The organism is Vibrio sp. 10N.261.51.A3, assembly GCF_041471965.1.
GTDB lineage: Bacteria > Pseudomonadota > Gammaproteobacteria > Enterobacterales > Vibrionaceae > Vibrio > Vibrio crassostreae_C.
Window position 1 is genome coordinate 57,672 of sequence record NZ_JBFRPK010000024.1, and the last position, 57,671, is coordinate 115,342.

Sequence of the window (57,671 nt, forward strand, 5' to 3'; positions counted from 1 at the left end):
GTATAAACCCTACTCAGGCAACAGATAGCGCGTGCTTCTGCCACCAGAACCAGATTTAACTAAGCAGCCATGCTCAATCAAAGCATTCAAATGACGTGTTGCTGTGGCACTGCTCACCTTTGCTACTTTCTGATATTGGCTGGCATTGATACCTTCTGAAAAATCACCATCGAGCATCCTATTCAGCACTTTTACTTGCTCTGCTGTAAGCTTGGTTTGGTCGATGCTGCGCCAATAGTTGGTCTTATATACAGTTTGGTCGACCTCAGCGAAAACCCCTGTAAACGTCTCGTCTAACGTATCTAAGAACCACATCAACCATTCGCTAATATCGAGTCCCCCTTTCTGGGTTCGCTCCAATATCTCGTAGTAATGCTTGCGGTTAGCGAGAATTCCCACCGACATCGCATAGAAGCGTACCGACTGCTGCTCGGCCTGTGCTAACGCCAAGTCGGTCAACAATCGAGTAATACGACCATTACCATCATCTAACGGGTGTAAGGTGATAAACCAAAGGTGAGTGATTGCGGCTCGCAATAGAGGATCGAGTGTGGCGTCGGTAAGTGAATCATTAAACCATTTGATAAATGTATCTAGCTCAGCATCAAGAATGTCTCGGCTAGGCGCTTCAAAATGTACGGTCGGACGGTCAATTCTTCCCGATACCACTTGCATGGGAGTGTCACCTCTTAGCTGACCTCCGATTACAGGGTTAAACATGGTGTAGCCTTGAGGAAACAGTCTATCGTGCCAATGTAAGATCCTATCAAGCGCTAGTGGCTCTGTTAGGTTCTGCACCGCATCCAACATAATTTCAGCTAGGCCATCGGTTTGTTCTGTCGTTGGAAAAGGTCGATCTTCACTGACACCGAGTTTATTGGCTAAAGAAGACCGGACCGAGAAAGCATTAAGCTTTTCTCCCTCAATCGCACTGGAATGGACTATGTTCGCTAATAAGGTGTCGAGCATGGTTTGGGATTGATCTGCCGACTGTGAGGTAATCTTGCCCAATAGAATGCCCTGATTAAGCCGTACTTCTCTTAACCTCACGCCTATTTTCTGATTATCCCAAACAAAGTTTGGCCAATTATCTTGCTGCCAAATCCACATATTACACCCCATGATGCGAAAGTATCACTTATTCAACTCATACTATGAGCTGTTTAAGGCAATTATTCAACTCACATTATGAGCCGAATAATGAGTTAATCGCATCACAGAGGTTGCAAGAGTAACTCCTAACCTACAAAACTATTCACTCACCGCGAACACATCGCAGCGTGAGGCGCAGATGAAATCATTTTTGTGCAGGCCTTTGATTGAATGACTCCACCAAGTGACGGTGACTTTACCCCACTCCAATAAGATCGAAGGATGGTGGAACTCTTCTTCTGCCAGTTCTGACACTATGTTGCTGAATGCCCATGCTTGCTTGTAGTTCTTAAACTTAAACACCTTCTCAAGCTGTGGGATACCGTCTCTTTCCATGATCTGCCAATCAGACAACTCCAACAGTAAAGATTGTTGTTCATCTTTACTTAGGGCAATCGCGTCGATACTGCAGGCTTCGCATTTTTGTTCATTCAACATGTGTTGGTTCCTTGGGTTCAAAAAGTGGTGGTAGTAACCCCGCGTCTATGGCGAGATCAGCTTGCTGTAATAGGTTTTCCTGACTGATTTTAAAGAGCTCAGATAGCTCGTCGATCACGTAATATTTCGGCTGCATGATGTCGATTCGATAAGGAGTTCTTAACACCGTCTGCAGATCGAACCGCTCACGAACCGCCAAATCACCGCCCAATGCGTACATGGTTTCCGCCGGAGACGAGAGAATGCCACCGCCATAAATTTTCAGTTTTTGCCCCTCTTTTACTAAACCGAACTCGACCGTAAACCAATACAAACGGGCAAGATAAGCGCGCTGTTTGGATGTGGCGGCTTGGCCTAGTTTTCCATAATGCTCAGTGAAAGCCGCGAAGTCGGCATTGGTGAGCATGGCACAGTGACCAAAAATTTCATGAAAGAAATCAGGTTCTTGTAAGTAATCGAACTCGTCTCGCGTTCTCAGAAATGTCGCAACTGGGAATTTCTTGTTGGCGAGCAAATCAAAGAATCGGTCGAAATCGATCAATGCAGGCACAGGCTGAACTTGCCAACCGGTTGTTTCCATTAGCACTTTATTTATCTCTGGCAGCTGGGGAACTCTGTCTAATGGTAGATCCAGCAAGGTCAAACCGTGCAAATAAGCATCGCATGCGCGGTCATTAATCACGTCCAGTTGCCTTTTCACTAAGTCGTGCCAAATAGCGTCTTCTTCGAGGCTCCACTCAACCCATCCCTCTTGGCTCACGGGCTTAGAATGATATTGAGTCATTACACACCTCCTTTCGAATGTCTCACTTTAAGCCTATCTCCACTCCTTATAAGCGCCAATTTGCGCGATTTTTCGAAACAAGCGATCGTGTAACATTTTATTTACACAATTCCACCAAGCGCTTATTTTGCTGAACTTTTGACTTTGTAAAACCTAAATACCAGACTGAAAATGTTAACTTTTTGTTAAAGGTAAAGGAATGCACGAGAGCAATAAGCCAATTTGGCAACCTAGCGACCAGCGTATCGCACACGCCAACGTAACCCGATTTATGGATAGCCTCGATCAGCAGGGCGTACTCGAGCGGGAATTGAAAAACTACACGGAGCTTCATCAATGGTCTGTGGAACATCCCGAGTCGTTTTGGCAGAACGTGTGGCAGTTTTGTGGAATGGTCGGCTCGCAGGACAATATTGATAACGCACAAAGAGAGCTCATAAAAACTCAAGGCGAGAGCCGCTGGCAGCAGCCTAAATCGAATCGGGATGCGGTGTGGTTTCCGAATGCTCAAGTTAACTACGCAGAAAACTTGCTGCATTCAGCAAAAACGTTGCCAAACGAGCTTGCGATTTGGTTTGAAAATGAACGTGGCGAGCAGCAAAGCTACACATGGAAAACCTTGTGTGAGGAAGTCTCTAGTGTTCAACAGTGGCTCCTGGATTGTGGCGTGGAGCAAGGTGATGTAGTTGCCGCTTATACCCCTTATCTGCCACAAACCGTGGTCGCAATGCTAGCCGCCACCAGCTTAGGGGCGATTTGGACATCGACCTCGCCTGATTTTGGAGTAGAGAGTGTGATTGAGCGATTCGGACAGGTGAAACCTAAGGTGCTGTTCACCTGTGACGGTTACACCTTCAATGGCAAAACGTTCGATATGGCGGGCAAGAACCGTGAAATCATCGAACACTTAAACGAATTAAAACAGGTGTGTGAGATCGGTTATTTGAAACCGAGTAATGACTTAGAGAAGAGCGATTTAGAGAAGAAAAAAGTTGAACATGATGTGTCGATTCTAAGCTGGCACAGCATCATTAATCACTATCAGACAAAACCTCTTCGATTTACTCGTGTCGGCTTCAATGAACCGTTGTTTGTACTCTACTCTTCCGGCACCACAGGCAAACCCAAATGTATAGTGCATTCTGTCGGTGGCACTACCATCAACCACCTAAAAGAGCATCAGCTTCATTGCGATATTAAACCAAGAGATCGCGTGTTCTACTACACCACTTGTGGTTGGATGATGTGGAACTGGCACGTATCTGCGCTCGCCAGCGGTGCTTGTTTGGTTATCTTTGATGGTAGCCCGGTTTACCCGCAACCTAACGTTCTATGGGATTTAGCGCAGCGTGCTGACGTATCGACATTTGGCACCTCAGCCAAGTACATAGAAGCGATTGAGAAAGCCGAACTCTCACCAATCGACAGCCACTCTCTGCCTCAATTAAGAACACTGTGCTCGACGGGTTCTGTGCTTTACCCAGAGCAGTTCGATTACGTTTACAAGCACATCAAGCAAGACCTGCATTTAGCGTCGATTTCTGGCGGCACGGATATTTGTGGCTGCTTTGTTTTGGGTAACCCAATCTCGCCTGTATATCGCGGTGAGTGCCAACAGGCCGGGCTCGGCGTCGACATCAAGGTGTTCAATTCGTCTGGTCAAAAGGTCGATCACGAACGTGGCGAATTAGTATGCACCAACTCCCTACCCAACTTCCCCGCTGGCTTTTGGAATGACACCGGAGAGCGCTATCACAGCACCTATTGGGATAGGTTCGACAATGTGTGGCATCACGGTGATGAAGTCGCACAGAGCGAACATGGCGGCTACCTGTTCTACGGGCGAGGCGACACCACACTCAACCCCGGTGGCGTGCGAATTGGTACGGCCGAAATCTATCAGCAAGTGAACACCATTGACGGCATCATCGATTCGATAGCAGTCGGTAAAAACATCGACCGCAATGAACAGGTATGGCTGTTTGTTCAGCTGCAGCAAGGTGTGAATTTAGATGAAAAGTTACTGACAGCCATCAAAAGCAAACTCAAATCCTCTTGTTCGCCAAGACACGTGCCAAGCCAGATATTTGCGATCAGCGACGTGCCAAAAACACGCTCTGGCAAACTGGTGGAGTTGGCTGTGAAACAGGTGATCAATGGCAAAAATGTAGAAAACCTCGGGGCTATCGCTAACGCCGAGGTTTTGGAAGAGATAAAGAGTGTTGTTTCGCTGTAGCGCTCTTATCTCACAAGCTCTCAATTAGAAGAAAGTAACTTCCAACGAAAGCCCTCCACGAATAAACATCGTGGAGGGCTTTTTTATCTTCGTATTAACTGTAACTCAGGTTTAAGCGGTTCTAACAAATTGCTCAACTCATTTTTACCCCTAATTGAAGCGAACAATATTTAACCAATTTTTAATCAATCAGTCATCAATATTCTCTAACGTAAACACTCAGTGAACGCGCGTGCAAAAATTAAGGAGAAATTATGCATAAGTTATTTTGGCCAGGGCTAGCTTTACTGGCAAGCTCTCAAGCCTTGGCATCAGTCATTCAGGTAGAACCTGTAGATCCAAGTAAACATACATTCAGTGACATCTATTACATGCAGCAACATAACACCCAAGACTATGGAGATAAGCTGACGGATTGGTTAGATCAGGGGTTTGGTATCGTGGAATTGGATGTGATCGATAGAGGTAGATGGGAACACGAAGAGTTTGGCCCTTACGTGTCTCACTCCTCAAGCCCCGGCAACAAAAACTGCGCAGCAGCTGGCAATACTCGGCTGGGTCATTGCTTCGATGACATCATTCAATGGACAAACCAAAATAACCCGAAATACCCCTTAGTGGTTCTAATCGATCTAAAAGTCAGTTGGGATCCCGCTAACGCATGGAACTACGATGAAGTTGGCATGATTGACAAATGGATCAGTGACTACTTGAGCGAACACCAGTACCGGTTCTCGTCGTACTTAAACGAGCATTTAGTGCCAGCAGCAACAGCAGCGGAACACGCAGGAGCAGTTAACCCCAGTAAACACATTCGTGAATTGACTAAAACATTTGGCTGGCCCTTACTACGCGACCTTCAAGGCAAAATCATCGTTGTTCTCACTGGTGGAAAAATAGGGAGCAAGAACCAAAACTACCGATCAGGTTGGAACTGGTTATGGGAGACACATGGCGTGGTGCCATCAACTTTCATGTGTCCTGAAGGTAGCACTATTGAACATATTAAGGTGGGAGGGCAACTCAATGGGATATCAAAAGAGGAGTCTCAACGCTTTATTTGTAACAACATGGGTCAGAGTAAGCACTACCAAAATGTCGCAAATGAAGCCGCTAATAATAAGCAAATGATGCATATTTGGGGAGACTCTCTAGTTAGCCCTGAAACATTTGAATACAACTACCTTTCAGTTAGCCACGGGGTGCAGTTCATCAATAGAGAAAGATCTAAACCTCAAGATATTTCGACTTGGGGTAATGCTGTTCCACTTATTGGCGTACGACGTTCAATCGCGGGTTTTTTCCAGATTTACAACGAACAAACCGGGCTGTGCTTAAGTGTCAAAGACTCTAAATATAGTAACGGAACTCAGCTAATCAGCAGTCAGTGTCAAAAGTCAGAGGATCAAAAGTTTGTTTACACCGTTGAATCTCAGCTAAGACCCAAAGGAAACTCTCGATATTGCGTGGATATCAAGGGAGGGAAAGCAGGGAACGGCAAAGACCTTCACTTATGGAGTTGTGATGGAGGAACCAGCGAAAAGTGGAGTATTACACCAACCAGCGCATTCATTAGTTGGCACAGTAACACTAGTGGTGACGACGGTAACGGATACTGCATGGACAATAAAGGGGCTGGGGCAGGAACACAATGGCACCTCTACTCCTGTCAGGATTTTAACGCCAATACTCGCTTCAAACTGCTACCAGTCACTCGTTGGGATGACACTCACCAATAAATATTAACCCATATCTAATTTCAGTGAAGCTTAAAATCGCTTCGCCATCACGATTTTAAGTTTCACATCTTCGTCATCAATCTGACATTTAGCTTCACTAAGGTAATAAGCATTAGTTTGAACGCGCGTGCAATAACGCTCAACTTATCAAGGAAAGGGAGAACGTCATGTTCCGAAAAGCAATCATTGCCTCGGCAATTCTCGCCACAACACCATTGGTCAATGCAAGTGAACTGGTCATTGCAAGTCGCGATAGCAGCTATGGCGAAGCCATGGAATTTGTAGTGAGTGAGTACAACAAGGTTAAGCCAGAGACGAAGGTAACCTTGGTTAAACGCCCAACCAAAGGACTATATGAAAGTACGGTTCTTTCTATGCGTGAGCAAACGGGTCATTACGATGTGATCCTTATGGACGATACGTGGGCACCTGAGTTTTTAACCAATCAATGGTTAGCACCACTGTCTAGCTCAGTAGAGGATACTGACTTTGTTCAAGCGTCATTTGATATTGGCCGCTACCCAGATGCAAGCGGCCCTGCTTATGCGATGCCAATGGTGGGGAACGTTGCGATGTTCGCATGGAATCGTGCTGAATTTGCAAAACATGATCTGTCAGAGCCAACGTCATGGACAGACGTGCTCAATTCAGCAAAAACCATCAGTGAATCAAGTGACACTAATGGCGTGGTTTTTCGTGGCGTAAAAGGCAACCCTATCGTGACGGGTTTCCTACCTGTACTTTGGGGATATGGCGCTGATGTGGTCGACGAGAATGGCCGTTCAACTCTCGACTCTAAAGAGGCTGTAGAAGCATTAGAAACCTTCCTAGCAATGAAGCAATTTGCGCCGAGAGGCGTCGATGTTTACAACGCTGATGAAGTACGTGATTCGCTGCAAAAAGGGACAGCGGCAATGGCGATTGAAGTATGGCCAGCCTGGGTGCCAAATCTAGATAACGCTGACGTATCCAACGTTGTGGGTGATATGGAGATAATGGCACCGCCAGCAGAAGTAGGAAGCCCTGCGCCAATGCTAGGTATTTGGCAGCTCGCCATTCCTTCAGACTCAAACAACAAGCAAGAAGCAGAGGCATTCTTAAAATTTGCAACCAGCGCCGATATTCAAAAAGCTCTCGCTCTCGACTACGGCATGCCACCAACGCGTAACAGCATTTACTTTGATGACGAAGTGGTGAGCAAGTATCGTTGGTATCCACAACAAGCCAAAGCACTATCAACTGGTAAGGCTCGTCCTAGAATCCATAACTGGGCGGAAGTGGAAAGTATCTTAGGTGACTTCTTACAGTTAGCAATGATGGGGCAAATGAGTCCGGAGCAAGCCCTTAAGCAAGCTCATACTCGCATCAATCGTATTGTTAAATCGTAATCACTCATAATGAATGCCATCGGTATTGACCTGTGTCGTTGATGCCGATGGCTGCTTTTAGGCTTTTGTATGTTGTTTGAAAATCGTAAGCAGCTCACTGTTTTGTTGCTCCCTGCAATGCTTGTGCTTGGCTTACTCACGGTCTACCCAATTTTGTCGGTACTTTACAATGCGTTCTTCAGCTTAGACAGTGAACGTGCCGGCTATCAATTCATTGGCTTCGCGAACTTCAGCGAACTCTTCAATGACTTCTTCTTCATCGCCGCGATAAAAAACACGTTCGTTTTTACACTGGTAGCCTCAACCGCTCAGGTGCTGCTTGGTTTGGCATTAGCCTTGCTGTTTCATCGCCAATTTCCTGGTCGACGATTCGCTCTGCCCATTATCATCTACCCGATGATGATCTCGACCTTAGTTTGCTCTTCTATATGGCGCTCTTGGTACCACTATGATTTCGGCCTTCTGAACGCCGTTTTGGTGTCGATTGGGCTGCCTGCACAAGAGTGGTTGTTTAACCCTAACTTAGCTCTATTTGCCATTGCCATGGTTGATACTTGGCAGTGGACGCCAATGGCATTTCTCATCATTCTCGCGGGATTGCAATCTGTGCCGAAAGACATCAATGAAGCCGCGATGGTCGATGGTGCAAAAGGCTGGAAATCGACGTTTTACATCACCTTACCGCTCATCCAGAAACAGATATTATTGGCCTTTCTTCTACGCTCGATAGACACCTTTAAGCTATTTGACAAGGTGTACGTGATGACGGGAGGAGGCCCGGGGAACGCCACAGAAACCTTATCGATGTTTGTCTACAAATACGGTTTCCGATTCTTTGACTTAGGAATGGCAAGCGCCTCATCACTGGTCATGCTCGCTATCTCACTCTCTATGACTCTTATCTATGCGAAACGCGTAATGAAAGGAGGCCAAAAATGAATACACGCCTTCATATTTTTTTCGTCTGGGCTGCGACCGGCCTATTTATACTTCCGATCATTTGGATGTTCGGTACTGCCTTTAAGTCACCCGCGGAAATCTTACATTCTGGGACCGCATTATTGCCTTCGACACTGAGCTTCGACTCCTTTCTAAAGGTATGGCAAGGGGAGCTGTTTACTCTAATCAGTAATACCGTACTGGTATCGCTATCTGCAACGGTGGTTTCCGTAATTGTGGCATTCTTCGCTGCTTACGCGTTGGTTCGATACCGCTTTCCAGCCAAACTGGACAACCTGTTTTTATTGTCGGTGTTAATCATCAAAATGATGCCACCGATTGTGGTCGCCATTCCGTTGTACTCGTTAATGAACCAATTCGGGTTACTAAATAGCAAGCTTGGGCTGGTATTGGCGTATCAGGTTTACACCCTGCCCTTTTGTATCTGGATGCTGCTAGGCTTCATTCGTGACGTCCCTTTAGAGATTGAAGAAGCAGGCTCAATGGATGGCGCTCACTTGTTCAAACGCCTTCAATATATTGTATTTCCACTCTGTGCCCCAGGTTTGGTTGCCACGTCTATTTTCGCCATGATTTTGGGATGGAACGAGTTTTTATTCTCTCTTCTTTTCGTGCACACACCGGACAAATTTACCATCCCGCTGTTCATTTCTAACTTCATGACAGAAGACGGCACCGCATGGGGCGAGCTTATGGTGATAGGCATTATCTCCTCTGTTCCTATGCTTTTTCTTGCCAGCTATATGCAGAAATACCTGCTGCGCGGCTTTTCGATGGGCCTGAAATAGGGATTGAAATAAGGAATTAATCATGACGAAACTAAAACTAAAAAATATCCATAAAACCTACGGTGACCACATTGTGATCCCTGAGGTTAACTTGACCATCAACGACGGTGAATTTGTCGTGCTTGTAGGCCCATCAGGTTGCGGAAAATCGACGCTTCTTCGCATGATTGCTGGTTTAGAAAGCATTACTAAGGGCACCATGACGCTCAACGAGCATATTTTGAATCGCGTACACCCTTCTGAGCGTGAAGTTGCGATGGTATTTCAGTCGTACGCTCTCTATCCGCACATGACGGTAAAAAAGAACATTGGCTTTCCGCTCAAGATGGCAGGGGAATCCAAAGAAACCATCGATTCATTGGTGCAGTCCACAGCCGAAAGCTTGCAACTCACTCCCCTTCTAGAGCGCTTACCCAGTGAGCTCTCAGGTGGTCAAAAACAACGAGTAGCCATTGGCCGAGCCATTGTAAGAAATCCTGAACTTTTCCTATTTGATGAACCGCTATCTAATCTAGACGCTAAACTACGCAGTGAAATGCGCCTTTATTTAAAGCAACTACATCAGAAGCTCAAGTCCACTATGGTTTACGTGACCCATGATCAAGTGGAGGCCATGACACTAGCGGATAAAATCGTGGTGCTTAACAAAGGATCAGTTGAACAAATAGGAACGCCTGAGGATCTGTATAACAGACCACAGAACAAATTCGTTGCCTCATTCATTGGCTCGCCAGTCATGAACTTTCTGCCAGCTGACACCTATGAGGCGCTCACTCATAAAGGCTTAGTGCCAAAAGGGGTTGTATCCGTCGGACTGCGCCCTAATCAGGTTTGTGTCGACTCCATTAACCCAAATTGCACAATGACTGTAGAAGTCATGGAGCCGCTCGGTTATGCCCGTCTCTATTATGGGCATTTGAACGGTTCAGCCTTCATTGTAGAAAGTGATGAACTGTATGACGTGGGTGACGCTCTGCCTATCAACCTGCCTAATTCAGTGCAACATTGGTTTGACGACAACGATGAACGAGTACTCGATATCGAGGTTTCTCATGCCGCATGATTTTAAGGTACACACACTTGGGATTGGGGATGCTTATGATGGAGAGCATACTAACGCCAGTGTTATCGTCAAGCAACGCGATTACTCGTTATTAATTGACTGCGGCCCAACGGTGCCAGCTGCCTTATTTCGCTGCAATATAAGTTGCCATGAACTCGATGCCATCTACATTACCCATTCGCACCCCGATCACTGCTTGGGGTTAACCACACTGCTCAATTGGATGGACTCAAAGCAACGCTCACGACCAATCAAAATCATTGTTCAACGTGAACAAAAGGCGATTATCGAACCTTTAGCTCATTTTGCACATTGGCCTGTTGATGCCTTGGGTTATGAGATCGAATGGTGTGAGAGTGAAACGTTAACGAAGATTGGACCTTGGGATGCTCAAACCGCACCGACACAGCATGCAGTCAGTAATTTGAGCCTGCATTTAACCACCTCTCTAGGCTATCAACTCCTCTACTCTGGGGATGGTCAATTAACTGGGAAGAGCTTAAAACTGGCCTGCGAGAGCGATCTAGTCTTTGCTGAATGCGAGACGATCGAACCTCATACCAGTCACGGATCGTGGGCGCAACTCTCCAGTGTTGAAGTAAAACCTGGCAGTCAGTGGAAACTCTATCATATAGAACCAGCGGTACGCTCGCCGCTTTCAATTGCAATCCATCATCGTACTGAGTTCGAGTTGGCAAAAGAAGACGAGATTCTGGTTGCTATCAATCATTGGGGAAACGGTAATGTCGCTTAATCAACCAGGTTCAAACTGCTCAAGTCCAAATCGAGTTCAATCACGTGACGAACTTAATGTCATGTTAAACACCGTTATCGAGATAGCTAACGACGCGGCAACCATTGCAATGACATGGTTCAACAATCGACATGACCTGTCAGTGGAGTCAAAGGGGCACCACGACTGGGTATCTGAAGCTGACCGAGAGGTAGAACAGTTCATTCGCCAAGCACTAAGCCACGCTTACCCTACGCATCACTTCTTTGGCGAGGAGCTTGGTGGGAAGTTAATCGCCCCTTGCTGGGTAATAGACCCCATTGATGGCACGACAAATTTTCTCTACGGGCATGGCGACTTTGTTATTAGCATCGCCTTTCTAGACCAAAATGGCGCGTGTATTGGCGTGATCGCAAACCCAATACAAAAGCGAGTGGTCGTCGCCAGTCGCGGGCAAGGAGCCTACGAAATTAAAAATGGAGAGACCCGCCCTTTAAGGCCAAGGCCACTTTCAGACAAAGAATTAGTCATAGGGCTAAATCTTAATTACCAACCAAAGGTTGCCAACGGCTACTTACGCAACACAGAATGGCTAATTGAGAACGGCCATCAGGTTCGAGTGAGTGGTTCCGCTGCTTGGTCAATGACACAAGTAGCCTGCGGAGAACTGGACGGATGCTACATGGGACACGTGTATATTTGGGATGTTCTCGCGGCCCAATTAATCTGCGCCGAAGCAGACTTAGTGGTAGCCCCGTCACTCACCACCACTTATACTGGCCCAGTGTGGGCATGGCCCAAAGGATCAATACTGGAACAATTGTGCCAGCCATCTGATGGCCACGATGTAAGCCAGAAAGTTCGAAAGGAGTCCATTTATTAATAGCACGAAAAAGACCGTTACCGCGCTGGATGTTGCCGAGCATGTAGGTGTCTCACGATCCGCTGTTTCAAGAGCATTTACCGAAGGTGCAAGCATTCAAGCCGACAAACGAGATCGAATTCTTGAGGCGGCAAAAACACTGGGCTATCAACCCAACTTCTTTGCTCGAACCTTAAGTACCCCTGCACAAAAAAAACGGTCAAACTTAGTAGCCATATTGATCAGCGACTTTTCAAACCCGTATCAGTCGCATTTATTTGAGATCCTCTCCAACATACTTCAACAACATGGCAAGCAGCCTATGCTACTCAACGTTAAGCACGAGCAGGACTTAGAGCAAGCCATATTACGCCTCTCTGGTTATCAGGTTGATGGCGTAATTGCTGTCGCAGGATCTCTCCCTGTCGAAGGATTTGAACAATGCCTAAAGCTCTCTCTACCCCTTGTGACACTGGGACGAGCGGACGAACGAGGCATCATTCCCTCTGTTCAAACCGACAATGTTCAAGCTGGTCGCCTTGCTGCTGAACACTTGATTCGCCTCGGTATAACAAAGCTCGGATTTATTGCTGGTCGGCAAGACGGGTCAGCCTCAAATGAACGCTATCAAGGCTTTAAAAACGTCGTTGAAGAGCAGCTTGGCTTTATCCCTGAACGTTTGTGCGCGCACAGCTACGGCTATTCAGCCGGTTTTGAGTTGGCTATTCGAGAGATAGAAGCGATTCGTGAGCTTGACGGCATTTTTTGCGCTTCAGATGCGCTCGCTATGGGCGTCTTGGACAGCTGTCGCGATATCGCTCGTATCCCAGTGCCAGAACAGTTAAGAATCGTTGGCTGTGATAATGTTCCCCAAGCGGCGTGGCAGGGTTACCAGCTCACAACCATTGCCCAACCGGTCAATGAGATAGCCAAGACCGTGATGGAAAAGCTCAACCAGATCTGGTCAAATCAACACGGTACTCAAACCTACACCCGCATTTCTCCCATATTGAAGGTACGCAGAACCTGATTTGGCATTTATTCAGGCTCTTAAATGTCAGGCTGTGTATAAGCTATTGCAGTAAAGCCAGTTGTTAATTGTTGCTATTCGCTTACATCGGTACATTCGCATCCGCTTGGTTCTCTGGCATCGCATCAATAAAAGCGGGTAACTGATTACACGCTTCGACAATTGAGTTAATCAGCGGATAAGGCGACATATCAACGCCAAAGCGCAGCGCATTATACACCTGTGGCACCAAGCAAATATCGACAATGCATGGTGAATCGGTGAGGCTATAAACTGAATCAGCGTATGTTTGACGATGCTTAGAAAGCTTCTCTTCTAATGCCGAAAAACCTTGGCTCATCCAATAGTGAAGCCAGTCTATTTTCGCCTCTTGCTCACACGACAACTCTCGCTCCAAATACTGCAACACACGAAGGTTATTGAGAGGGTGAATTTCTATCGCAATATCCTGCGCCATTGCCAACGCTTGATAGCGCAATGGTGTTTGCTCGGGAATCAACAAGGAGTCTGGGCTGCTCTCACATAAATATCTTTCATCCAAGTATTGCAAAATAGTCAGCGACTGATTGAGTTTAACTTCACCATCCACCAGCACAGGCACTAACTCACTGGCGTTGAGCTCACGATATTGTGGATCATGCTGCTCGCCGCCATTACGCACCAAATGCACCGATTTAGACTCATAGTCGAGTTGCTTTAGGTTCAATCCAATACGCACTCGATAGGCTGCGGAAGAGCGCCAATAACCGTAAAGTGTCATGTTCTGATTCATACAATGATCTCGCTCGAGCTGAATCTTTATAATATGGGTTATAACGCTCGATATTGGCTAACTTTTTGGTCAATCGCACCAAAAATGGAATCACCCGCCGTATCAAACATCTCTAGGCGAATCGAGTCGCCAAACGACATGAATTTAGTCGACGGTTTACCATCGCGAATCGTCTCAATCATGCGCACCTCGGCAATGCATGAATAGCCCACGCCGCCCTCGGCAATTGAGGTGCCGTGGTCAGTGCCTTGCTTATTCGATACCGTGCCTGAACCTATGATCGCGCCTGCCGACAGTGGACGAGTCTTCGCAGCATGGACTACTAGTTCAGCAAAGTTGAAAGTCATATCGACGCCCGCATTCGGGCAACCAAAAGGCTGGTCGTTGTAGGTCGATATCAGCGGTAAATGCACCTTGCTGCCTTTCCACTGTTCACCAAGCTCGTCAGGTGTAACTGCGACCGGAGAGAACGCAGAAGACGGTTTAGACTGGAAGAAGCCAAAACCCTTAGCAAGCTCCGCCGGAATCAAACCGCGCAGCGACACATCGTTCACCAACATCAGCAAGCGAATCGAGTCGTGCGCTTGTTTAGCGCTAGCGCCCATCGGTACATCACCGGTCACAATCGCAACCTCACCTTCGAAATCGATGCCCCACTCGTCGCTGGCAAATTCGATATTGTCACAAGGGCCGATAAACGCATCTGAGCCGCCTTGATACATTAATGGATCAACCCAGAAGCTTTCTGGCATTTCAGCACCACGCGCCTTACGCACCAGTTCAACATGGTTTACATAAGCACTGCCATCCGCCCATTGATATGCGCGTGGCAGAGGTGATTCACAATACTGAGATGCAAACACTTCACTGCCAGTCACATGCCCGTTGTTTAACGAGGTGTATAACTCTTGTAACTGAGAAGCCACGCTGTCCCAGTTATCCAATGCTACCTGCATGGTTGGCGCTAGATGCATCGCATGGAAAATTTCGGTTGCAGCTACACATTGTTTAAGATCTTTACTTACGACCATCAATAGACCGTCGCGAGTGCCATTTTTCTTGGTTGCTAATTTCATCCTTGTCCCTTACTTCTTATCGTCAGCCATGGTTTGAGAACCTGTCTCTTGCAAACCAGTGTCTTGCCAACTGTAGACATATTCTTTGTTCTCAACGCTATCGAGTTCATCAGAGAACTGCAGCGCGTGGCGAGTATCGATCATCACCGCGACTTCATCAGTGAACTTTTTCTTATACGCTTGCCCTGCCTTAAAGGCTTTTGGGTGAGGCCCATGCGTGAAGCCTGCAGGGTGGAAGGTCACCATGCCCGCTTCAATGTTATCGCGGCTGAAGAAGTCACCAGCGTGATAGAACAGCACTTCATCGTAGTCGTCATTGTTGTGATAGAACGGCACTTTCAACGCACCTGGATCGCTCTCAATCGGGCGTGGCACAAAGGTACACACCACAAAGCCTGCACCCACAAAGGTGGTGTGCGCAGAAGGGGGCAAGTGGTAGCGATGTGACATCAGCGGTCTGATATCGCGCCAATTCACTTTCACCACCGCTAAGTCGCCATGCCAGCCAATCGCATCCAATGGATTGAACGGATAGGTGATCACGCTGACTTTGTCGTGACGTTTTACCTGAACCTGAGTCTGGTTTTCTGAATACTGAGCGCGAAATTGATCATTGATAGAAGGGATGTCGAGCACAGCAGGATCAAACACCGCGTGATTGCCGACCATGCCTTTCTCTGGCAATGAGTAAGCGGCGTCTGTGTTCTCAATCATCAAGATAAACATCGGCTCGCTTGGCTCCAAGCGCCAGTTGGTTGAGCGCGGGATCATCACGTAATCCCCTTCACTCACTTCTAAATGACCATAGTCGCAATAGAGATTTGCACTGCCTTGGTGAATAAACAACAGCTCATCACCATCAGAATTACGCACCAAGAAATCCATCTTCTCGTCCATGCGCCACACTCGGATTTTGCAGTCAGCGTTGTGCAAAAGATGAGGCACCGCCCAAGGGGTTATCTGGCTGGCTTTTTCCACCAGCGTAAAATCAAAAGCGCGAGGGCGTAAATCACCTTCCCACTCCGACCAACCTGTTGGGGCATGCTGGTGATGAAAATGAGCGGCAGGGCCGAAGAATCCACTTCGGCCCGCCTCTCGCTCATAAATTGCCTCTTCGGGGAAGTCGGCATGCGCTTGTTTAGAGCACACCCCCTCCCGATGAGGAAACGAGATCCATTTATGCATCGTCTAATACTCCTCGACGAATCTGGTCCTCTTCAATCGATTCAAACAGCGCCTTGAAGTTACCTTCACCAAAGCCTTCATTGCCTTTACGCTGAATGATTTCAAAGAACACAGGCCCGATTACGGTCTGCGTAAAAATTTGCAGCAAAATGCCGTCTTTGGTCGGTGCGCCATCAATCAGAACACGCAGGTCGCGCAGCAGATCGGTGTCTTCACCGTGGCCTTTCACACGATCGTCAACTTTCTCATAATAGGTATCTGGGGTTGGCATAAAGTCCATACCGCGATCACGCAGAGTCTTCACGGTTTTGTAGATATCATCGGTGGCGAGTGCGATGTGTTGGATACCTTCGCCGTTGTATTCACGAATGAACTCTTCAATTTGTGATTTGTCGTCGGAAGACTCATTGATAGGGATACGAATCTTGCCACACGGTGAGGTCATGGCGCGGCTCACAAGGCCTGTCAGCTTACCTTCAATATCGAAGTAGCGAATCTCACGGAAGTTGCCCAGACGCTCATAGAACCCAGACCATACATCCATATTGCCTTGTTTCACGTTGTGCGTGAGATGGTCGATTTCATACAAGCCAACATTAGCTTCGGCCATGCGCTGTTCCGCATCGTCATAGAATCGGAAATCGACGTCATAGATGCTCTGCTTGCCATAACGATCCACAAAATAGAGCAGGCTTTCACCGATACCGTAAATGGCAGGAATGCTTAGCTCCATCGGCCCTATTTCTGTTTTGTACTCTTCACCACCGCCCTTAAACGCTTGTTCCATTGCAGCTGTCGCTTCGTTGACACGAAAAGCCATGCCACACACCGATGGCCCATGCACTTTAGCGAACGCTTCCGCTTGGCTGTGCGGTTGTTCATTAACGATGAAGTTGATGTCACCTTGTCGATACAGCCAAGCCTCTTTTGAGCGATGCTTGGCGACCTCAGCAAAACCAAGTGACACAAACAGTGCTTTAAGTTGCTCAATTCCCTTGTGGTCAACGGCCGTGTATTCAACAAACTCGAATCCATCCGTGCCAAGCGGGTTGTATGTATCCACCATGAACTTTCTCCTTGTACCTATTGGTTTTGTATTACGTGATTTTTGTCCTTAATTAAATTTGGCCCACAAGCGGAAATAATGGAATGGATGGAGGAAAATGGGCAATTTCGATGAAACCCCATCAATTTGTAAAATAATTGTTACACACAAACCATCACAACAGGAAAGTGAGTGCTATCAAGGGATTGAAAGATGGTGGTTTGATTTACAGCAAAGCAAGAGATGTTACTTAACTGTTACAAGTGATTTTTTTGGCTAAAGCAGAAAGAGATAAGTGTATGTTGAACGTAAAAAGAGCATCACAAAACAGGTGATGCTCTTTTAAAAAGCTTCATATCCCAGCGGTATTCTTATGGGACGAAGTATCAAACCTAACCCATTACTTTAATGGTTGACGGTCAAATAGAGGTTGTTTCTCTCGTGAGCACGTCATCAATTTAGGCAATCACAGAACGAGACTTTTTCAAGCGAACTGAAAGCACGGACATTAAACTGATAAGCACCAATAGCCCGGTACCGGCACCACTACGTTCAACATCTTCAGCGCTATCATCACTTCTTTCAGCAATGTCTTCACTTGTTGCTCCAGATATCGGGATAAGTTTTACAGCCACCACCCTCTCGTCACCTACTCCATCATTACAATAAGCAAAGTGTGCGGTTGAATCATAAGCCATAGAAGAGGAGCTACTTTCACTCGCAAAACATTGTATTGCCGTCCCTGAGATAACACCCGCGTCATTAATGTCGGTTGCGTCCAATATTCTAAAGTGGTTGTTGGCATCACTGTCGTCACCACCGTTAGTTAGGTCGTCTAACCACCAAGCTTGATCATTATATCTTGCACGTCTATCAGCATCGGTACCAGTGTCGTTATAAGGGAAAATGAAGCCGCGATGCCTTCTTTCATGTCCGTCTACTTCAGCGTGAGTTTCGGCGTCAACATAGCCAACGATTTCATTGTAGCTGTTGATCTCACTTGCTTTTCCCTCTGCACTGTCAAAGAAAATGTCTTCACCTAAACTTGCGAAGAATGTGGCTGTTGGCGTTGTGTCATTCGCATCAGCGACGAACATACGATTATCAGACACACGATCCGACGGATAATCACCATCTCTTTTTGCATAACCAATAACCATCATGTTTTCATTAATGTCTGTTGCGACAGAATTACTGTGAATGTATGAATCACTCACTTCTACCGTCGCATTAGCGATAAATGTAGTCGTCCAAGCATTTTCCGAAACGCTGAAATTTGACGTACTGCTTGGCCTAAACACAGCAGCCTGCATAAGAAAGTTATCTGAATCATCTAGTTCCGTATTGTAACCAACTAAAACAGGATAAGAGCTATATGTCCCTCTAGACGAAATCGTTGCAGCCCTCACACTCGCTTGTGCTGAAGCTTCATCATCGTTGTAAGAGTAATAGGTCGAACTGGTTTCCCAATCGGATACTGCAAAACGGTTTCCATCATCATTGGGACCATTCGCATCGGTTATATTCCAGACAAAAGCTCGATTAGCAAAAGCAAAGTTCTGACACTCTGGATATAAAGCAGGCTCAATATCTTCATCGATACAATTATCTAGATCCTCAGCATCACTGTCGGATGTGTACGGAGAGTCATAATCTTTGTATCCATCACTGTAATAAAAAGTCGCAACGGACGCGCTTCCGACCACATAGCTTTCCCCTCCATAACTGAAAGAGTCAAAAGCCATCGTTCTTCCCATTTGGGAGATTATATTCGCTTCGCCGTCAGCATCGCTGATCGTAATGCTGGTATCGGCTTCAGGTTGGAGAACCGTAAATTCAGTGCCTGTATCGTAGTAACCACGCTGCCTATACAACTGAATATATTGGTTGTTATAACTGTAGTAACCACTGCTGGTGTTACCAAGAACAAAACCATTCTCGTCAACTTTAGTGATCACCTTCTCCTCTGTTCCATCAACAAAGGAATAACTATAACTGCTCACATCAGGTGGGTTGCTGCCAACATCTGGGATCTCGCTTAGCGAAGAAGAATCATAAAAAGCCGTGGAATTGGTCTGATAGCTCAGCCCGTAATACGCATCACGCTCATTTTTCAAGCCTCCAATGCCCGCATCATCATCGCCATACCACAATAAAGAACTCCAAGCTTCACAAGTCGCGTAGCCAAGTTCGCTCGTGCAGTAGCTATAGATATCGTCATAATCCAAATAGTAGAACGTGTTATCGATACCAAAGGGAACCTCCTCTTTAAAGGAAAAACCTGGTTCTGCATTTTGAGCTTCCCCTGCGAATGCGTAGTCGGTGTCACCACAACTGGTACTAAAGCAATCCGTTGTACCAAGCTCTGGTTCAACTGCGACCCCATACACCGATTCAGTTTCTACTGGTGATTCCTCCAAAACCACCCTATAAAGCGCAGCGTTACTATAAGAAGCAACCAACAACGTAGAAGAGACAACGACTGATTTTTTTACCATTGCCTTCATTCTACGGCTCCTAAAAAATAATCCATTTCAATACCAACGATAGCTTTCTGCCTTTATTGCTAAAGGCATTAAATTCATGAGTTCAATAGTGGACTAGGATAAAAATAGAAAATGTGGAAACTATGTAGAAACAATGGAGGTTTAAACAACCTGACTTGATGGGCTGATGAACTGATGCCCTATTAAAGTTAAACGCTAACTTTCATCTCCTAGATTTATCCATTTTCTCTGCTAATTTGATCGCTAACCTATTTGCGTCAAAGAAATACACTTATATTTGGTTACGAATAGGAATTAAATTATGAAAAAAATCACGACAGCATTACTTTTACTGACATCGACATTCGCGCTTCAAGCGTGTGCTGAAAGCCGTGAAGGCCCAAGAGAAATGCCAAGCTTTGAAGAAATGGATGCAAACGGTGATGGCGAATTACAATTAGAAGAGCTCAGAGGTCCACTCGCCGATGACTTTGATAAACTAGACGCAGATGGAAGCGGTGGTCTATCGGAAGAGGAAGTTCCGCCACCACCACCAAGACGTCAATAATGGTTAGAGGGTTATCCTAAAATAGTGATAATTCAATGCGAGCTGATGGGGTATAGCACCCTGTCAGCTCGCTATTCGTTTCTAACAAAAGAGTGCTTATACATGGCCTAAGATGAATAAAGAAATCAATGTCCATATTTCCCACACGATCGAGGGCTAATATTGGTTTATCTCATTTTATTGTCTTAACTCACTCTATCGTCTTAATTCACTTTAATTTCTGGAGAGAACGTGCGCATATCAATTTTCACCAAACTGTTTGTTTCAATACTAATGGTGTGCGTGACCATGCTCTTTGTACTGACCTATTTTATTAACTCCAGTTTTCAAAGAGGGCTCCAAGATTTCACAAATAATAATGAGATTGCCCTAGCTCAAGAACTCGCCAATAACTTAAAGCAATATTACTCACCTTCCGAACAGTGGAGGCGGCTAGAGCGTGAACCACATTTAATCGCCAGTAGCATTGGCGGCCCCTCACGACCACATCCTCGTGACAGACACCCATCGCCACCACCATTAAGAGAGCCGGAAGCGCCAGGCCTTCAACCTATTTGGCAACGACTCAACATTTTAGATCAAGACGGGCGAGCCATAATTGGACCGCCTGAAAACCTACATCACCTTGAAGATGGTCAGCATCAAGCGCTAGTCGAAATAACACTGGATGATCAAGTTATTGGGTATATCTCTATCGTCCAGATGGATAAAATATCAGGGCCTTTAGCAGAAAGCTTTTTCAAACAACAAACGACGCATGTAAGCACTATCGCATCGATTACCGTGTTACTTTCATTCCTTATCTCTTTGTTTCTTGTTAGGCGATTTTTGAAACCATTGCGTGCTTTGTCGAAAGGTGCCAAATCTATCGAAAATGGCGATCTCGATTTCTACATTAAAAAAAGCGGCAATGATGAATTGTCTGATCTCATCGGAATATTCAACGGTGTTGTCGAGACACTAAGAAAACAGAAAACACTTAGAGAACAGTGGTTATCAGATATTTCACATGAACTTAGAACGCCTATCACCGTGCTTAGAAGTGAACTAGAGGCGCTACAAGACGGTATTCGATCACCTGAACCAAAATACATCGACTCGTTACATCAACAAATCATCACACTGGGTCAACTCGTTGAGGATCTTCATCAACTCTCCCTGTATGACATCGGATTTAACCTCAATGTTAAAAACAACGTTGATATACATAAACTGATTGATTCTGTGATCGTTCAAAACTCGATCCGTTTAGAACAGAAAAGAATCACATTAACAAAGCACTATGACCATTCAGCCCCACTGTTTACCTCGTGTGATGAGAGATTACTGACACAACTGTTTGTGAATCTGTTGGAAAATAGCGCACGATACACTAGCGATAATGGGCATGTATCGATAGATGTTACCGACATTAGTGATAGTATTATTATCAACGTTGAAGACAGTGATCCAGGTGTACCTGATGCATCACTTCCACGTTTATTTGAGAGGCTTTACCGCGTTGATAAATCGCGCAGTCGCTCAAGTGGCGGTTCTGGACTTGGCTTATCTATCTGTAAAAATATCGTTGAAGCGCACCAAGGACACATTACTGCCGACCACTCAGAATTGGGTGGACTACGAATCATCATAGCGTTACCAAAGGAAATAAAATCGTGATTTTAGTCGTCGAAGATGAGCCTGCATTAGCAAGTGTACTGTGTGAGTACTTAGAGCACTCTGGCCTTGAAAGTCATCATATTATCGATGGTAACCTTGTCATCGACTGGGTAAAGCAAGCATCGCCTAAACTCATTATTCTCGACCTCATGCTACCCAATCGAGACGGGTTGGATATTTATCGAGAGCTGAGAACGTTCAGTGACATCCCAGTGGTTATGGCGACAGCCAAGGTCGAAGAGATCGATCGACTCGTTGGGCTTGAATTGGGTGCAGATGATTATATATGTAAGCCGTACAGCCCGAGAGAAGTAGTCGTGAGGGTGAAAAATATTTTGCGCCGTTCCAACAAGCCCCAAGCCACGTCAACAACGAACGCCATTGATATTGATGAATTGAGTATGACCGCCGTCCTATGTGGTATTAAGCTAAGTTTAACGCCAGCTGAGTTTCGGCTTTTGCACCTTCTCTATCAAAATGTTGGCCGCATTTATAGTCGCGATCAATTGATTGATAAAATCTACGACGATAGAAGAGTGGTCAGTGATCGCACTATCGATAGCCATATTAAAAACTTACGCAAAAAAATGGTCTCGATAAATGAAAAATGTGACTACATTAAATCCATTTACGGGATAGGTTACAAACTAGAAATAGAATAATACGAATCAAAAAGCCGCTGTAGTCAGCGGCTTGATGAGTTCTAGAACGAACCTAAATCGAATATAAGGTTCGCGTTAATCCCAGTTGAGAATCGACCAATTCGGTTGATCAGCCAGTGCTTTCAAACGCGGGCATGGGTTTACTAGGTAAGCAAAATCAGCGTGTTCACACAAAGGTAAGTCGTTGATTGAATCCGTATAAAAGTGAATGTCTGAGTAGTTAGTTTCTTGATTGTCTAACCACTCTTTTAAACGGGTGACTTTACCTTCACGGTAGCTTGGCACACCTGATATTTGAGAAGTAAAACGGCCTTGGTTTTCAATCAAATCAATACCGAGTGCATTCTCGATACCAATCTTGCGGCCGACCGCTTCTACTAGGAAAGTGACGCTGGCTGAGATGATCAACATGTCGATGTCATCATTCTCTAGCTGCTCAATCAAAGGTTTCGACTGTTTGAACTGCTTAGGCAAAATATGCTGTTCAACACACTCTTCCACCAATGCGGTGACTTGCTCTGTTGGCATATCGGCCAAAGGCTGCATGGAAAACGTGAGGTAATCTTCCATGTTCAGTTTGCCTTCCGAATACAAGCCCATTAAGCGCTTATCTTCTTCAATAAAGTTGGGCGCTGTGGCAATGCCCTTTTCAACCAAGAACTCATTCCAGAGCATCGCTGCATCGGCATTGATCAGCGTTTCGTCCATATCAAATACATACAAAGGTTTGAACATCTTAGGCTCTCACAGGTTGAATTTCGTTTAGGTTAAATAGGAGTTCAAGTTGGCTGCCGTTTGCCAACAGTCGCTCAGAGGAGCGGTTAAGTAAATCGACCGTTAATTCACATTCATCAACGTCCACTTGGTAGCGAATCACGTTACCCAGCAGCTGGTGGTTGCGAATGGTGCCCGTTTTCGGCGCGGAGATATGCTCGCCATACTGTCGGCCTTGCTCTTTAACGTAGATAGATTCAGGGCGAATCGCCACTTTCCATTCGGTTTCAATATTAAACAGTTGTTTAGCCTTGTTCGCTTGCACCAGATTGTAGTGCCCCATGAAGCCAGCAACAAACTCATTGGCAGGTTGAGTGTAGATCTCTTCGGGTGTGCCTGCTTGTACGATCTCACCTTTATTCATCAAGAAGATGCGGTCAGACATGATCATCGCCTCTTCTTGATCGTGGGTCACGAAGATCGTGGTCAGGTTCATCTCTTTTTGAATATCTCGGATCTGTTGGCGTAGGTGCTTTCGGATCTTCGCATCCAACGCTGAAAGTGGCTCATCGAGCAATAGAATACGCGGCTTGACCACCAAGGCTCTAGCTAAGGCGACTCGCTGACGCTGTCCGCCCGATAGCTGATGCGGGTAGAATTTCTCTTTGCCCGTTAAATCCACCAGCCCAATCACTTTCGCGACTTCGCGTTTAATCTCGTCAGCAGCAAGCTTTTTCATCTTGAGGCCAAACGCAATGTTGCCCTCAACCGTCATGTTCGGGAACAGTGCATAAGATTGAAACACCATGCCGATGCCACGCTGTTGTGGCACTTGGTGAGTAATCTCTTCGCCATTCACCCAGATCTCGCCACCATCAACAGGATTCAGGCCTGCCAAGCTGCGCAGTAGAGTTGATTTACCACAGCCACTTGGGCCAAGCAGAGTAATAAATTCGCCCTTCTCGATGGAAAATTCAATACCTTCAAACACCGTGTTGTCACCAAAGCTCTTGGTGAGGTTTTTTGCATTTACATAGCTCATTATTTTGTTCCCTGGCTGAAACGACTTGCCAACCAAGTCAGTAAGAAAATAAACAGGAAGTACGTCATCACTAGGGCTGACGTGAAGTGGCCGCTGGTTTGACGCATGTTGTATAGGTAGATTTGCAGCGTCTCGTAACGTGTACCCACCAAGATGTTGGCGAACACGAACTCGCCCAGTAGGAACGAGAACGACAAGAACAGCGACGCCATTAAGCCTTTCTTAAGGTTTGGCAGAATAATCAACAAGAACGCCTTGGTGGTGCTTGCACCGAGCAGGTGAGCAGCGTCCATCAAGTCATGCAAGTTGATTGCTTCAAAGCTGTTGGCAATCGCGCGGTACATGAATGGCAGCGCGATGGTGAAGTAAGTACCAATCAAAATCCACGGCGTGCCTATCAGTGAGATTTCGCTGTCTGCATACAGCTGAAGCAAGCCGACTGACGACACTACTGGCGGCACCGCGAACGGCAATAAAATCAGGATATTCATCACCTTGTCGAGTTTCGGGAAATAGTAAAACACCACGAAAATCGCAGGTAAGACCAACACCACACTCAATGACAGTGCCGCCACGCAGATAAACAGTGAACGACCAAAGGCTTGCAAGAAGCGAGGATCGGTCAGCAGGTTGATGTACCAATCTAACGTGAAGCCATCCGGCAGGATCGTTGCGCCCCATCGAGAAGAGATCGAGTAGATAAAGGTCGCTAAGATCGGGATCATCATGATGCCGACAATCGAATAGACAACCGTTTTATGAAAGCGAGTATTTACGGTGTTCATTACTTTCTCTTCCCTGCGTAGCTTTTACTGATCAGCCATTGGTTAATCACTGTGATGAAGGCCAGCATCGCCATCAAAATCACGGAAATTGCAGCGGCTAGGTTTGGCTCTAGGAACAAGTCGCCTGATACTAAGCTCGCGATTCGAATCGTAATCACGTTGTAGTTGCCCGAGGTCAACGCATACACACTCGCATAGGCGCCAATCGCATTAGCAATCAAGATGATGAAGGTGCCGAACAAGGCAGGCGACAACACAGGCAGTGCTATTTTGGTCCAGTATTGCCAAGTTTTCGCGCCAAGCAATGCCGAAGCGGCTTGCCAGTCGTCACTCAAGGCATCAAACGCTGGATAGAGCAACAACACCGCCAATGGGATCTGGAAGTAGATGTAAATCGCCAGCAAACCCCACTTGCCGTACAAGTCAAAATCGCCCAGTAATCCATACTGCTTGAGCAATAAGGTGATCGCACCGTTGGTGCCCAAGATGATGATGAATGCGAACGACAGAGGCACGCCTGAGAAGTTGCTGCTCATATTGGTGAAGGCAATCACCGCATCGCGGATTTTAGAATCAACGCGGCGCAATGAAGAAACGAGCAGAGTCGCGATCGCTAAGCCAACAATGCTCGACCAAATCGACAACCATAAACTGTTGCCAAAAGCCTGCATCATGAAAGCAGAATCGAATATTTCAGAATAGTTTTCGAGAGAGAGCTCATCGTCATAGAAGAAGCTGTTGATCAGCACCCAAACCATAGGTGCCAGTTGGAACAGGTAGAAGAACAGCGCGAAAGGCGCAAGCCACAAAGCGGGCTTGAAGCGTTGAAACAAAGATTTGGTTTTGGGTTTAAGCGCAGAGCCATCGCTCTGCATGATTACAGAACTGCTCATAGGGCCAACAATTCCTGAGTGTAAGATTTATCGTGTTCAAGGTTGAGTAACTGACAAACGCTGCCGCAGATGTCGGTCTGTTTCACTGAACATTCTTGGTGTGTGAACTTATCACCAATCACAAAGAAAGGTACTTCGCGCTCTTCAGGCAAAATGCCACCATGAGACAGGTCATTGTTCATGCCATGGTCACTGGTGATGATCACTTGATAACCATCGTCTACCCATTTCTCAAGGTAGTTCGACAGGTAGATATCCGCGCCACGTGCACTATTGCGATACTGGCGAGAGTCCAGCCCATGCTTATGTCCCATGTCGTCAATGTTCATTGGGTGAATCAGCAAAAAATCAGGCTGATGAGTGACGCGCAGGTGCTCAGCATCCAAGAACAAGGCTTCATCTGGGTAGTGGTCCCAGTGGTAGAAACAACCCTGTTGGATGTTCATGGTTTCATCGTTGGTGAAACGGTCACGTACTGCATCAAATGGCGCTCGGTTATATAACTCGCTCACCCAATGGTAAGCCGCAGCTGCCGTCACTTTGTTCTGCGACTTCGCCAAGCTAAATACCGACTCGTGATTCGATAAACGCACGATTTGGTTGTTAACGATGCCACTCTCGACAGGGCGAACCCCAGTTAAAATGCACTCATACAGCGGGCGTGACATAGATGGCAGCTCACATTGCACAGGGTAAAGCGTGGTGCGCAGCTTGTTTTTTTGCGTGCTCTGCGAAGTGCTCTGTTTTGTCTGCAAATCGCCCTGTTTCTCATACATATCACTTTGCTCTAGAAGACCGTTCAGGTAGCCCATGCAATCACGGGCTACCTGATAGTTCAGTCCATCTAGAACAACAAGGATAACCTTATTGCTCATGGTCTATTCTCTATTGCTTGTTTCTAAAAGCCACCTACTGAAGGTGGCGTGTTAAGCGGGGTTATTGCTGGTGAATCAATACGCTTTCTTGCCATTGACGTGGCAGGCGACGTGCTGATTTTTCCCATGCTGAGAAGTCAGTCACTGGGTGAACATTTCTGTATTGCTCGTTTGAGATCAGCTTGTCTTGAACTGATTGAGGTAGCGTAATGTTGCTACGGATTGGACGTGCGTAACCTTCTGCTAGGTTGATTTGGCCTTGGTCGCTGAAGATGTATTCACGAGCCAACTTCGCCGCGTTCGGGTTTTGTGCGTATTTGTTAATGATGGTGGTGTAACCAGAAATCACTGAGCCATCTTGTGGAATGCTTACCGTAAAGCGCTCACGGTCGATCTTGTCGCGGTAGTTCAATGCGTTGAAGTCCCACATGATCGCGACTTCCACTTCGCCTTTTTCAAGGTTCGCAATGCTTGGATCTGTGTAAGATAGACGGCCTTGCTTCGCTAGTTCACCAAAGAATTTAATCGCTGGTTTTAGGTTCGACTCATCACCACCGTTAGCAAATGCAGCCGCTAGAATCGCGTTGTTTGCTTGTGCTGCTACGCCTACGTCACCAACAGTGACTTTGTAGTCGCCTTCTAGTAGGTCACTCCAAGATTTTGGGGCATCTTCAACAATATTATTGTTTGAAATGAACGAGATAGTACCTGTGTAAGCCAGAGCCCAGTGACCATCTTTGTCTTTCGCCCAATCTGGAATGTCATCCCAAGTCGTTGGCTTGTATGGCTGCGTTACGTCTTTCTGCACAGCGACACGTGCAAAGGCGAAACCAACATCACCGATATCTGCAGTTGCGTTTCTTTTCTCTGCTTCAAATTTCGAGATCTCCTGAGCCGAGCTCATATCGGTATCCTGATGCTTCAAACCGTAGTTTGCTTTCAGGTCAGTCCATGTGCCTTTCCAGTTTGCCCAACTGTCTGGCATACCCACACTGTAAACTGCACCCTCTTTTTGAGCGGCTTCAATCAGTGACTCAAGATCAGCATCTTTCGCCATCGCTGGCATTGAAAGTGTTGCCGTTATTAGCGTTGCGCCTATCAATTTTGCAGGTGAACCGATTAATTTAGCTGGCGATACAGTTGAACGGCTAAGCAAAGTTTTCATTGTCTCTATCCTTCTGGACTAGGTCAGTAAGTTCGTTTTGTATGCTATAGCCGGAATGTGACGGTTTGCCGCAAGTTATTTGACAGTTCGAGTGCATTTACGTGGCAGTTATATTTCACTCATATGACAATAAGCCATTGTTTACTGTCACATTCCTGTTAACTCCATGGTTTACCTTATTAAGCACACGAACTTATGGACTAGATCAGTAATGAGAACATTGGCTACAGCGCAATCAGGGACACAGCTAGGCAGAATTAAGGCGAGCATTAGAGAGCAGCTTCAATCAGGCATCTTCACCGAAGGGCAAAAACTGCCATCCGAAAGAGAGCTCAGCGAGCTGTTTTCAACCACACGAATTACGCTCAAAGATGCGTTGGTCTCATTAGAAACCGAAGGTTTGATATACCGAGAAGAGCGCCGAGGCTGGTATGTGTCACCCGAACGTGTTCGCTATAACCCATTATCACGTTCTCACTTTCATCAAATGATTCGTGAACAACACCGCATAGCAGAAACCAGACTGCTCAGCACCCGTACAGAAATGGCCGCAGGCGATTACGCCAAAGCATTAGAAATAGAACAGATAACCCCGATACACGTGATTGAGCGATTACGCTTTATTGATGGCAGAGCGGTGCTGTTTGTTGAAAACGTCTTAAAAGCGCCGTTGTTTGAGAAGGTGTTGTCAGAAAACCTCACCATGTCGCTGACAGGCATCTACCGAGAAAAATACGGCTACGAGACCCAACGCTCGCGCTTTGATGTGATACCCACCTCTGCCCCTGCGCATGTCGCCAAGGCATTAAATTTGGCTGAGGGTCAACCGGTGCTGAAGATCTGCCGTGTGAACTACAAGCAAGATGGCGAGTTGATGGACTGCGAACTGGAATACTGGCGACCAGACTCAGTAGTGATCCACATTGATAGCATTGGCTAGTACCACATCCTCTTAATGCGGTAGCAACACAAATACAAAAACTCCGACTGATTCAGTCGGAGTTTTTTAACAATCAAACATTAAGGTGCGCGAATCATCTAGCTCATGAATCAAGCTTGAGGAACTTCCTTACCCTTGTTGAATCTGGGTTAGTGAAGAACTTCTCAGGGTTGGATTTCTCAATCAAGATGCCCTTCTCAAGGAATACCACCTGATCCGACACCTGACGCGCGAATTCCATCTCATGAGTCACCACCACCATGGTGTAACCCTCTTGCGATAGCTTCTTCATTACCAGTAACACCTCTTCGACCAATTCAGGGTCGAGCGCGGAGGTTGGCTCATCAAACAGCAATACATCCGGTTCCATCGCGAGAGCTCTGGCAATCGCGACACGTTGCTTTTGCCCACCCGATAACATGCTTGGGTAACTCTCTAGTTTGTGTGACATCCCAACCTTGTCGAGTTGCTTACGAGCCATCTCCTCGGCGTCTGATTTCGCTATCTTCTTAACATGAACCAGCGCTTCCATGACGTTTTGCAACACGGTGAGATGCGGCCATAAGTTGAAGCTTTGGAAAACCATTCCAAGACGCTCTCGAAGTTTCGCCAACTCTTTGTATTTGAGTGGCTTACCCGTTTCAGAGTTGATACCAATACGCTCATCACCCATAAAAATCGTGCCGCGCTCTGGCTGCTCTAACCAGTTCATGCAACGCAGTAGCGTCGATTTCCCCGAACCTGACGAGCCGAGAATACTCACCACATCGCCTTTGTTGATGTTGAGGTTGATGTCTCGCAGTACTTCGATGCCATCAAACTGTTTCGACAGGTTTTCAACCTTGATGATCGTCTCTCGTTCTTCCAATAGTGGCTCGCACTCAATCACTTCCAAATTCACGCCCAAAGAAGGGTTAATCGGTGCTTCCGTTTCAATAATCTCTGATTGTTTAAGCATGGCTAAGTCCTCTAAGTTCAACTTTGGTTTGGATTCGTTTGGTGATGGTTTCAAGTGCAATACTCACGGCCCAGTAGAGCGCGATAGCAATGATGAACGCATTCAATGGGATGAAGTACGTTGATTGAATGCTGTTGGCGGCCGCGGTAATTTCTGCGACGGTGATGATGCTAAGAAACGCAGTGTCTTTTAAGCAGATGATGAGTTGGTTCGTGATCAGTGGAACCGACTTAAACAACACATTTGGGGTAATAACTCGGGTAAATGTTTTGAATTTAGAGAAGCCATAAGCGTGCGCCGCTTCGATGTAACCTGGCTCTAATCCTTTACGAACACCTCGGAAAATCTCACAAAAATAGGTACCGTGATAGAGACTTAGCGCGATGATTCCCGCTGTAATCGCATCGAGTCGAATACCAACCTGCGGCAACCCGTAATAGAGCAGGTACGCTAAGATAAGAAACGGCAAGGTGCGCATCATGCCTATCAAACTATTGATGGTGTACTTCACACCAAGTTTTGAGTTTTCGAGGCAATACAACAAACCGATGCCAATGATGAAACTCAAGATTGAAGACGAAACAAAAAGATAAAATGTGGTCACAAACCCTGAAGCAAACAGCTCTTTTTGTTGCCAGATAATATTCCATTCTTCCATATTTACTCCTTAAACTTACCCGCTCAATAACGCATCACAAGCAGGTAAATGGTGTTTCTGACCAAGTAGCCATGACGGCTAAACTGTGGTTGTTGTTGATAGCTGTGACTGAGGTAGATTACTGATAGCCACACTTACTACTGCAGATAAGTAGCTCGGTTTTCAGCCACCGCTTGCAACTTCACCAACACGCCAATAATCAACATGTAAATGGCACCGGCACATAGAATCGGCCCAAGTGGTTCATAGGTAACCGCAGAGATTCGATTGGTGACACGAGTTAGGTCGACGATGCCGATCACCGCAATCGCTGGGCTGCCTTTGATTAAGAACGACATCTCATTGACTAGCGCTGGTAGGCTCATGATCACCATTTGCGGGAACATGATGCGGCGAAAATAAGTTATACGTCTCATACCAATGGCTTCTGCCGCTTCCATTTGTCCTTTTGAAAAGTTAAGAAAGGCATTGCGCCAAATCTCTGCATTGAATGCCGATGTATTGAGTGTGAGAGCTAAAATAGCAGAAACGTGTTTATCTAAATTGATGCCAAATGACGGAAAAGAAAGGAAAATAAACAGAGCCAGTGTCACCAAAGGCGTTGCTCGTGCCCAGCTGACATAGATACCCAGCATTTGATCCACAAACGGGATTTTCATCATTCGAATTAAAGCAATGACTAGCCCGATGACGACACCTAATACAATCGAGACTGCCGATATCCATGCCGTAGCCCACGCGCCCTGTAGCAACTGTTCCCAAGCGTAATAATCCATAAACGACCTCTTTGATAAGCGACTTCTTTCGATAGGTTTTGCGCAAATGACTCATGGGTTAAACCGCTTTGAACCCATTGGCATGGACACAAACAGCCGTTAACTGTTTGTGTCAGCGCATGCTTATCCATCTATTGGACTGCTGTTAGCTTGTGATACTGCTCAACGGAAGTGATGGCCTCTGAAGGCAGTTGGTCGAACGACTCACCGAACCACTTCTTCTGCAACTCCGCCATTTTTCCTGTTTGCTCTAGGTGCAGGAAAAATTCCGTTAAATAAGCCAAAAGCTCAGGGTTCTCTTTAGGAACAGGCCAGCTCACGAAACCAGGACCAGACACCGCCTCGCCTTTTTTGAACACCTTCGCTTTGGATTTCACTACCTCGTTAACAGAAACCACACTGTTGATCACGTAGTCTATTCGGCCGATCGCCAAGTCGGAATACGCTTCTGGGTAGGATTGATACTGCACCACTTTACCCAAAGACTTGCCTTGTGCTTCGAGCATCACTTCTAGCTCTGGAAGCCTTTCTAGCAAAGCACTGCCCGCTTGTAAGCCCACGGTTTTTCCATCTAAATCCGCTACCGTATTAATGTCTTCCGCATCAGCTCTGGTTAAGAAGTAATGCTGCGCTGAAGCAATCGGTGGTGTGAAGTCAAAGGCCTTCAAGCGAGCATCGGTAATGATCGCGCCAGTTAACGCCACATCATATTGACCGGCTGATACCGAAGCGAGTAACCCTGTCCAAGGTAAGATCTCTTGCTCAATATCGAACTTCGAATATTCACGCAGTTCATCAAGCAGATCTTTGTTAATCCCCGCAGGCTTACCGCGGTCGATATAGTTGAATGGAGAGTAGTTATCTTCTGTCGCCACTTTCATGAAGCCTTGCTTTTCGATGGCTGCAAGCTCCGACGCTTGTGCAACACCAAAACAACCCAGTACAACTGTCGCTGCCGCTGTTGAAACCCATGCCTTCATCGTCATTCCCTGTTTCATACGCTTTCCTTATCGAGATTATTTGCCTGCCTTTACTTTATGAACGGAACGCATCGAAGACGTAGAGCCAATTTAATTTTCAGGTTGGGACAGAGCGATTTTCTAGTTTGGGACAAAGTAACTTTCGGGTTTGAGATAGCAAAAAACTGTCCCTAGAACATCAATATGAACTCTGGCGCATTTCTTGCTTTTTTATACAAATTGGACTGAGGTTCACTGAGAATAAGGACTGTATCTCATGGCGATAAATCACAATTGTTTCATCGAGTTTGATTCCAAAAGAAGCCTGCAAGAACAAGTACGTAGCTATTTGGTGACGGCGATATTGAATGGTATTTTTCCGGCTGAACAAGCGCTTCCGTCTTGTCGTAAGCTGTCTAGCCAATTGGGTGTTTCACGCAATACTGTCTCCTTGGTGTACGACAGTTTGCTCGACGATGGCTACCTCATCAGTAAGCCTCGCAGTGGTTATTACCTTTCAGAAAAGTATCAAAATCCGAGTGATACTATCGACGCGAGTTTGGATCATTTTGAATCAGCCGACAGCGACAATGCACCGGATTGGAGCAAACGCGTTAAGCTGCAATTGGGCCAATACCCACGCATCGTCAAACCCTCGCATTGGAGTTGTTACCAATACCCATTTATTTTTGGCCAACCCTCTATCAATGACTTCCCATTAGCTCAATGGCGAGAAGCGACAAGAAAGGTCACCTCAGACCCACATGATCACCGCTGGCTTTGCGACAAGGTCGATAAAGACGTCGACATGCTGGTCGAACAGATACGCACAAGGGTGCTCCCACAGCGCGGTATTCATGCCCAAAGTGATGAGATCCTCATAACCTTAGGTTCGCAGAATGCGCTGTATTTGATTTCGACTTTGCTCATGAACCATCAGAGTCGAGTCGGAGTCGAGAACCCCGGCTACAAAGAAGCGAATCACATCTTCAATCTCTCTGGCGCGCAGTTACACCCGCATCAAGTGGATGAACAAGGATTGAGATTCAATGAGCACTCTTCACTGTGTGATCACTTCTATGTCACGCCTAGCCATCAAGCTCCAACCGGCGTCACCATGAGTGATGAGCGTCGAACTCAGTTACTTGAAATGGCCAAAGCCAATGACGCGGTAATTATCGAAGATGACTATGACGCCGAGTGCAACGTGGAGTGGAATCCTAAACCCGCGCTAAAAGCCAATGACAAGGAAGGGAGAGTCATCTACGTCAGCAGCTTCTCTAAGCTACTGGCACCCGGCTTGAGGTTAGGCTACATCGTGGCACCTGAAGAGTTAATCTACGATCTTAGAATACTGCGTCGCTTGATGTACCGACATGCGCCAAGCCGTGTTCAGATGGAAGTAGCGCACTTTATTGAACAAGGCTACTACGACAGCTTTGTGAGGCGCTTTAGAGAAAACACTCGCCAGCGCTGGAAGCTGATCAACGATGCTGTCTTGAAGTACTTACCTGACTGCAAGCGACTGGCTCAAAGCGAGCAAGCCAACTCTCTGTGGCTACAAACGCCCAGCCACATCAATAGCCAGCGTTTAGCTTCACGAGCCGCCCAAAAGGGCATATTGATTGAGACAGGCTATTCACACTTTATGACGAATACCGAAACGGAATCGGGCTGTGAAGCATTGTCAGAATATGACCCCAATTCCTATTTCAGGTTGGGCTTTCACGCCATCGACAAAGACTTGATCGCCCCCGGCATCAAAGAGCTGTCAGAGGTAATGAAGAGCTAGCATCACAAAGGGTTATGTAGACGTTGTTATTCAAGACAATGACGTAAAAAAGAGCATCAATCGATGCTCTTTTTCGACTATACCTAACCAATTGGAAGCTAGACACTCAAAAGCCAAGCACTCAGGAAAAATAAGCACTTTGAAAAGAACGGGGAATCCTTTGCCAAAGTGCCTTGGTTGCTGTGCTAGCTATCTTATTGAAGAATTAAGAAGCAAGTTCAAACAACACTTCATCAATGATCTTAACGCCTTTCTTTATCTCGCTTGGCTGAATAACCAAAGGTGGCGCAACGTGAATGCGGTTATTCACAATGAAGGTCAACAGGCCTCGCTTGGTCAATTGCGCTTTCAATTGCCCCATTTTTTCATTGCTCAAAGGTGTTTTACTTTCACGATCTTCCACCAGCTCTACAGCCCAGAACATCCCTTTGCCGCGCACATCACCAATCATAGGGTGCAACTCTTGAAGGCTCAGTAGAAGCGGCCCTAAAACGCTGTTACCGACGTTATCAGCGTGTGTGACAATGCCCTCTTGCTCCATCACATCGAGCGTTGCAACGATAGAAGCCATCGCCAAAGGGTGACCAGAGTACGTTAAGCCGCCCATAAAGAAGTTTGACTTAAAGTACTCAACGATCGGTTCGCTGACCACCACGCCACCAGCCGGCACATAACCCGAGTTCACCCCTTTCGCGAAAGTAATCAGATCCGGCACTACATTAAAGTGCTCAAACGCAAACCACTTACCCGTGCGGCCAAAGCCGACCATGACTTCATCGAATATCAACTGAATGCCATGTTTGGTTGCCAGCTCACGCACGCCGATAAGGTAATCTTTGGGCGGAATGAGAAAACCAGCCGTTCCCGGAATCGTCTCTAGGATAATCGCCGCAATCGCCGTTGGTCCTTCGCATTCAATCACTCGCTCTAAATGCTGCAGGGCACGCTCACTCTCTTCTGCCTCAGTCGCCGCGTTGAATTCGCTTCGATAGAGAAATGGATTGAAGAAGTGAACGTGCCCACGGCTATACTCGTTTGGAATTCGACGAAAATCCCCCGTCGCAGCAATAGCAGTACCTGTATTGCCATGGTAAGAACGGTAAGCAGATAGCACCTTGTCGCGCCCTGTGAATTGTCGCGCCATGCGAATCGCATTTTCGTTGGCATCTGCCCCTGCATTGGTAAAGAACACCTTCTTAAACGAGCTTGGCGCTTTCGACAAGATACGCTTAGCCGCCAAACCACGAGTGAGGTTGGCGGTCGCAGGGGCAACGGTCACTAATGAATCAGCCTGATCTTTAATCGCTTTGATCACTTGTGGATGCTGATGACCAATGTTGGTGTTAACCAGTTGGCTACTAAAATCAAGGTATTCTTTACCTTCGTAGTCCCACATTTTGCATCCTTGCCCACCCGCAATGGCGATAGGCTCCGCTGCTTCTTGAATCGACCAAGAATGAAATACGCTCTTGTCGAGGTCGATAATATCTTGGTTCACAAGCTGTTCTGTTGATACTTCCATTTCATCGTCTCCATTAACAACACTAGATTCACAGCCGCTCGTGCTTGGCTCGTCTTCGAGAATGAAAGACACAAAACACGACATTGAAAAGGCTGCGCTATCGGATGGAATAATCTTCATCCCAAACAGGGCGGAGGTCATAGTGTCAGTTTCAACAAAACATTGGGCCAGTACATCAGCCCAAGTCTCATCCCCGATCCAACAAACAGCCTGACCCAATCCAATCGTCGATCTGGCTCTATTCAAAACTCTTAGGTGTGAATAGATTGAAAGGCAGACGAGACAGGTCTCATCGAACGCTAATTAACGCAGCAGCAATATCAAAAGCAAAGAGGTGAGCAAGAGTGGAATTAGGATTAGCGATGACATTGATTCTGTTTGCAGGAGTAGTTCGAGGCTATTCAGGATTTGGGTTTGCGATTATCGTAGCGCTTTCCCTCAGCTTTATTGTTCCACCATTGCAAGCGGTAACCATCGCTATCTTGTTGGACTTTTTAAGTGCCTTTCCTCTGCTCAAGCGAAGTAAAACTACCATCAATATCCGGCTTATTGCGCCGCTGTGTATTGGCATGTTGGTTGCGGTGCCTTTCTCGCTGTATTTCATTAGCACGATATCGGAATCAGGCTTGAAGGCCTTTATCGCGATGATGTCTTTGGTCGCTGGCACGCTGATTATTTTGGACTTACGCCTCACTTGGTTGCACCAACGACACGCGTTTTGGGCGGGAGCCATTTCGGGGTTTAGCATGACCACCGCTTCTTCTGGAGGTCCGCCATTAGTGACGTATTTGATGAACCTGACCATTAAAACCAGTGAACAGAGAGCCACCGCGATTGTGTTTTTTCTGCTGAGTTCAGCGATTTCACTGATCGGCTTCATATGGATTGGCGCATTTAACCAAGAATCGTTCATCACAGGTTTATGGCTATTACCGGCAGCTTTGATTGGCAATGTACTGGGGCAAAAACTGTATCTATCAGTACCGAACTTGTCTGCAAAAACAACGACCGCGCCGATTTTGATCGGCATGGCACTACTTATGTTAATTTCAAATTAGAAGGATGTATTTATGGATAAGATAGCGTTCATTACAGGGGCAACCTCTGGTTTCGGCAAAGCGGCAGCAAAACGTTTCGCAGAAGATAACTGGTCGTTAGTGCTGTCTGGTCGTCGAATCGAAAGGCTACTCGACCTAAAGGAAGAATTAACGGTGCCTGTGCATGTAATTCAACTCGACGTTCGAGACGCAGACGCCGTAAAACAAGCCATTGATTCATTACCCGCTGAATTTTCATCGATTACCGCATTGGTCAATAATGCTGGGTTAGCTTTGGCACCAGAAGGCGCGCCTGATGTGGACTTGAAAGACTGGCACACTATGATCGATACCAATGTCACAGGCTTGGTTAATGTTACTCATGCGCTGTTGCCTACGTTAATTAAAAAAGGCGCAGGAAGCTCAATCATCAATGTTGGGTCAATCGCCGGACAGTGGCCTTACCCAGGAAGCCATGTGTATGGTGCCAGCAAAGCGTTCGTAAAGCAGTTCAGTTACAACCTACGTTGTGACTTACAAGGCACAGGGGTACGAGTGACTGACCTCTCCCCTGGTATTGCAGAAACGGAATTTACTCTTGTAAGAACTAAAGGTAACCAGACGGCTTCAGACAACCTTTACCAAGGCACTACACCGTTGTCAGCAGAGGATATTGCCGAGCAGATGTTTTATATCGCAACCTTGCCAGATCACATCAACATTAACCGAGTCGAAGTGATGCCGACACGTCAAGCATGGTCTGCGTTCGCAATCGATAGAGATTAAGTTCAAACCGACACATACAAAAAAGGTGGTCTTTTCAGGCCACCTTTATCATTTCTTTCACACGATACTTCAAATATAACCAACGGCATAAAAGACTATGTCTAATTCGCCTCATTACTCTTTTAATGAAAGTAAGATTAGAGATACTCAACTAAACAATTTTCTGCTCATGTTCTTTGTTTGATTCCGTCTCTTTCGACAAGAAACTCGCTACGATCTCTCTCAGTTTGCCTTGGTTAACCGGTTTAGGTAAAAACTCATCCATGCCTACATCGAAGCACAAATGCTTGTCTCGCTGCACGACGTTGGCCGTCAGCGCAATGATTGGAATATGCTTTGCAGCCCCCTCTTCGAGCGCTCGGATCTGCTTGGTCGCTTCGAAGCCATCGAGAACCGGCATCTGACAATCCATAAAAATCATCTCGTATTCGTTGACTTTGAATTTCTCGACACCAATTTCACCGTTGTCGGCAATATCAACCTCAAAGCCAAGCTTCTTGAGCATCATCTTGGCGACTTGTTGGTTTACTCGCGAGTCTTCAACAACTAAAACTGTACCACTAAATTCTCCGGCAACTGCGACAGGTTTTGACTCTGCTTGAATTGGAGCTTGTTTATCGGCTGGTGTGGCGTTTACAGAGACAATGGGAGCATCTTTAACAACCGCTGCAGATTTACTTAACGGCACAGGTTCATTGTCTTTAAACGCAACCTCTCCTCTGTTCGGATAGGTAAAGACTGAAGTATCAGCCGCTCTCGCGAGTACCTCACTGATGGTCCATTTAAGCTGATTATCTTGGTAAGGACGCGCAATGTAGGCAACAAAACCGACTTGTTTAGCACGAGCTTCATCTTGCTTTCTAGGGTCAGCAGAGATCATCACTAACTTGGGACACTCGCTACCAAAGCGTTCAACTAAGCTTCTCGCCAGTTGAAAGCCATCAACGGACGGCATTACTTTGTCTATCAGAACGAGATCATAAGGTGATGACTTAGCCACAGACTCTGAAACCAACTCTAACGCTTGGTTTGCCGTTTCACAGCACTCAGACTTAACGCCAAAGGATTGAAGCTGTGTAGACGTTATACACATGTTCAGCTGGCTATCATCCACAAGCAGAACCGAAACCTTATTGAAATCGATATTGCTTTCATCGGCTTCTAAACACGGGTCAAAGTCAGCCGTAAAATAGAAGGTACTGCCTTTACCTTCAACACTGGTGAGTTCAAGCTTGCTGCCCATCAATGTCACTATCTTCTCGCATATTGTTAGACCAAGCCCTGTGCCTCCATAAATACGTGTGGTACTGCCGTCGGCTTGTTGAAACTTATCGAACACCGATTTCTGTTTGTCTTCTGCAATACCGATACCGCTGTCGACAACCTCGAACCTCACTCTGAGTTTTTGCTCAGGCTCAACCACCTCTTCCAAACGAAGCGAGAGCGTGACGTGGCCATGCTCGGTAAATTTAATCGCGTTACCTACTAAGTTATTTAGGACTTGTCTTAGTTGTGTACCGTCGCCAATCACCATGGTTGGGATCTTAGGGTCGATCGCTAATTGGAATCGAAGCCCTTTCTGTTCGGCTTTCACTCGAAAGGTTGATTCAACGTCGGCCGCAATGCCCATCATTTTCATCGGCTCTTGCTGAAGCTCTAGTCGCCCCGCTTCGATCTTCGAGTAATCGAGAATGTCGTTGATTAAGTCGAGCAACGTAAGCGAAGAGGTATTGAGCATGTTGATGTACTCTTTTTGCTCTTTCGGCATATCCATTTCAGAAAGCAAAGACGACAGCCCGATAATCCCATTCATTGGGGTACGGATTTCGTGACTCATATTGGCAAGGAATTCACTTTTATTGCGGTTGGCCACCTCAGCAATGTCTTTGGCTTTTTCCAGCTCTTGATATTGTTGACGAATACGTTCTACCGATCGGTTATAGCTACTCTCTAGAGTCGATATCTCATCTTTGTAAGTAGAGTGAGTTGACGTTATAAAGCGCGGTTTGTTGTCTTCGACCTGTTGTTGGTTGATTTGGGAAGACATAGTCATCAAACGTTTTACGACAAGACGATAGACGATGGTTAAACATACGAGAGACAACAAGAAGATTTTAACGGCTTCGAAGGCGAGCAACAATAACACTCGTTCTTCAAAGTCATCTAGGATCATGCTCAAGTCTGATTGCACCGTGAGCGTCGCCAACGGGAAGTCTGTGCCGCCCATCTGGTGCACCATTTCCCAAGACTGAGAATAAGATTGGCCTTCGGTCTTTTGACCTAACTCTAGAATTTTTTCATCGGGACTTTCGATAAGAAGGTAACTGACCGAAGGGAGGCGAGAGATGCCTTCGGCTTGCACAAACAATTGCTCTCGATCTTCAACCCACAAACTTGCCGTTAAACCAGAAAGGTAGCCAGCCTTGACCTGCTCGATCTGAGAGCTGATAAAAGAAACTCGACTTTGGTACTCTACATACAACCCGAGACCTGTCACTATAACTGTGAATAAGGTACTGATCGCTATTATCATCCCGATCAACTGTCGGGAGAGTCCAACGTAGCGTTTTCCTTTTGTCACCATACACAAATTACCATTATTGTTATCCTAGCAAACTACAATTACTCAACTAGTATAATAGTAGTCATTCATCAAATAACTAGGGAAGGTTATGAAAAAACATCTTATCGTTGCATCCATAGTCAGTTTGTTTTCAAGCAGTTATGCTTCTGCAAGCGAACCTCTTCACTACTACATTATTGCGAGCCAAGCGCAACCTTTTCAAATCGAAACTGACGGGTCATCTCACAGAGGAATTGTTTCAGATATTGTGGAAGCCGTGTTTGATGACAGCCAATATGAGATCAACTACCACACCTACCCTTTTAATCGAATGATCGACAAGCTCGATGCGAGAGAGAATCCAAACTGGGTTACCTATGGCAGCCCTAGTTGGGGGAATATTCAATCTGCGAACCTATCTGAAGACCCGATTTACAATGTAAAACACGTATTACTCAGCAGCGGTAAAAAGCCATTTGAGTTCAATACAATCGATGATCTCGATGGGAAAGCCGTGGTATTGCTGAAAGGATTTGAGTATCCGAACTTGGAACCTTATATCCAACAGGGCAAGCTCAACGAGATTCGAGTAAAAGATTACACTGCTGCGTTTCGTGTCCTGAACCGAGCACCTGGCGACACCGTGTTTGTGGAAATGGAATCACGAATCAAATACAACCTAAACGAGCAAAAACTGAGTATTGATGATTACCAGATGCATGAGTTTGGTTCTGTCATCAATAACTACCCTATCCATTTGGCGTTTGACCCTGAGATGGATCCTAAGCTGCAAAGCTTCATCAACCAACGCCTAGACCAAATGAAAGACGATGGACAGCTTGACGACATCGTACAGAGTTACTTATAGCACCAGCGTAACGTAGAACTTATCAACGCATAGCTTAGTCACGTACGTTAACTCTCGTTGATGCCTGACTCTCTAAAACCGAAAAGGCCGCCCTGCTTCATACTAGATAGCAGGGCGGCCTTTTAAATGCGTCTAAGGAGTAATGATAAGCATGCCGCTATCTGAATCGACGAATCAGTGCGAAGCAATTAAATGCAGTTGCTGAGTGCGAAGCTGGTGACGCACTACCATCAGAATCTTACCCAAATGGTTCTCGCCGGTTCCATCGCCACCATCGCCCCAGAAGTGGTCTTTGTGCGAATGTTCTTTGATCACCGAATCTCCGGTGTTGGTAAGAAACAGCGCAAACTGTGGATTCTGTCTGAACTTCTCCGTCACAATAAACTGCATCACTTCAACACGAATGTCATACCAATCGTCGCGAACTTGGTCTTCGTAGTCACGACTTAAAGAGAACGCTTCAGCAGGTGTACTGGCTTCCAAAATGGTATTACGTAGCGCTTCGGAGGCAAACTTCATCGCTTGATAATAATGTTCGCTGGTTGCCCAAACTTGATCACCTACCTTGATAGGACAAGCGGCAAAATTTGACAGGTATCCGTTCGGATCTTCGGGTTCGTAAAACAGCACTTCTTTAACTTGAGCCACAGAATTAGACATAGCCTTCCCCTTACCAACGACATCGCATATTTTTGCTTTAACTTTAAAATTAGTGGCGTTGAATATGACTGTCAAACAACTTGGTTCAAGAGTATGCCATGTGCATGTTTTTCATCTGAAAAGCGTAATATCACAAGGGATAGGCTAAACGGAACAGTGAGCCAAAGAATCAAGGAGTTGATTAAATCTGGATAGGGAACATGAAAAAACACTTATAAATCAAAGGGTGGCGTTGTGCCACCCTTCTAAATGCAATGGGGATTATTAGTGAATAAGACCTAGCTCCCTCGCTTCTTCCAGACTCAAACCGCTTTCTCTAATTTCTCTTAGAGTCTCGATACGACGACGAGCTTCAGCAGACTTCATTTTCTTTTCTGGTTTGAAAGATACTTCTTCTTCAGCATCCCACTTGTTTGCAATATTTGTCATTTCATCATGGTTGATAGAATTAATGGACATGTTTTCCTCCGAAAAGCACCATGTAATGGACAGGTAATCTGTAGCAAATGCTTTTTCGCTTGTTAAGAAATTCTGTACTGAAGTGTGATGATTCCGACGCTTCACAAAGCTAATTAATAAATGCCTCATTTAAACTTTGCCAAAGCCATTTTCTGCAATTATCTTTAAAAGATTCCCCATAAGAAATGTGGTTTGATCCAACTCTCATTTTCCCCTCTTTCAATGCAATCAAATCCGTTAGCTTTCACATAGGCTAAGGCGAGATTTTCGGCTTAGCCGGAGAATAAGGCTGCGGGAAAAGCACCTGCGCACGATTGATGACCAAGGTTTACCCTGCGACAGAGGGAGAGATACTGTTCAAAGGCAGAGACATCTCTACTCTGAAAAGCCGTAAAGATATCTTGGATTATCGCAGCCGTGTGCAAATGGTTTTTCAAGACCCCTTTGGTTCACTCAATCCCACTCACACTATTGATCACCATTTAACGCGCCCACTTAAGATCCATAAACAGGTAGCCACTAAACAGGCTCTCACAGAGCGCCTCAAAGAGTTATTAACGCTGGTGGAGTTACCCATCGAAACGCTAGCCAAATACCCGCACGAGCTCAGTGGGGGCCAAAGACAGAGGGTTAACCTAGCCAGAGCACTGGCCGTTGGCGCTGAGGTTATTCTTGCTGACGAACCCACCTCGATGTTGGACGTTTCGATTCGACTTGGCGTGTTGAACTTGATGCAAAAAATGAAGCAAGAGTTAGGCATAGGCTTTTTGTACATAACCCACGACCTTGCCACGGCACATTACATCGCTGAAGAGACGGCGGTGATGTACAAAGGGCAGATCGTCGAGTGGGGATCAACCCAGTCGATCTTGACCAATCCACAACACCCGTACACTAAGTTGTTGATCTCTGCGGTACCAGATCCCGATCTGCCATTTGGCGAACTCGTCAAAAATGAGCCAAACTATTCAATAGACGCTGATCGTATTCGAGAGCAGAGCAGTGAAATACAGCATGAAATCAAACAAGTTTCTGATAATCACTTTGTAAAACAGTGGGATAACGTTGCATGAATGAACTAGACACTTGGTTAGAGCGGATCGGAGATTGGTACAAAGACCGAAAGCATGATCAAGTAGACCGGTTAGAACCTTTGATCTTAACGCCTCCAGATGCGCTCTGGGGGCCATTGATCACGGATGAGCAGAGCAAAGGCATCGCATGTTGGCTAGACGGATGCCTGAGAATCTTTACTTTCTATCGCCACCTCGCGGATTCATCGAATCCGGACTTGGCTTCGCAGGAGGCCAACAGCTCAAGCCATCAAGATAAAGCCTACCAATACCTAATGTTTGCCTACAGTAAGCTGCAAGCGGTGTCATGTGACCCAAAATCAGAAGCAGGATTGCAAGAGTGGTGTACACAGCGGCTACAACACTTGTGTGTATTGGCTTTGGAGTTTACGAACCAACAGCAAGAACCACGTTGGAAAGCAGAGTCTGAAAAATTGATCGAGTCGCATGTACGCTTTATGGCAACCCATCCCCGAAACGATGATCAAGGAATTATTCAACGCCATCTCCACTGATCAAGCCCTTCTCGATCAAGCATCAAATCAGAATCTCACCAGAGCTAGATCCGTAGAAAGCATGATCGAGCCTTGATCATGCTTCGGCGTTTAACTCTGTAAGCTATTGAATTTTAATGATTGACTGAATTTTAGGCAAAAAAAAGCGAGTCCCTTGGGAACTCGCAAAAATCTATTCAGTATGATGTAACAAAATATGAGCCAATCTATTAATCACAAGAAAGGACAAAGGTTGTCTATTCGGGATAAATAATAATCAACTAGATGCGCTACTTTGTCATCACTTTGTCAGCGTTAGGTGCGATTTTAATCAGCACCTAATGTGTTCAAAACTATCCATTCAGCGACGGTAAAACAGGCTTATCGCGATAGGATAATGACTAGTGGCCAATCGCCATTTCATCGAGCGCAAGGAACACGTTTTCGTCTAAATGACCTTCATGAACTTGTTTACACACTTTACGACGCACCGCTAAACCAGAGATCAAACGTTCAATGGACAGATGTCGATTGCTGGTGCTATCTCGGTCGTTATATAGCTCAATCAAGCGACTCAGTGTTTCGTATGGGATAACGTCCTCCCCTACTCTCAACCAATCAAGCTTCTCAATGAGCTCTGAGCACTCTTCTTTGATTGAGGCATGTGAGTGCCCTGTCATAGCAGATAAAGCCGTTATGCTGCGTTCTAGAGCCTCTGCAGAGGTATATTTAGAGAGAGTAATCATGATCTCGTCAGCGTTGATCTCAACAGAGTGTTTACGCTGCTTAACTCGACGTCCCAATTTGCCTCTTGGCGACGGTGCTTTACGCTGAATGGGTTCAAACTCACCGTCGATAATCTCAGACAGCTCTTCCAGTTTCTGCTTAGACACCATTTCGTTACGAAGTGGGTTCGGCAGCGTTGGTGCCATATTACGCTTACCTGCGTTAGTGGTACGCGCTCTTGAGTAACGTAAGACTTCTTCCACATTACATTTGATATCTACCTGATAATCGGTCGTTTTCCCTTTTTCGATCAACGCGGTGATCGTCAAGTGATAACCCCATAGATTAACCAGGAAGGTATCTTCTTGATCCCCGACTTCACCCAATTTTCTGAGCTCGCGGATCAGATCCATCGAGAAACGACGCCAATCGATGTTACGCGCCAATTTCTGGTTGAGCTCACTGAGCAACATGCTATCTGAATGGCGACGTGCCATGCGGCTTCTAAAGTACGAATACACTTGGAAAACCAAGGTATGTTGCTTCAGGATTTCTGGCGGAAATAGGAAGAAATAGTCACGCGTCAGCAGCTCTTCGTAGAACGAAGGTTCCCAAACCAGGATGTATAGGTTCGGTTTAATGCGAATTTCGCCGTCAGAGCCCTCTGTAGGCGCTTCTTCCGATGCTGTAATGGTTCTAGCTAAGAATCGGAAACGATCACTCTTAAAGCCTTCTGGCATGTTCTCACTAAGCCAACGGCCTGTAAGCTCGTGCAGTTGGAAATCCGTGAATTCGATACGATCAATACTGTCGCGGATCGAATCACGAGCAGGGCCGCTGTCTTTCTTGCCACGTAAAGACAAAATATCAGTGATGTAGAGTGGTGTTTTGTTCGGCGTGTGTTTCGCGTCTAGATGGTAATCATCTTGGTGGTGATCATGATATTGAACGGTGAGCGTGAATAACGCGAATAACGTCATCAGATCGTCAACGGTCATGATATTTTTAGAAGATCTTGTCTCGATCACAGCTCGAGTGCCAGAGATCGAAACCATGGATTTCTGGTAGCTCTTACGAGTTCTAGGTGGCGCTAACGCTTGATCAATAATCCCCGCCCAATTGGTTGGCGAAACAATGAATTGATCCGCTTCATCTTTCATCGTTGGTGGGGTATTCAACCCATGTTCATTCAGTAAGCGCTTGTTTACTTTGGTTTGAGCTAGGGCTTTAGAGCGCTTTTGCTTTTCATTTTGCTTCACGCTTTCTGTCACTAAGCTGGTGGCACCCAGCACCGATATCAATTGGTTTGGGTTCACAAAGCGATGCAACATGGTTTTACCAGCAAGGCCTTCTTCAAAGCGAACGGGGATTTGTTTGAACAATCCGATATTAACTGCAGCTCTCAGCCTTTGCTGTAAGGCTGCGCGAGTGACTTGACCATCGGTTGATTCAATAATCTCAGTGGTGGAAACGTACCCGTCTTTACAGCTAAACCCACGAAGTGAAATTAGGTTAAGAAGCTCAACTATGCTTTTGGTGACACCTTTGAAGTGTTGATATTGTTCTATCCATTCAACGGCTGTTTCAGATACCTCAAATAAATGACCATCTTTGTGGCTTCGTGCCTTAATTAACAATTTCTCTTCTGGTTTCATTTTTGATCCGTATCACACTAACCGTAATTTCACTATAGTTCCTGAATGATAAAGAAAGAATGATCATAAATAAAGAGAATTTATTGGCTTTTAAATAACTGATCTTTTTGATTAATATGATCTTAAATGATTAAGTGATCTAATGATCTGGACGTAACTTTGCTTATAAGTGGCTGAATTTAAAGCATTAAAATAAACCACCTTGGAAAGCATGATCATAAAGGTTCCGAAACTATGATCATTAAACTTAAGAAAGCATGATCACAGAACATCAGAACGATGATCATTAAGTCATTGTAAGCATGATCATTATTGGTTCGAAAGCATGATCATTATACTTATACAGCTTATCCACAGATCGGAATTCAACATCGGTTTCTAAGTCGCTTTTGACTTGTCTAAGTGGACACTTGTGGTGGCCAATCTATCGGAACAATGATCAAGAGAGCATACTTTTTTATCGTTCCTACCCTATTGAGTGCAAAATTTAGTCTGTATCCGCTGGAAATGGATTGCTTTGATGTATTTAGAGCGGGTGGGTCTTAACTAGGAAGCATGATCATGAAATTGTCATGTTTGTGTATTCTTGGTCTGTGTCGATTGAATTTTCAATCATTGAGCCCTTATAGGCGTTGAATCCCCATTCCAAAAGCATTTGTCCGTAACTTAGTTCATAAATTACATGCTTCCGGAACTATGTTTACTTGATCATTTTTCCGGAGGTTGATCATTTTCAATGTGCAGTTGCTCGGATCAATATTGCTCAGTTTACGCCTTGATCATGCTTCATAATTTGGCGTTATCAATTATCTTACACTGGATGTGCTCCATGATCATTCTTCCGGTTAGGTTCCAATCCTCTGTTGTTTTTTGACACCCCATCTTCTCTTCTGTTTTGAATTTTTTGGTCATTGAGTGTTTTTTAATTTTTATTGGATTGAAAATCTATAAATTCGAATGCAAATCACACCAACCGTAATCTATGGTTGTATTTCAATCGTTCCGAAGGTTTTTCGTTGAAATTCCATTTACATTGTAAATAAGTGATGCTGTAACATTTAAAATGTAGACTAGAAATAGCATGGTTATACATGATAGAAACAGTCATTTTTGTGTTTGTCTAAGGCGATGTTTCATCAAATTGTAAAAACGCGGTCTATTTTATGTGATTTTACTCATAAATGTATGTTCATGTTTTTGTTGTGTTTGTTGTTAATCGCTGTACAATTTGTACTTAGTTAATCATTACGGAAACTGGCAATGAAAAGAGAACAAACGATTGATAAGCTCTATCAGCTAGCCGAACAAACTCAACAAGTTCAGGCTGACCGAATTGAGATTATTTTGGAAGAGCGAAGTGATGAACATTTCCCTCCAATGTCTAAAGCTATGATGGAGACTCGTTCTGGTTTAACGCGTCGTAAGCTCGATGAAGCGATCACTAAACTTGAAGCTGATGGCCATCAGTTCACAAAGAACAACGCTAATCATTACTCGATTTCATTGACAGAAGCTCACATGTTGATGGACGCGGCAGAAGTGCCGAAGTTCCATGAACGTAAGCAGCACGCTGACAATAAGCCATGGATTATCAACGTACAAAACCAGAAGGGTGGTACGGGTAAATCAATGACAGCAGTTCACTTAGCCGCTTGTTTGTCTCTGAATTTGGATAAGCGCTACCGTATCTGTCTGATTGACTTGGACCCACAGGGCTCTTTGCGTCTGTTCCTAAATCCACAAATTAGTGGGGCAGAGCACGACAGCATCTATTCTGCCGTCGATATCATGTTGGACAACGTGCCTGAAGGCCAAGATGTCGATCTAGAGTTTCTTCGTAAGAACGTACTATTGCCAACTCAGTATCCAAACCTGAAGACAATTTCTGCTTTCCCAGAAGATGCGATGTTTAACGCTGAAGCGTGGCAAAGCCTTTCACAAGATCAGTCACTTGATATTGTTCGTCTGTTAAAAGAGAAGCTTATCGACAAAATCGCCGATGACTTCGATGTGATTATGATTGATACCGGCCCGCACGTTGACCCTCTAGTATGGAATGCAATGTACGCGTCGAACGCACTTCTGATTCCATGTGCAGCTAAGCGTTTGGATTGGGCTTCAACGGTTAACTTCTTCCAGCACTTACCAACGGTTTACGAAATGTTCCCGGATGACTGGAAAGGGCTCGAATTTGTTCGTCTAATGCCAACCATGTTTGAAGACGACAACAAGAAACAGGTGTCAGTTCTGACTGAAATGAACTACCTGTTGAATGACCAAGTAATGATGGCAACCATTCCAAGAAGCCGTGCTTTTGAAACCTGTGCCGACACTTACAGCACGGTTTTCGATCTAACGGTGAGCGACTTTGAGGGCGGTAAGAAAACTCTAGCTGTTGCTCAAGACGCAGTACAAAAAAGTGCTCTAGAATTAGAGCGCGTATTACATAGCAACTGGCCTTCACTTAATCAGGGATAACAACAATGGCAATTAAAACATCTGACTTAAATGCAAAGCTATTTGGTAAAGCAAACAAACGTCGCGTAGCAACACCACAAGAAGCGCAAACAGCGGCAAAAGAGCAGGCTCAAGTGATTGAGCTTTCTGTTGCTGGCGAAGATTTGGTTTCATTTGAATTGGTTCGAATTCCTGCGGCTGAAGTGGCTACTCGAACGGTTGTTTTTGAAGAGAACGCTCGTGAGCAATCTTTCTTAAACGAGCATGCGCTTTCTGATGTTCTTACAACATTGAAAGAACGTGGTCAGCAATACCCAGCAGTTGGTCGTAAGAACAAAGACGGTAAGATTGAAGTTCTTGATGGTAGCCGTCGTCGTATGTCATGTATTTTGGCTGACAAAGAGTTCCTAATCTATGTTGCTGAAAACATTAACGGCGAACACGCTAAGTTCCTATCAGACGTAGCTAACGCTCATAAACCGCTTTCTCTTTACGAGAAGGGCAAAGAGATGCAAGCGAAGCTGGACAAAGGCGAAGCTGAAGACCAGAAAGCACTGGCAAAAATGTTCCAGTGCAGTGAAGCTTTGGTGAGTGGTGCATTGAAAGCAGCCGCTTTGCCACTTGAATTGCTACAAGCTTACCCAAATGTGAGCGACCTTGGTCGTCCAACTATTGTTAAATTGCACAAGCAGTTTGGTGGATTGACGAGTGAACAGCAGCAAACACTGCTGACTAAGTGTGATGCTTCTGAAGGTTTTGTATGGCAGCGTAGCGAAGCTCAAGGCGTAACTCGTCTAACCAAAGACGTGACCGAAACATTGGAAGGTTGGATTCTTGAATTGGCGCCAGCGCCAGCGAAGAAAGCTTCTCCAAAAGTTGAGCTTATTAAGGGCCGCGTATCATACAGCCGCAAGGGTTCAAACTTGGCGTTGAACCTTAAGAAAGTTGATGACGCAACAATGGAAGAAATCCTCGCCTTCGTACAATCGAAGCTCGACTAAGTCGACGACTTTTCATTACTCCTCTAAAGCCGCTTTATGCGGCTTTTTATTTGGCTGTGATAAACTGTGTTTAGATGAATCTGGACGCTAACTATGACAAACCCAACCAACACTTTTCTACATACACTTTCTAATATTGCTCAGCATAACGATCACCGTTACGGCGTGGTCTTTGATGGCGATTTTGATTGGCAAAACTCTGCTGTTTTTACCTTCCTTCAAGATTCAAACACTCCGAGCATCTTCCAGGTTGGCGGTACGCCATTTGAAGGTGTGATTCATGCTCCAGTAAAAAAAGGCCAACAACTGCTTGGTCGTGAGTGCCAAGTTCTTGTTTGTGATTTTAGAGAGCAGTTCGATGCGAATGGTTTTAGTGCCGCGTTGGGTTCGTTAGTTGGTGGTGGGTTGTTGTTGGTGTTGCCGCCAAAAGTTAATGCCTCTGAAGATAGTGAAAGCTTTGGCCAACGTTGGTTAAAACGTCATTTCGATAAACTGATTTCTGTTTCACAACACAATGAAGCCGGCGATGTAGTTCAAGCAACTCACGCTCTTCCTCAGATGCAAAGCGCCCAAAACGGATTGGATAAATTTGAACAGCAAAACACGGCTGTTGAATTAGTCAAAAAAGTGGTGTCTGGACATCGTAAACGTCCTTTGATTCTCACTGCGGATAGAGGGCGTGGTAAAAGCTCGACATTGGGTATTGCCGCAGCGCAGCTGTTAGTTGAGCGTCACGGTTTTAATATTATTGTTACTGCACCTTCAGTGAAAGCGGTAGAGCCGGTATTTTCTCATGCTGGCCAAGGGTTAGAATCTTGCGAAGTGGTCAACGCTACTCACATTCGCCATCAAGGGGGAAGTTTGAGATTCGTCGCGCCAGATGAATTACTTAAATCCAAGCCCGATTGTGACCTTCTATTTGTTGACGAAGCGGCTACAATTCCAATTCCGATGCTTAAATCCATGGTCGACATCTATCACCGTATGGTTTTTTCGACCACGGTACACGGTTACGAAGGCAGTGGACGAGGGTTCGGTATTAAGTTTGAGTCTTGGCTTTCTGAGCATCGTCCGGGGTGGAAAGGCTTTAAGCTCGAACAACCGATTCGTTGGAATAGCAACGATCCGCTAGAAGCTTGGTTGTTTGATTTCTTCCTACTTGGTAATGACGCATCAGTCACTGAATCGGCGGTTGATGAAATCGAAGGCTTTTCTGCTGACGCAATCAACCAATTAAACTTGGGCGAGTTATCAAAATCAGAATGCTTGGCTAATCCTGAGCAGCTACAACAATGTTTTTCTCTTCTCGTGGATGCGCACTATCAGACCTCGCCAAATGACTTTATGCAATTTCTCAACAATCCAGCAATCCGTTTATACGCCGCTTGGCAGCAAGATAAATGTTTAGGTTGTATGTTAGTGACGGAAGAGGGTGGTTTGGACAGCGAGTTGATTACTCAAATTCAACTTGGAAAACGCAGGCCTCAAGGTCACCTTGCCTCTGTATTACTGGCAAACCAATTTGGCTGTACTCAGGCGGCGACCAGTCGGTGCCTTCGAGTTATGCGCATTGCTGTTTCAGCACGTCATCAAGGTTTGGGTATTGGCCGTTGGATGTTGGCTCAGTTATCACAGCAAACCAGCCAAGCAGATTATCTGGCGACAAGCTTTGGCGCGACCAGCGAATTGATTTCTTTTTGGCGTGGTAGTGAATTTGAAGCTGTGCACATCGGCCACCAGCGAGATCAGGCCAGTGGCTGTCACTCGGTTCTGATGGTTAAGGCGCTTAACTCAAACTCTCAAGGCTGGATAAACCAAGTTCAAAATCACTTCGAGCGTAGCTACTGTTTTCTTGTTTCAGGTTCTTTGGTTTCACTTGAAACCGATATGGTGCGAGCTCTGCTGCCAAAGAGTGTTCACACCGTTAGTGAGTTTGAAACTCAGTTAGTTAGAAATTACGTGAACGGTGGCAACAGTTATGATGCGATCAGCTTCAGCGTACTGAACTTGATTCTACTCAGTAACGATCGAAACATAGGTATTTCTGACTTACTCATCGCAAAGGTTGTTCAGCAGAAAGAGTGGGGGACTTGTGTTGAACAGTTTAATCTTGTTGGTCGTAAACAAGCAGAGATTCAGTTTCGTAAAGATGTCGATGTTTTGCTAGCAAATTTACAGTGTAAATAGGCTAGCCATCATTTAAATAGACTGACCGCTACAAATTAGATTTACAGTGTAAATTAGAATCTTGGATTTACACTGTAAACTGAAGCTCCATATTCAAATCCGTTTTTACCCTGATTATCTGTTACATCACTTCTGTTTCATCTCTCCACTACAGCCTTTAATCTTCTAAAGCTATTCGCCTTTACTATCTAGCCCTACATCGAATCAACATTCAATCGCACGAAATATTCTGAAAAAATTTTCCTATGTATTTGTAAAGGCGAAGCAGATCATAAAATGTGTAAGTCTTATTTATGAGTCATGTTTGCAGAATCGAAAGTAAGTGATGTGACGCTGATTATTCTAATAATGTGATACTCAGCGCAGAATGAATTATATAGACTGAATAACAACTGAGTCATTAGGGATACTCAATTCGAATGTGGGATAACATCGTTACATTGTCGGAAGACAAGCAACAAGTAATGGCATGTCTGCCAACCGGGACTGTGGTTGACGCAAGCTTTGATAACAAGACGCTGCCACCAACCTTGGAAGCTTTGAATGCATCAAACTATTTTCTTTTCGAAGAAGAGGTGTTGCGTTTCGTTACTCTTGCTAAAGAAGGTAAGGGTGAAGCTTATGAAGGAATCTTGATTGCTGAAGTTCGAAATGCCACTGTTGCGGTCGAACTGTCTGATGATGAGATGTTGGCGAGTCTCGTGGTCACTGGTCCCTACAATGGACACCCACTGCGTGGTAGCGACATCATTCAGTGCTTATCTCTAGCTCAAATAACAAAAGGAATAAATAAGTTAGCGCTCAGAAAAGTTCTGATGATGAGTAGCAAACTTAAGCCCGGGGAAAAGTTTACTCAGCCCGTCGCTAAAGGGACACAACCAGTAAAAGGTAAGGATGCTAAGTTTGCCGCTTTGGTTGAAGATATTACTCGCCAAGTCTTGAAGCCTCGCAGCAAAGACGAAGGCAAGATTGATATGCGAGACTTGGGACAAACCATTACCGTTGGTCAAAATGATCACTTAATGAAACGTACCCCCGCTACCAAAGGTATCGCTGGCTTTACCGTTCAAGGCCGAATTATCCCACCGCTTCCTGGGCAAGACAGTTTAATCAAGCCAGGAAAGGGCACCTACATCTCCCCTGAAGATCCCAATTTACTACTCGCCTCACACCCTGGATTGCCCATCATTAAAGATCGAACCATCGAAGTGGATGACGCCTTATGTGTCAGCAACGTCGATGTCTCAACTGGGCATGTTAAATTTAAAGGTAATGTCTTCGTCTCTGGCAACATCGAGCCGGGGATGATCGTCAAGGCGACCGGAAGTGTTACGGTTGGTGGCTTTATCGAATCGGCCGAAGTTCAAGCCCAGGGGGATATCAAAGTCGCCAAAGGCATTATCGGCCATACGACTAAAGAGGGGGAGCCAAAAAGTTGTAAGGTATTCAGTAAAGGCTCTATCACAGCAAGCTACGCACAGAATGCTGAGCTACAAACGGCCAACGACCTTAGACTTGGTGTGCACAGTATGAGTAATGACATTCGCTGTGGTAACAACCTTATCGTGATGGACAGTTTGAAAAAACACGGCACGCTCAGCGGTGGTGAAGCCAAAGTCGGCGGGAAAGTAGAATGTGTCTTCTTAGGTGTTGAGGGAGACACCGCAACTAAAGTACATGGCTTTGCGCGCTACGATGGTTACCGACAAAAGCTAGCCGAGCTGAAGGAAGCTTATAAACACACTCAAGAGCAAACCATGGGTGTGATTCGCCAAGAGTTAGAATTTAAGAAGCGCCCTAAAACCGAGAGAAGCGAAGAGCAAGCCCTAGAAATAGAGCAGCAACGTGAGAAGAATAACCTCGCAATAGAAAACACAAAGTCGCAGCTAGATACACTCGAAGCGGAGTTTGCAACCAACCTTGCTGAATGCACTGTAGAGGTACACGAAAAAGTGTATACCCGAGTGACGATTCAATTTGGTGATGAGACAGTCACAACCAAGCGAACCCATGGTGGAAGTGTTTTCTCATTCAACCAATACGAGATCCAATGTTCATTCAAGATGGAGCAAGAGGATATTGCTTTGTAGACTTTTGTGCTGAACACAAAGTTACGTATGGTTAAGGTGCCGATACTGACAAATAAAAAAGGGGAGCTGATGCTCCCCCTTTTGGTTTCTACTGATAATTATTTATTTAGGTGGCTTGAGCGCTCTAACTAACGGCTCTAACTCGACCTTGTTTAAGGTCTGAAAGAACCTGTGCTTTAGGACCATCTGCAATGATGCAGCCTTTCTCCATTACGATCACTCGATCGACAATGTCCAACATCGACGTTTTGTGTGTAATCAGAATTAACGTCTCGCTTGGTAGCAATTGGTTAAGTTGGTGTTTGATGTGCATCTCTGAACGGTTATCCATAGCACTGGTCGGCTCATCCATCAACAACACTGGCGGACGGCCAAGGAAGGCTCTAGCAATGGCAATTGACTGACGTTGTCCACCAGACAGCAAGGCACCACCTTCACCCACTTGGCGTTCCAAACCTGCAGGATCTTGTTGAGTAAACGCGGTTACCCCTGCACGGTTTGCTGCATCCATCACGTCACGGTCATCCACCAAAGGACGACCTAAAGTAATGTTGTCTCTTACTGAACCGTAGAACAGGTTACTGTCTTGCGGAACACAACCTATATTGCGTCGTACGTCGACATGATGCAGTTGCTCCATATCCGTATCATCAATACGTACATGGCCTTCTGTGGGCTTGTACAGGCCCATAATCAGACGTTCTAGTGTGGTTTTACCTGAACCAATACGACCAATGATTGCTACTTTCTCACCAGGACTAATATTGAGGGTTAAGTCTCTAATTGAAGCCACTGGTGAATCTGGGTAGTGGAACGTCACTTTATCTAGCGCGATATGGCCCTGAATAATCGGACGGTGAATGTAGCGTTTACCTTCTTCTTGTTCATCAGGCATCGACATCACTTGCTCAATCAGAGTCATTGATGACTTTGCTTGGTTGTAACGAGTCGAAAGCAAAGACAGCTGAACAAGCGGGCCAATCGCTCGGCCGCTCAACATGGTTGCAGCGATCAAGCCACCCATCGTAAGTTCACCTTCTGCAATTAGATACACGCCAAAGATGATCATACCAACGTTAGTACTTTGCTGAACAAAGCCGGCGGTGTTTTGGATGCTGTCAGTGATGCGTCGACTTTTGATATTCCAATTCGCCATGTGAGCAACGGCTTCTTCCCAACGGAATTGGAATTGGCTTTGCGCACTGAACAGCTTAACCGTCTCTAACCCTGCCAAACTCTCGATTAAGTTCGCGTACTTCTGCGAAGCAAGACGAGAGCCTTCCTCAATGGTACGGCGCAGTGGACCTTGGATTAGCAATGCATAGACGATCAAAATGACCACGCCAGCAACGGGAACAAACACAAGGTTTCCAGCCATTAACCAAATTAGCGCTAAGAACATCAGTGCGAAGGGGAGGTCGATTAACGAGCCAATGGTTGCAGAGGTAAAGAATTCACGAATGGATTCGAACTCTTGCAAGTTTTTAGCGAAAGCACCGACAGAAGCAGGCTTCGCTTCCATACGAATCCCCAGTACTTTACTGAACAGTTTGGAGGAAATGAGAATATCGGATTTCTTACCGGCAACGTCAATGAAGTAGCTGCGCATCAATTTGAGCAGCAAATCGAATAGGAACACGACAAAGATACCACTTGCCAGCACCCACAAAGTTTCAAAGGCGAGGTTGGGAACTACCTTGTCGTACACCAAGCGTGTAAACATCGGCGCGGCAATCGCGAAGATGTTGATAAGAATGGAGGCAATCAACACATCTCGGTAGATGTTTTTAGATTCCCAAATCGTGCTCCAAAACCAATGCCCTTTACGTGTTTTTAGAACTTCTGGTGAACGTTCATCATAACGGAACTGTTTCTTTACCAAGAAGTAGCGGCCGATGAATTGTTCTTTCAGCTCTTCGACAGGAATGATGATTGGCACCATTCCGCTTTCCGCAGTAATGATTTCCGCTTCTTGCTTCTCTAAATCGATACTGTTGAGAACGCACGCCTCACCTTGTTTAAGTAGTAAGACCGCAGGCAGTATCAGGTGAGGAATCTTTTCTAAGTCGGAACGGTTTTCTTTTGCCACTAATCCTGCTCGTTCAGCAGAGCGTGGGAATAGGAAAGGGGTTAGCTTTCCATCGGATAGTGGTAGCCCATTGATCAACGCTTCGGGCGAGTTAGCTAACCCGTAATACCGGCTAACGTAGATCAGTGAGTTCAATAGTGGATCTTGCATGTGATATAACCCTTACAACTATTTATCAACAATGAAGCCTTGGAACACTTCTACGTAGTTATCAGACAGAATATCTAGCTGAGTCTGAGTTTCTATTCGAGACGCGATGGTGGTGACGCCTAGGTTGTGAGCGGTTCTAGAGATCGACGTTAAGGTAAACTTCTGTTTTTCGTCATCAAGGTTATGTGTGAACAGGTAATCTAGCTTCACATAGCTTGGACGGTATTCGTTGATGTAATCCAGTGATTGGAAGTTACGTCCGTAGTTATCGACACCAAACACCGCTTCAGCGTTGCGAATGGTGTTACACAAAAGTGCCGTGTAGTGCGGAACGTTGATGAAGCAGTTTTCTGGAATCTCAAAGTGCAACAGGTGAGCGATTGAAGCATTCTGTTCAAGCGTCTTACCGATCCAACGGATGAAGCTTGGTTGAGAAATGCTGCTTGGTGAAATGTTAATAGCGACAGGGCTGGTTACTTCTTTTGCATTGAGCTTTTCAATCATCTTCTCGATAACGTATTGGTCGAGGATGTGGCTCATTTCAAGCTGTTCTAGCGCGTATAGATACTGGTTAGCACCGTAACGCACGCCATCTTTTTCAATCGCAGAGAACACCTCTTGGTGATACGTTTTACCAAAGGCATTGTTTGCAGCCTGCAAACGGAAGGTAATGAGGTCGTTGATGATCGCTTCTTCAACCAACATACGCCATTGTTGTTTGCCCATCACTGCGCCGTGATCGTCTGCGGTTACGTAGCCGTAAGCAAGTTCTCGATTCGCCTTGGCACTTGAAAGTGCGTTATCCACCAGCGACATGATTTCAGTACTGGTTTTACGCGTGTTGCTGTATGTCACACCAAGAGCAATGTGTGGGTTCGCAGTGCCTGTTGGGTCTGAACCTAGGCTCTGGATACAGTTTACGATGCTGCTCGCGACAAGTTTCAGTTCGCTCTCATCAATGTTTGGCATGATGAAACCAAATTCGTCACTAGAAATACGAGCGATGGTGATGTCTGGTGATGAAATTGAAGCCTGTAGCTGTTCAGCCAGTTGATGAACCAAGGCATCACCTTCTTGATAGCCCTTTTCATCGTATTCTTCACTAATAAACTCCGCTTTAAGTACCGCTAAACCACCTAAGCTCGACTCCTCTAACCATTGAGTTAACTGAGACATGTAGTAAGCACGGTTACCTAGCTGAGATACAGGGTCGATATATGCTCTTTCACGTAACTTCTGAGCTTCTTTCGCTTGGTTTTTAAATGCCAGTTCAACTTGAGTCGACATGTGGTTGATACCATCGACAACCAAGGTGAGATCTTTTGTCTTTGGACGAGCCAGAGGTTCGCCAAACTGATTCTTGGCGATCTGATCCATCTTGGTAATGATCAACGAGAGCGGGCGTAAAGCGCGCTTAAGGATCCAAGAGATAGACACCAAACCGAGCAAGAAGATCGTGCCAAATATGCTCAGTAAGCGGATGAATGCTTGCCAAAGTTGATCGTAGGCAGGGCCTGGGTGACTTACTATCTCGACCTCGGCCAATTGCATCCAGCCACTGGTGATCACGCGGCGGTCATGAACAGGCTCGAACAGGTTTAGGTTGGTAAACCACTCTGGTACGCCAGTTGGCTTTACAGGGTATGAGCGGAGAATGTCTTCACCGCTATC

General features: G+C 45.7%; 47 protein-coding genes and 1 pseudogene (1 of these 48 only partly in view). 23 read left to right on the forward strand and 25 right to left on the reverse strand.

Annotation, left to right across the window (positions count from 1 at the left end; translation table 11 throughout):
• Nucleotides 1-9 precede the first annotated feature (9 nt).
• From AB4371_RS06980 to phhA, 3 genes are all read right to left on the reverse strand, one after another.
• Nucleotides 10-1,110 carry a Fic family protein gene (locus AB4371_RS06980; protein WP_136974000.1) on the reverse strand — a complete coding sequence of 367 codons (1,101 nt, stop codon included), beginning with the start codon at nt 1,108-1,110 and terminating at the stop codon, nt 10-12.
• Nucleotides 1,111-1,251: 141 nt separating this feature from the next.
• Entirely contained in the window at nt 1,252-1,590 is a 339-nt protein-coding gene (locus AB4371_RS06985; protein WP_102393366.1) for a 4a-hydroxytetrahydrobiopterin dehydratase, read from the reverse strand.
• Nucleotides 1,580-2,374 (reverse strand): phenylalanine 4-monooxygenase, encoded by a 795-nt coding sequence (gene phhA, locus AB4371_RS06990; protein WP_102393367.1) that lies wholly within the window; start codon nt 2,372-2,374, stop codon nt 1,580-1,582. The genes AB4371_RS06985 and phhA overlap by 11 nt, the downstream gene beginning before the upstream one ends.
• A gap of 199 nt (nt 2,375-2,573) precedes the next feature.
• Between phhA and AB4371_RS06995 the strand changes: the two genes are divergently transcribed.
• The 9 genes from AB4371_RS06995 to AB4371_RS07035 all read left to right on the forward strand — a co-directional run bounded on the left by AB4371_RS06995 (nt 2,574) and on the right by AB4371_RS07035 (nt 13,173).
• Complete coding sequence (locus tag AB4371_RS06995) at nt 2,574-4,610, forward strand: acetoacetate--CoA ligase (protein ID WP_102393368.1); 2,037 nt, start codon at nt 2,574-2,576, stop codon at nt 4,608-4,610.
• A 254-nt stretch (nt 4,611-4,864) separates the two neighbouring features.
• Nucleotides 4,865-6,349 carry a ricin-type beta-trefoil lectin domain protein gene (locus tag AB4371_RS07000; RefSeq protein ID WP_102393369.1) on the forward strand — a complete coding sequence of 495 codons (1,485 nt, stop codon included), beginning with the start codon at nt 4,865-4,867 and terminating at the stop codon, nt 6,347-6,349.
• Between the two features lie 167 nt (nt 6,350-6,516).
• Entirely contained in the window at nt 6,517-7,737 is a 1,221-nt protein-coding gene (locus AB4371_RS07005; RefSeq protein WP_081229142.1) for an extracellular solute-binding protein, read from the forward strand.
• 69 nt (nt 7,738-7,806) lie between these two features.
• A complete protein-coding gene (locus AB4371_RS07010; RefSeq protein WP_102393370.1) occupies nt 7,807-8,676 on the forward strand; it encodes a carbohydrate ABC transporter permease in 870 nt (289 codons plus the stop codon).
• Nucleotides 8,673-9,485 carry a carbohydrate ABC transporter permease gene (locus AB4371_RS07015; protein ID WP_065676058.1) on the forward strand — a complete coding sequence of 271 codons (813 nt, stop codon included), beginning with the start codon at nt 8,673-8,675 and terminating at the stop codon, nt 9,483-9,485. The genes AB4371_RS07010 and AB4371_RS07015 overlap by 4 nt, the downstream gene beginning before the upstream one ends.
• 22 nt (nt 9,486-9,507) lie before the next feature.
• Nucleotides 9,508-10,548, forward strand: a complete 1,041-nt coding sequence (locus AB4371_RS07020) for an ABC transporter ATP-binding protein (RefSeq protein ID WP_102393371.1) — start codon at nt 9,508-9,510, stop codon at nt 10,546-10,548.
• Nucleotides 10,538-11,302, forward strand: a complete 765-nt coding sequence (locus tag AB4371_RS07025) for an MBL fold metallo-hydrolase (protein WP_081229147.1) — start codon at nt 10,538-10,540, stop codon at nt 11,300-11,302. Before AB4371_RS07020 ends, AB4371_RS07025 begins: the two co-directional genes overlap by 11 nt.
• Nucleotides 11,292-12,164, forward strand: coding sequence for an inositol monophosphatase (locus AB4371_RS07030; RefSeq protein WP_081229149.1), 873 nt, complete (start codon nt 11,292-11,294; stop codon nt 12,162-12,164). Before AB4371_RS07025 ends, AB4371_RS07030 begins: the two co-directional genes overlap by 11 nt.
• Nucleotides 12,165-12,189: 25 nt before the next feature.
• Nucleotides 12,190-13,173, forward strand: a complete 984-nt coding sequence (locus tag AB4371_RS07035; RefSeq protein WP_240508213.1) for a LacI family DNA-binding transcriptional regulator — start codon at nt 12,190-12,192, stop codon at nt 13,171-13,173.
• 82 nt (nt 13,174-13,255) lie between these two features.
• Here AB4371_RS07035 and maiA read toward each other — a convergent pair whose 3' ends face one another.
• The 5 genes from maiA to AB4371_RS07060 form a co-directional block, all read right to left on the reverse strand.
• The gene (maiA, locus tag AB4371_RS07040) at nt 13,256-13,945 is read right to left on the reverse strand and encodes a maleylacetoacetate isomerase (protein ID WP_372136206.1); all 690 of its coding nucleotides are present in this window, start codon (nt 13,943-13,945) and stop codon (nt 13,256-13,258) included.
• Between the two features lie 38 nt (nt 13,946-13,983).
• The gene (locus AB4371_RS07045) at nt 13,984-15,021 is read right to left on the reverse strand and encodes a fumarylacetoacetate hydrolase family protein (RefSeq protein ID WP_102397964.1); all 1,038 of its coding nucleotides are present in this window, start codon (nt 15,019-15,021) and stop codon (nt 13,984-13,986) included.
• A 9-nt stretch (nt 15,022-15,030) separates the two neighbouring features.
• On the reverse strand, nt 15,031-16,206 hold the full coding sequence (locus AB4371_RS07050; RefSeq protein WP_372149325.1) for a homogentisate 1,2-dioxygenase: 1,176 nt from the start codon (nt 16,204-16,206) through the stop codon (nt 15,031-15,033).
• Nucleotides 16,199-17,272 carry a 4-hydroxyphenylpyruvate dioxygenase gene (hppD, locus tag AB4371_RS07055; RefSeq protein WP_017091952.1) on the reverse strand — a complete coding sequence of 358 codons (1,074 nt, stop codon included), beginning with the start codon at nt 17,270-17,272 and terminating at the stop codon, nt 16,199-16,201. The genes AB4371_RS07050 and hppD overlap by 8 nt, the downstream gene beginning before the upstream one ends.
• 437 nt (nt 17,273-17,709) lie before the next feature.
• The gene (locus tag AB4371_RS07060; protein WP_065584491.1) at nt 17,710-19,758 is read right to left on the reverse strand and encodes a DUF3466 family protein; all 2,049 of its coding nucleotides are present in this window, start codon (nt 19,756-19,758) and stop codon (nt 17,710-17,712) included.
• Between the two features lie 301 nt (nt 19,759-20,059).
• Here AB4371_RS07060 and AB4371_RS07065 point away from each other — a divergent pair, with 301 nt between their 5' ends.
• From AB4371_RS07065 to AB4371_RS07075, 3 genes are all read left to right on the forward strand, one after another.
• Nucleotides 20,060-20,305 carry a hypothetical protein gene (locus AB4371_RS07065; RefSeq protein WP_010432281.1) on the forward strand — a complete coding sequence of 82 codons (246 nt, stop codon included), beginning with the start codon at nt 20,060-20,062 and terminating at the stop codon, nt 20,303-20,305.
• A 288-nt stretch (nt 20,306-20,593) separates the two neighbouring features.
• A complete protein-coding gene (locus tag AB4371_RS07070) occupies nt 20,594-21,964 on the forward strand; it encodes an ATP-binding protein (RefSeq protein ID WP_372149353.1) in 1,371 nt (456 codons plus the stop codon).
• Entirely contained in the window at nt 21,961-22,626 is a 666-nt protein-coding gene (locus tag AB4371_RS07075) for a response regulator (protein WP_017094156.1), read from the forward strand. Before AB4371_RS07070 ends, AB4371_RS07075 begins: the two co-directional genes overlap by 4 nt.
• A 75-nt stretch (nt 22,627-22,701) precedes the next feature.
• On the opposite strand, the gene AB4371_RS07080 is transcribed toward AB4371_RS07075, so the two are convergent.
• The 6 genes from AB4371_RS07080 to AB4371_RS07105 all read right to left on the reverse strand — a co-directional run bounded on the left by AB4371_RS07080 (nt 22,702) and on the right by AB4371_RS07105 (nt 28,100).
• Nucleotides 22,702-23,361, reverse strand: coding sequence for an HAD family phosphatase (locus AB4371_RS07080; protein WP_017091954.1), 660 nt, complete (start codon nt 23,359-23,361; stop codon nt 22,702-22,704).
• 1 nt (nt 23,362) lies between these two features.
• Complete coding sequence (locus tag AB4371_RS07085; protein ID WP_372149327.1) at nt 23,363-24,382, reverse strand: ABC transporter ATP-binding protein; 1,020 nt, start codon at nt 24,380-24,382, stop codon at nt 23,363-23,365.
• Nucleotides 24,382-25,167 carry an ABC transporter permease gene (locus AB4371_RS07090; protein WP_004732591.1) on the reverse strand — a complete coding sequence of 262 codons (786 nt, stop codon included), beginning with the start codon at nt 25,165-25,167 and terminating at the stop codon, nt 24,382-24,384. The genes AB4371_RS07085 and AB4371_RS07090 overlap by 1 nt, the downstream gene beginning before the upstream one ends.
• Nucleotides 25,167-26,060 (reverse strand): ABC transporter permease, encoded by an 894-nt coding sequence (locus AB4371_RS07095; RefSeq protein ID WP_372102643.1) that lies wholly within the window; start codon nt 26,058-26,060, stop codon nt 25,167-25,169. Before AB4371_RS07095 ends, AB4371_RS07090 begins: the two co-directional genes overlap by 1 nt.
• On the reverse strand, nt 26,057-26,935 hold the full coding sequence (locus tag AB4371_RS07100) for an alkaline phosphatase family protein (RefSeq protein ID WP_372149329.1): 879 nt from the start codon (nt 26,933-26,935) through the stop codon (nt 26,057-26,059). The genes AB4371_RS07095 and AB4371_RS07100 overlap by 4 nt, the downstream gene beginning before the upstream one ends.
• A 61-nt stretch (nt 26,936-26,996) precedes the next feature.
• The gene (locus tag AB4371_RS07105; protein WP_372149330.1) at nt 26,997-28,100 is read right to left on the reverse strand and encodes an ABC transporter substrate-binding protein; all 1,104 of its coding nucleotides are present in this window, start codon (nt 28,098-28,100) and stop codon (nt 26,997-26,999) included.
• A gap of 211 nt (nt 28,101-28,311) precedes the next feature.
• Between AB4371_RS07105 and AB4371_RS07110 the strand changes: the two genes are divergently transcribed.
• Nucleotides 28,312-29,040, forward strand: a complete 729-nt coding sequence (locus AB4371_RS07110) for a UTRA domain-containing protein (protein ID WP_372149332.1) — start codon at nt 28,312-28,314, stop codon at nt 29,038-29,040.
• Nucleotides 29,041-29,143: 103 nt separating this feature from the next.
• Here AB4371_RS07110 and AB4371_RS07115 read toward each other — a convergent pair whose 3' ends face one another.
• The 4 genes from AB4371_RS07115 to AB4371_RS07130 form a co-directional block, all read right to left on the reverse strand.
• Nucleotides 29,144-29,998 carry an amino acid ABC transporter ATP-binding protein gene (locus AB4371_RS07115; RefSeq protein ID WP_017065130.1) on the reverse strand — a complete coding sequence of 285 codons (855 nt, stop codon included), beginning with the start codon at nt 29,996-29,998 and terminating at the stop codon, nt 29,144-29,146.
• On the reverse strand, nt 29,991-30,656 hold the full coding sequence (locus tag AB4371_RS07120) for an amino acid ABC transporter permease (protein WP_017061228.1): 666 nt from the start codon (nt 30,654-30,656) through the stop codon (nt 29,991-29,993). Before AB4371_RS07120 ends, AB4371_RS07115 begins: the two co-directional genes overlap by 8 nt.
• 137 nt (nt 30,657-30,793) lie before the next feature.
• Nucleotides 30,794-31,432 (reverse strand): amino acid ABC transporter permease, encoded by a 639-nt coding sequence (locus AB4371_RS07125; protein WP_102332331.1) that lies wholly within the window; start codon nt 31,430-31,432, stop codon nt 30,794-30,796.
• Nucleotides 31,433-31,563: 131 nt separating this feature from the next.
• Complete coding sequence (locus tag AB4371_RS07130; RefSeq protein ID WP_102332332.1) at nt 31,564-32,430, reverse strand: transporter substrate-binding domain-containing protein; 867 nt, start codon at nt 32,428-32,430, stop codon at nt 31,564-31,566.
• Nucleotides 32,431-32,668: 238 nt separating this feature from the next.
• On the opposite strand from AB4371_RS07130, the gene AB4371_RS07135 reads away from it, so the two are divergent.
• Complete coding sequence (locus tag AB4371_RS07135) at nt 32,669-34,183, forward strand: PLP-dependent aminotransferase family protein (RefSeq protein WP_372149333.1); 1,515 nt, start codon at nt 32,669-32,671, stop codon at nt 34,181-34,183.
• A 205-nt stretch (nt 34,184-34,388) separates the two neighbouring features.
• On the opposite strand, the gene AB4371_RS07140 is transcribed toward AB4371_RS07135, so the two are convergent.
• Nucleotides 34,389-35,705, reverse strand: a complete 1,317-nt coding sequence (locus AB4371_RS07140) for an aspartate aminotransferase family protein (protein WP_017065135.1) — start codon at nt 35,703-35,705, stop codon at nt 34,389-34,391.
• Between the two features lie 362 nt (nt 35,706-36,067).
• Here AB4371_RS07140 and AB4371_RS07145 point away from each other — a divergent pair, with 362 nt between their 5' ends.
• The gene (locus tag AB4371_RS07145; RefSeq protein ID WP_017061223.1) at nt 36,068-36,763 is read left to right on the forward strand and encodes a sulfite exporter TauE/SafE family protein; all 696 of its coding nucleotides are present in this window, start codon (nt 36,068-36,070) and stop codon (nt 36,761-36,763) included.
• A 12-nt stretch (nt 36,764-36,775) separates the two neighbouring features.
• Nucleotides 36,776-37,528 carry an SDR family NAD(P)-dependent oxidoreductase gene (locus tag AB4371_RS07150; protein WP_017061222.1) on the forward strand — a complete coding sequence of 251 codons (753 nt, stop codon included), beginning with the start codon at nt 36,776-36,778 and terminating at the stop codon, nt 37,526-37,528.
• Between the two features lie 151 nt (nt 37,529-37,679).
• Here the strand turns inward: AB4371_RS07150 and AB4371_RS07155 are convergent, their stop codons facing one another.
• Nucleotides 37,680-40,112 (reverse strand): response regulator, encoded by a 2,433-nt coding sequence (locus tag AB4371_RS07155; RefSeq protein ID WP_372149335.1) that lies wholly within the window; start codon nt 40,110-40,112, stop codon nt 37,680-37,682.
• An 88-nt stretch (nt 40,113-40,200) separates the two neighbouring features.
• Between AB4371_RS07155 and AB4371_RS07160 the strand changes: the two genes are divergently transcribed.
• Nucleotides 40,201-40,959, forward strand: a complete 759-nt coding sequence (locus AB4371_RS07160; RefSeq protein WP_136974558.1) for an ABC transporter substrate-binding protein — start codon at nt 40,201-40,203, stop codon at nt 40,957-40,959.
• 174 nt (nt 40,960-41,133) lie between these two features.
• On the opposite strand, the gene AB4371_RS07165 is transcribed toward AB4371_RS07160, so the two are convergent.
• Together AB4371_RS07165 and AB4371_RS07170 are read right to left on the reverse strand one after the other, a co-directional pair.
• Nucleotides 41,134-41,694: an NADAR family protein gene (locus AB4371_RS07165; protein ID WP_372129521.1), complete on the reverse strand. Its 561-nt coding sequence runs from the start codon at nt 41,692-41,694 to the stop codon at nt 41,134-41,136.
• Nucleotides 41,695-41,883: 189 nt separating this feature from the next.
• Nucleotides 41,884-42,078 (reverse strand): hypothetical protein, encoded by a 195-nt coding sequence (locus AB4371_RS07170; RefSeq protein ID WP_017061218.1) that lies wholly within the window; start codon nt 42,076-42,078, stop codon nt 41,884-41,886.
• Nucleotides 42,079-42,263: 185 nt separating this feature from the next.
• Here AB4371_RS07170 and AB4371_RS07175 point away from each other — a divergent pair.
• Nucleotides 42,264-43,151, forward strand: a pseudogene (locus tag AB4371_RS07175) (ABC transporter ATP-binding protein).
• Nucleotides 43,148-43,666, forward strand: a complete 519-nt coding sequence (locus AB4371_RS07180; protein WP_102320933.1) for a transcriptional regulator — start codon at nt 43,148-43,150, stop codon at nt 43,664-43,666. Before AB4371_RS07175 ends, AB4371_RS07180 begins: the two are co-directional and overlap by 4 nt.
• 380 nt (nt 43,667-44,046) lie before the next feature.
• Here the strand turns inward: AB4371_RS07180 and AB4371_RS07185 are convergent, their stop codons facing one another.
• Nucleotides 44,047-46,026 (reverse strand): replication initiator protein RctB domain-containing protein, encoded by a 1,980-nt coding sequence (locus AB4371_RS07185; protein WP_372149337.1) that lies wholly within the window; start codon nt 46,024-46,026, stop codon nt 44,047-44,049.
• A gap of 1,260 nt (nt 46,027-47,286) precedes the next feature.
• Here AB4371_RS07185 and AB4371_RS07190 point away from each other — a divergent pair.
• The 4 genes from AB4371_RS07190 (at nt 47,287) to AB4371_RS07205 (ending at nt 53,761) form a co-directional block, all read left to right on the forward strand.
• Nucleotides 47,287-48,504 (forward strand): ParA family protein, encoded by a 1,218-nt coding sequence (locus AB4371_RS07190; RefSeq protein WP_017061213.1) that lies wholly within the window; start codon nt 47,287-47,289, stop codon nt 48,502-48,504.
• Nucleotides 48,505-48,509: 5 nt separating this feature from the next.
• Nucleotides 48,510-49,484, forward strand: a complete 975-nt coding sequence (locus AB4371_RS07195) for a ParB/RepB/Spo0J family partition protein (protein ID WP_017061212.1) — start codon at nt 48,510-48,512, stop codon at nt 49,482-49,484.
• Between the two features lie 93 nt (nt 49,485-49,577).
• Nucleotides 49,578-51,671 (forward strand): GNAT family N-acetyltransferase, encoded by a 2,094-nt coding sequence (locus AB4371_RS07200; RefSeq protein WP_372149338.1) that lies wholly within the window; start codon nt 49,578-49,580, stop codon nt 51,669-51,671.
• A gap of 419 nt (nt 51,672-52,090) precedes the next feature.
• Nucleotides 52,091-53,761, forward strand: a complete 1,671-nt coding sequence (locus tag AB4371_RS07205) for a DUF342 domain-containing protein (RefSeq protein WP_372148945.1) — start codon at nt 52,091-52,093, stop codon at nt 53,759-53,761.
• A gap of 124 nt (nt 53,762-53,885) precedes the next feature.
• Here the strand turns inward: AB4371_RS07205 and AB4371_RS07210 are convergent, their stop codons facing one another.
• Nucleotides 53,886-56,000: a type I secretion system permease/ATPase gene (locus AB4371_RS07210; protein WP_017061209.1), complete on the reverse strand. Its 2,115-nt coding sequence runs from the start codon at nt 55,998-56,000 to the stop codon at nt 53,886-53,888.
• A gap of 18 nt (nt 56,001-56,018) precedes the next feature.
• Nucleotides 56,019-57,671, reverse strand: the 3' portion of a protein-coding gene (locus AB4371_RS07215) for a LapD/MoxY N-terminal periplasmic domain-containing protein (RefSeq protein ID WP_086969028.1). The gene runs 258 nt beyond the window's last position; only the last 1,653 of its 1,911 coding nucleotides appear in the window; the start codon falls outside the window, past its right edge; it ends in the stop codon at nt 56,019-56,021.

Bases quoted from the DNA above. Each gene is read 5' to 3' on its own strand.
- phhA (WP_102393367.1), bottom strand. From the start codon at position 2,374: ATGACTCAATATCATTCTAAGCCCGTGAGCCAAGAGGGATGGGTTGAG.
- AB4371_RS07050 (WP_372149325.1), bottom strand. From the start codon at position 16,206: ATGCATAAATGGATCTCGTTTCCTCATCGGGAGGGGGTGTGCTCTAAA.
- hppD (WP_017091952.1), bottom strand. From the start codon at position 17,272: ATGGTGGATACATACAACCCGCTTGGCACGGATGGATTCGAGTTTGTT.
- AB4371_RS07010 (WP_102393370.1), top strand. From the start codon at position 7,807: ATGTTGTTTGAAAATCGTAAGCAGCTCACTGTTTTGTTGCTCCCTGCA.
- AB4371_RS07135 (WP_372149333.1), top strand. From the start codon at position 32,669: ATGGCGATAAATCACAATTGTTTCATCGAGTTTGATTCCAAAAGAAGC.
- AB4371_RS07085 (WP_372149327.1), bottom strand. From the start codon at position 24,382: ATGAGCTATGTAAATGCAAAAAACCTCACCAAGAGCTTTGGTGACAAC.
- AB4371_RS07090 (WP_004732591.1), bottom strand. From the start codon at position 25,167: ATGAACACCGTAAATACTCGCTTTCATAAAACGGTTGTCTATTCGATT.
- AB4371_RS06980 (WP_136974000.1), bottom strand. From the start codon at position 1,110: ATGTGGATTTGGCAGCAAGATAATTGGCCAAACTTTGTTTGGGATAAT.
- AB4371_RS07205 (WP_372148945.1), top strand. From the start codon at position 52,091: ATGTGGGATAACATCGTTACATTGTCGGAAGACAAGCAACAAGTAATG.
- AB4371_RS07210 (WP_017061209.1), bottom strand. From the start codon at position 56,000: ATGCAAGATCCACTATTGAACTCACTGATCTACGTTAGCCGGTATTAC.
- AB4371_RS07105 (WP_372149330.1), bottom strand. From the start codon at position 28,100: ATGAAAACTTTGCTTAGCCGTTCAACTGTATCGCCAGCTAAATTAATC.
- AB4371_RS07065 (WP_010432281.1), top strand. From the start codon at position 20,060: ATGAAAAAAATCACGACAGCATTACTTTTACTGACATCGACATTCGCG.
- AB4371_RS07045 (WP_102397964.1), bottom strand. From the start codon at position 15,021: ATGAAATTAGCAACCAAGAAAAATGGCACTCGCGACGGTCTATTGATG.
- AB4371_RS07015 (WP_065676058.1), top strand. From the start codon at position 8,673: ATGAATACACGCCTTCATATTTTTTTCGTCTGGGCTGCGACCGGCCTA.
- AB4371_RS07030 (WP_081229149.1), top strand. From the start codon at position 11,292: ATGTCGCTTAATCAACCAGGTTCAAACTGCTCAAGTCCAAATCGAGTT.
- AB4371_RS07160 (WP_136974558.1), top strand. From the start codon at position 40,201: ATGAAAAAACATCTTATCGTTGCATCCATAGTCAGTTTGTTTTCAAGC.
- AB4371_RS07000 (WP_102393369.1), top strand. From the start codon at position 4,865: ATGCATAAGTTATTTTGGCCAGGGCTAGCTTTACTGGCAAGCTCTCAA.
- AB4371_RS07100 (WP_372149329.1), bottom strand. From the start codon at position 26,935: ATGAGCAATAAGGTTATCCTTGTTGTTCTAGATGGACTGAACTATCAG.
- AB4371_RS07145 (WP_017061223.1), top strand. From the start codon at position 36,068: ATGACATTGATTCTGTTTGCAGGAGTAGTTCGAGGCTATTCAGGATTT.
- AB4371_RS07155 (WP_372149335.1), bottom strand. From the start codon at position 40,112: ATGGTGACAAAAGGAAAACGCTACGTTGGACTCTCCCGACAGTTGATC.
- AB4371_RS07130 (WP_102332332.1), bottom strand. From the start codon at position 32,430: ATGAAACAGGGAATGACGATGAAGGCATGGGTTTCAACAGCGGCAGCG.
- AB4371_RS07190 (WP_017061213.1), top strand. From the start codon at position 47,287: ATGAAAAGAGAACAAACGATTGATAAGCTCTATCAGCTAGCCGAACAA.
- AB4371_RS07095 (WP_372102643.1), bottom strand. From the start codon at position 26,060: ATGAGCAGTTCTGTAATCATGCAGAGCGATGGCTCTGCGCTTAAACCC.
- AB4371_RS07185 (WP_372149337.1), bottom strand. From the start codon at position 46,026: ATGAAACCAGAAGAGAAATTGTTAATTAAGGCACGAAGCCACAAAGAT.
- AB4371_RS07170 (WP_017061218.1), bottom strand. From the start codon at position 42,078: ATGTCCATTAATTCTATCAACCATGATGAAATGACAAATATTGCAAAC.
- AB4371_RS07125 (WP_102332331.1), bottom strand. From the start codon at position 31,432: ATGGATTATTACGCTTGGGAACAGTTGCTACAGGGCGCGTGGGCTACG.
- AB4371_RS07140 (WP_017065135.1), bottom strand. From the start codon at position 35,705: ATGGAAGTATCAACAGAACAGCTTGTGAACCAAGATATTATCGACCTC.
- AB4371_RS07110 (WP_372149332.1), top strand. From the start codon at position 28,312: ATGAGAACATTGGCTACAGCGCAATCAGGGACACAGCTAGGCAGAATT.
- AB4371_RS06985 (WP_102393366.1), bottom strand. From the start codon at position 1,590: ATGTTGAATGAACAAAAATGCGAAGCCTGCAGTATCGACGCGATTGCC.
- AB4371_RS07025 (WP_081229147.1), top strand. From the start codon at position 10,538: ATGCCGCATGATTTTAAGGTACACACACTTGGGATTGGGGATGCTTAT.
- AB4371_RS07115 (WP_017065130.1), bottom strand. From the start codon at position 29,998: ATGCTTAAACAATCAGAGATTATTGAAACGGAAGCACCGATTAACCCT.
- AB4371_RS07080 (WP_017091954.1), bottom strand. From the start codon at position 23,361: ATGTTCAAACCTTTGTATGTATTTGATATGGACGAAACGCTGATCAAT.
- maiA (WP_372136206.1), bottom strand. From the start codon at position 13,945: ATGAATCAGAACATGACACTTTACGGTTATTGGCGCTCTTCCGCAGCC.
- AB4371_RS07200 (WP_372149338.1), top strand. From the start codon at position 49,578: ATGACAAACCCAACCAACACTTTTCTACATACACTTTCTAATATTGCT.
- AB4371_RS07120 (WP_017061228.1), bottom strand. From the start codon at position 30,656: ATGGAAGAATGGAATATTATCTGGCAACAAAAAGAGCTGTTTGCTTCA.
- AB4371_RS07070 (WP_372149353.1), top strand. From the start codon at position 20,594: ATGCTCTTTGTACTGACCTATTTTATTAACTCCAGTTTTCAAAGAGGG.
- AB4371_RS07180 (WP_102320933.1), top strand. From the start codon at position 43,148: ATGAATGAACTAGACACTTGGTTAGAGCGGATCGGAGATTGGTACAAA.
- AB4371_RS07060 (WP_065584491.1), bottom strand. From the start codon at position 19,758: ATGAAGGCAATGGTAAAAAAATCAGTCGTTGTCTCTTCTACGTTGTTG.
- AB4371_RS07005 (WP_081229142.1), top strand. From the start codon at position 6,517: ATGTTCCGAAAAGCAATCATTGCCTCGGCAATTCTCGCCACAACACCA.
- AB4371_RS07195 (WP_017061212.1), top strand. From the start codon at position 48,510: ATGGCAATTAAAACATCTGACTTAAATGCAAAGCTATTTGGTAAAGCA.
- AB4371_RS07020 (WP_102393371.1), top strand. From the start codon at position 9,508: ATGACGAAACTAAAACTAAAAAATATCCATAAAACCTACGGTGACCAC.
- AB4371_RS06995 (WP_102393368.1), top strand. From the start codon at position 2,574: ATGCACGAGAGCAATAAGCCAATTTGGCAACCTAGCGACCAGCGTATC.
- AB4371_RS07150 (WP_017061222.1), top strand. From the start codon at position 36,776: ATGGATAAGATAGCGTTCATTACAGGGGCAACCTCTGGTTTCGGCAAA.